Origin of the sequence: Saccharothrix deserti (assembly GCF_009769385.1) — a bacterium.
Lineage (GTDB): Bacteria > Actinomycetota > Actinomycetes > Mycobacteriales > Pseudonocardiaceae > Actinosynnema > Actinosynnema deserti.
Genome location: NZ_VKAB01000015.1, coordinates 55,624 through 111,870, shown reverse-complemented (window position 1 = coordinate 111,870; position 56,247 = coordinate 55,624). Strand labels below are relative to the sequence as shown.

Sequence of the window (56,247 nt, the reverse complement as noted above, 5' to 3'; positions counted from 1 at the left end):
GCGCGCCGCCATCGCGGTCGGCGTGCCGACGCTGTGCGAGAAGCCGATCGCGAGCCACCTGGACGAGATGCGCGCGTTGGTGGACGACGTCGAGGCGTCCGGGGTGGAGGTGCTGGTCGGGTTCCAGCGCCGGTTCGACCCGGCGGTGTTCGAGCTGCACCGGCGCATCCGGGCGGGCGAGGTCGGTGACATCTACCTGGTCCGCGCGGTCGGCAACGACGCCCAGCCGCCAGACTTCTCCTACCTGCCGCACTCCGGCGGCATCTTCCGCGACCTGCTGATCCACGACCTGGACGCGGTGCCGTGGCTGGTCGGCGAGCCGGTGGTGGAGGTGTACGCGTCGGGATCGGTGCTGGTGGACCAGGCGTTCGCCGATGCCGACGACGTGGACAACGCCGTGGTGCTGCTGAAGTTCGCGGGCGGCGCGCACGCCACGCTGGCCGGCGGCAGGCACGACCCGCTCGGCTACGACCACCGCATCGAGGTGCTGGGCAGCCGGGACTCGCTGGCCGTCGGCGTCGACCCGCGCACGCCGTTGACGTCGTTGGAGCCCGACGGGCCGAAGGTCGCGGCCGACGCGTACCCCGGCTTCGCGGAGCGCTTCCACCGCGCCTACCTGAACGAGATGGCCGTGTTCACGCAGGTCGTGGCGGGTGCGGTGGCGAACCCGTCACCCGCGCGGGAGAGTTTGATCAGTCTTCAGCTCGCCGAGGCGTGTGAGCAGTCGCGGCGCTCCGGTGCTCCGGTTCGGATCCAGACGGAGGTAGTCGCGTGAAGATCGCCGGTGCACCCATTTCCTGGGGTGTCTGCGAAGTGCCCGGTTGGGGCAACGTCCTCGATCCCAAGACGGTGTTGGAGGAGATGACCTCGCTGGGGTTGCAGGCGACCGAACTCGGCCCGCCCGACTACCTGCCGGCGCAGCCCGACGAGCTTCGCAAGCTGCTGGACGAGCACGGTCTGTCGTTGGTCGGCGGTTTCCTCGCCGTCCCGCTGCACACCGGCGAACAGTCAGACGTGGACGAGGCGGATCGGGTGGCCGCACTGCTCGCCGCGGCGGGTGCCGAAGTCCTGGTGCTGGCCGCCGCGACCGGCCTGGACGGCTACGACGAACGCCCGGCGCTCACCGACGACCAGTGGCGCACCCTGATCGACACCGCCGCCGTCATCCGCGACAAAGCCGCAGCTCACGGCCTGCGCACCGTGCTGCACCCGCACGTGGGCACGCACGTCGAGCGCACCGCCGAGGTCGAGCGGTTCCTCGCCGACTCAGACCTGCCGCTCTGCCTGGACACCGGCCACCTCCTCATCGGCGGCACGGACCCGGTCGAACTCGCCCGCCGCTTCCCCGAGCGGATCGGGCACGTGCACCTCAAGGACGTGCGGGCCGACATCGCGGCCACCGTCCGCGACGGGGACATCGGTTACATGGCCGCCGTGCAGCAGCGGATGTACGTGCCGCTGGGCGACGGCGACGTCGACGTGGCGGCCTTGGTGGCGTTCCTCCGGGACGCGGGCTACACCGGCTGGTACGTCCTGGAGCAGGACACCGCGCTCGGCGACGACAGCCCGCTCGACACCCCGGTGCGGGACACCGCGCGCAGCCTCGCGCACCTCACCCACATCACCGCTTGATCTTCCTCAGCGAGGAGAGACGATGACGTCCACTCGAAAGGCCCTGCGTGCGGGCCTCGCCATCACCGGACTCGTGCTGCTGGCCGCGTGCAGCGGACCCGGCGCGGACAACGCCGCCACCACCACGGCCGCCGGCCAGGCGCCGACCGGTGAACTGCGCGTCGCCGTCGTCACCCACGGCACCGCGGGCGACGCGTTCTGGAACGTGGTGAAGAACGGCGCCACCGACGCGGGCAAGCAGCTCGGCGTGACCGTCGACTACAACTCCGACGGCGACCCCGGCCGCCAGTCCACCCTGATCGACAACGCGGTGTCGCAGAAGGTCGGCGGCATCGTCGTCTCGATGGCCAACCCCGACGCGTTGAAGACCTCGATCGACAACGCGGTCAAGGCGGGCATCCCGGTCATCACGATCAACTCCGGCTCGGACAAGAGCGCGTCGTTCGGCGCGCTGGCGCACGTCGGCCAGGAGGAGAGCGTCGCCGGCGAGGAAGCGGGCCGCAAGTTCAAGGAAGCCGGCAAGACGAAGCTGCTGTGCGTGATCCACGAGGCCGGGAACGTCGGCCTCAACCAGCGCTGCGACGGCGCCCGCGCCGGCTTCGGCGGCGCCGTCACCAACCTCCAGGTGGACATCAACAACCCCACCGACGTGGAGTCCCGGATCAAGGGCGCGTTGCAGACCGACCCGTCGGTCGACGCGGTGCTCGCACTGAACCCGCAGGTCGCGGGGTCCTCGGTGAACGCGGTCAAGGGCGCGTCGTCGTCCGCGGCGGTCGCCACGTTCGACCTCAACGCCGACGTCACCGCCGCGATCAAGTCCGGTGACGTGCTGTTCGCCGTCGACCAGCAGCAGTACGAGCAGGGCTACCTGCCGATCGTGATGCTCAAGCTCTACCGCGACAACGCCAACACCGTCGGCGGCGGCAAGCCGGTCCTCACCGGACCCGGCTTCGTCGACAAGTCCAATGTGGACAAGGTGGCCGAGTACGCCGAGCGCGGCACCCGCTGAGGAGGACGTCCGTGACTTCAGCGCCCGCTGTTTCCCAACAGCCGCTGTCCGACGAGCGGGTCAGCTCGCCGGGACTGCTCGACCGGTTGGTCGTCCGACCCGAGATCGGCTCGCTGCTCGGTGCGCTGCTGGTCTTCGCGTTCTTCTCCGTGGTGACCGAGCAGTTCCTCAGCACCGGCGGCGTGGCGACCTGGCTGGACGACGCGTCCACGCTCGGCATCATGGCGGTGGCGGTGGCGCTGCTCATGATCGGCGGCGAGTTCGACCTGTCCGCCGGCGTGATGACCGCGTCGACCGCGCTGGTCACGGCGATCCTCGCCACCCGGCTCGGCTGGAACGTGTGGCTCGCGCTGCTCGCGTCGCTGGTGTTCGCGCTGGCGGTGGGCGCGTTGAACGGGTGGCTGGTGATGCGCACCGGCCTGCCCAGCTTCATCGTGACGCTGGGGACGTTCCTGGCCTTGCAGGGCCTCAACCTCGGCATCACCCGACTGGTGACCGGAACCGTGCAGGTATCCGGTATGCGATCTGCCGACGGCTATTCGTCGGCCGGGTTCCTGTTCGCCTCGACGTTCACGATCGGCGGCACGTCGTTCTACGTGTCGATTTTGTGGTGGATGCTGTTCACCGCCATTGCCGCGACCGTGCTGGTCCGGACCCGGTTCGGGAACTGGATCTTCGCCGTCGGCGGGTCGGCGCTGTCGTCACGGGCCGTCGGCGTGCCCGTGGTGCGCACCAAGGTCGTGCTGTTCATGACCACGGCGGGCGCGGCGTGGCTGGTCGGGTCGATCAACATCCTGCGGTTCACCAGCGTGCAGGCCAACCAGGGCATCGGGCTGGAGTTCCAGTTCATCATCGCCGCGGTGATCGGCGGGTGCCTGCTGACCGGCGGGTTCGGCTCGGCGGTCGGCGCGGCGATCGGAGCCCTGATCTTCGGCATGGCACGGCAGGGCATCGTCTACGCGAACTGGAACTCGGACTGGTTCCAGCTGTTCCTCGGCGTGATGCTGCTGGCCGCCGTGCTGGTCAACAACGCCCTGCGGCGGCGGGCGGAGAGGGTGCGGCGATGAGTTCACCGGCAAAACGACCACTGCTGGAAGTGCGCGGGATCGGCAAGACGTACGGCAGCGTGATCGCGCTGAAGGACGTCTCGACCGTGGTCAACGCCGGCGAGGTGACGTGCGTGCTCGGCGACAACGGCGCGGGCAAGTCGACGTTGATCAAGATCCTGGCCGGGGTGCACCAGCACGACGCGGGCGAGTTCCTGGTCGGCGGCTCGCCGGTGCGGTTCTCGTCACCGCGCGCCGCCCTCGACCAGGGCATCGCCACCGTCTACCAGGACCTGGCCGTGGTGCCGCTGATGAGCGTGTGGCGGAACTTCTTCCTCGGGTCGGAACCGACCGTCGGGTTCGGGCCGTTCCGGTTCCTGGACCGGCGGCAGGGCCGGTCGGTGACGCGGACCGCGTTGGCCGAGATGGGCATCGACCTGCGGGACGTCGAGCAGCCGGTCGGCACGCTGTCCGGTGGCGAGCGGCAGTGCGTGGCCATCGCGCGGGCCGTGCACTTCGGGGCGAAGGTGCTGATCCTGGACGAGCCGACGGCCGCGCTCGGGGTGAAGCAGGCCGGGGTGGTGCTGAAGTACGTGGCGCAGGCGCGGGATCGCGGGCTCGGGGTCGTGCTGATCACCCACAACCCGCACCACGCCTACCCCGTCGGTGACCGGTTCCTGCTGCTGAAGCGGGGGCGTGCGCTGGGGTCGTACGAGAAGACGGAGATCACCCTGGAGGAGCTGACCAGGCAGATGGCCGGCGGGGCGGAGCTGGAGGCCCTCGCCCACGAACTCCGCGGTGTCGCCGAATGACGGTCGAGGTGCTGACGGTCGGGCGGGTCGGGGTGGACCTCTACCCGGAGCAGAGCGGCGTGCCGTTGGCGGAGGTGCGGACGTTCGCCAAGTCCCTCGGTGGGACGGCGACGAACGTGGCCGTGGCGGCGGCGCGGTTGGGGCGGCGGACGGCGGTGTTGACCAAGGTGGGGCCGGACGGGTTCGGGCCTTACGTGCGTTCGGCGCTGGAGTCGTTCGGTGTGTCCGCTGAATTCGTCGGCACCGCGGCGGACCTCCAGACCCCCGTGGTGTTCTGCGCGTTGGACCCGCCCGAGGACCCGCCGCTGCTGTTCTACCGCTCGCCTCTCGCGCCGGACCTGTCCCTGACGGAGGAGGACGTGCCGTGGGACCTGGTGGCGTCGGTGCCGTTGTTGTGGGTGACCGGAACGGGTGTGTCCGCATCACCCGCCCGTGCGACGCAACGGCAGATCCTGGAACGCCGGGGCCGCCGCACGCACACCGTCCTGGACCTGGACTACCGGCCGATGTTCTGGCCGGACGTGCCGACCGCGCGCCGTGAGATCGGCTGGATGCTCGACCACGTGACGGTGGCCGTCGGCAACCGGGCCGAGGTCGAGGTGGCGGTGGGGACGGCCGATCCCGACGAGGCCGCCGCGCGCCTGTTGGAACGGGGTGTCGAACTGGCGATCGTGAAGAAGGGCGCCGAGGGCGTCCTGTTCGCCACCGCTTCCGATTCCTGGACCGTCCCGCCGCACCCGGTGGACGTCGTCTGCGGCTTGGGCGCCGGGGATGCCTTCGGCGGCGCCCTGGCCCACGGCCTGCTGTCGGGATGGGACCCGGTGCGGATCGCCCGTTACGCCAACGTCGCCGGTGCTCTGGTGGCGGGCCGGTTGGCCTGCGCCGATGCCATGCCGACGCCGAGCGAGATCGAGGAACACCTGTGAAAACCGCTACTTCCTCACACGGCCCGCGGTGCCACGTGATCACCGCGGCCACGAACGGACAGCGGCCGTCCGGAGGCGCCGGATGATCACGGACGAACAGTGGTGGCGGTTGCTGGACACCAGGGCGACGGACCCGTCCGCCGTCCGCCGGGCCTACCAGACCCGCCGCCGACGCCAACGGCTGCTGTCGGACCAGGGCACCCTGTTCCTGGTGGCCGCCGACCACCCGGCCCGCGGCGCACTCGGCGTCGGCGCCGACCCACTGGCGATGGCCGACCGCCGCTCGCTGCTGGACCGCCTGCTCACCGCCCTGGCCAACCCGGCGGTGGACGGGGTGCTCGGCACACCGGACGTGATCGAGGAACTGCTGCTCCTCGACGGCCTGAACGACAAGGTCGTCATCGGCTCCATGAACCGCGGCGGCCTGGCCGGCGCGGACTGGGAGATCGACGACCGCTTCACCGCCTACGACCCCGGCGCCATCGCGGCCAACGGCCTGGACGGCGGCAAGATGCTGCTGCGCCTGGTCGACTCCGACCCCGGCACCGTGCCGACGCTCGAGAGCTGCGCCGCCGCCGTGTCGGCACTGGCCTCCCGCGGCCTGATGGCGATGGTCGAGCCCCTGCCGTACGCGCGGGATTCGGCGGGGAACCTGGCGCTGCAGAAGGACGCCGCCGCGTTGGCGCGCGCCGGGAGCGTCGCGGCAGGCCTGGGCGCGACCTCGGCGTACACGTGGCTCAAGCTGCCCGCGTCGCCGGACGAGGTGCTGGACGCGACGACGTTGCCCGCGCTCGTGCTCGGCGGCGTGCCGTCCGCGCGGCCGGAGGACGACCTGGCGTCGTGGGGCAGGTCGCTACGTCACCCGACCGTGCGCGGGCTGGTCGTGGGGCGAGCCCTGCTCTACCCGCCGGACGGTGACGTCGCGGGCGCGGTCGAGGCCGCCGCCGAGGTGCTGCGGACGGCACGGGGCCCGGCCGGGGTTCCGCGAACGGCGCGGGGTGCGGACTCGGTTGAGGCCGAAGCGGCGCGGACCGCCGGCGAGCTGCAGACCGGGCCGGCGCGAGGTGCTGACCTGGGGCGGAGTGGGGTGGCGGGGGTTGGTGGCGTGTCGCGGGGCACTGATGTTTCGGGCACGGCGAGGGGAGTGGATGGATGAGCCTGCACCGGCCGTTGGGCACGTTGTCGAACGGTGAGAACGCTGTCGAGCTGACGCCTGAGGCCGCCGGGTGGGATCACACCGGGTTGCGGGTGTTGTTGCTGCACCCCGGTGGGATGACCACGTTCGAGACCGGCGATTACGAAGCGTTTGTGCTTCCGCTTTCCGGTGGCTGCGTGGTCGAGGTTGACGGGGAGCGGTTCGAGCTGGTGGGGCGGGATTCTGTCTTCACTCGGGTGACGGATTTCGTATACGTTCCACGGGATGCGCGCGTGCGATTGTCTACAAAAGACGGCGTCGAGGTCGCGCTGCCGATGGCGCGCTGCGAGCGGAGGCTCGCGCCCGAGTACGGGCCCGCCGAAGGTGTTCCGGTCGAGGTCAGGGGCGCGGGCAGCGCCACCCGCCAGGTCACCAACTTCGGCACCCCCGGCGTCTGGGACCACGCGGACAAGCTCATCGCCTGCGAGCTGATCACCCCCGACGGCAACTGGTCGTCCTACCCGCCGCACAAGCACGACCACACCTGCGACGTCGTCAACGAAGAGATCTACTACTTCCGCATCGCCGGTCGCGACCAGATCACCCCATCGCGTGAAGGTTTCGGCCTCCACCGCACCTACACCGACGACGGCGACATCGACGAGGACGTCGTGGTCCGCGACGGCGACGTCTTCCTGATCCCCCGCGGCTACCACGGCCCGTGCGTCGCCGCCCCCGGCTACCCGATGTACTACCTGAACGTGTTGGCCGGACCGGGCGACGAGCGGTCCATGGCGTTCTGCGACGACCCCGCGCACACCTGGATCCGGGACACCTGGGCGAGCCAGGAACTCGACCCCCGCTGTCCCGTCACGACTGCCGAAGGACGAGTGGAATGAGGCTCACCACAGCACAAGCACTGGTCCGGTGGCTCCGGGCGCAACGCACCGAACTACCCGACGGCACCGAGGCCCCGCTGTTCCCCGGCGTCTTCGCGATCTTCGGCCACGGCAACGTCCTCGGCCTCGGCAACGCCCTCGAAGAAGTGCACGCAGAATTCCCCGTCTGGCGCGGCCACAACGAGCAGGGCATGGCACTGGCCGCCGTCGGCATCGCCAAGGCCACCCACCGCCGCCAGGTCGGCGTCGCCACCTCGTCCATCGGACCGGGCGCGCTGAACATGGTCACCGCCGCCGGCGTCGCCCACGCCAACCGCCTGCCGCTGCTCCTGCTGCCCGGCGACACGTTCACCAGCCGCGCACCGGACCCGGTGTTGCAGCAGGTCGAGCACTACGGCGACCCGACGACCACGGTCAACGACGCGTTCCGCGCGGTCAGCCGGTACTTCGACCGGATCACCCGCCCGGAGCAGCTGCTCAACACCCTCCCGCAGGTGGCCCGCGTGCTCACCGACCCGGCCGACTGCGGCCCCGTCACCCTCGCCCTGCCGCAGGACGTGCAGGCGGAGTCGTTCGACTTCCCGGACGCCCTGTTCACCCCGGTCGTGCACCGCCCGACCCGCCCCCGCCCGGACACCCGCGCCCTCACCGAAGCCGCCGACGTCCTCCGCCAGGCCCGCAAGCCGCTCCTGGTCCTGGGCGGCGGCGTGCGCTACTCCCGCGCCGCCGGACGCGCGATCCGCTTCGCCGAACAACACGCGATCCCGATCGCCGAAACGACCGCCGGCCGCACCCTCATCCCGCACGACCACCCGCTGCACGCGGGCCCGCTCGGCATCACCGGCTCCACCTCGGCCAACGTCCTGGCCGCCGAGGCGGACGTCGTCCTGGCCGTGGGCACCCGCCTGCAGGACTTCACCACCGCGTCCTGGACCGTTTTCACGCCGGATGTCCGGATCGTCTCCCTCAACGCCGCCCGGTTCGACGCCGTGAAGCACGGCGCCCTGTCGCTGGTGGCCGACGCGGACGAAGGGCTGCGCGAGCTGACCGACGAACTGGGCGACTGGCGGGCCGACGCCACCTGGGCCGCGCGGGCGACCGAGGAACGGGCGAAGTGGGACGCGCACATCGACGAACTGCGCGCACCCGACGGCACGCCGACGTATGCCCAGGTGGTGGGTGTGGTCAACGACCTGTCCACCCCGGAGGACTACGTGCTGACGGCGTCCGGCGGGCTGCCGGGCGAGCTGATCGGCGGCTGGCGCGCGGTCGGCGAGGCCACCATGGACGTCGAGTACGGCTTCTCGTGCATGGGCTACGAACTGGCCGGAGCGTGGGGCGCGGCGATCGCCCGGCCGGACGGCGTGGTCACCACGCTGCTCGGCGACGGCTCGTACCTGATGCTCAACTCGGAGCTGTTCTCGGCGGCGTTCGCCGGGCACGGTTTCGTGGCCGTGGTGTGCGACAACGACGGTTACGCCGTCATCCACCGCCTCCAGACCGGCCAGGGCGGCGCGGGGTTCAACAACCTCTACGACGACGTGCGCACCGCACACGCCCGACCGCCGCGCACCGATTTCGCCGCGCACGCCGCCTCGATGGGCTGTGCGACGTTCCCGGTGGAGAACCTGGCGGACCTCCGTGAGGCCTACCGCAAAGCCCGGGAAGTGGCGAAGACCGAACACCGCCCGGCGGTCGTGGTGATTCGCACTCACCCGTCGGCGTGGACGGAAGCGGGTGCGTGGTGGGAAGTCGGCGTTCCGGAAGTGGCGCACCGCCCGGAAATCACCGCGGCCCACGAAGAAGTGGCCACCGGAAAAGCGAAACAAATTCGCTACCTTTGAACGGGGGGATTCACCGCCGGGCAGTGGTCCCGGCGGCGAAATCCCCGGCCACGCGCGGCAGTGCGGGGCTGACGTCGTGCAGCACCGCGCGCAGTGGGCCGGCCGCCTCGGGGCGCTCCCACAGCATGGTGTGGATCGAGCCGCGCCACTCGGTGGTGAACTCGGCCCGCGCCAGCTCCAGCCGCACCCGCGGCACCGCGACGAGCCTGCGCCGCGCCTCGTCCATCCGGGCGCTGACCAGGTCGAACAACTCGGGCGCGAGGACCGCCGCGACCCGTGCCCGCAGGTCGGACCACTGCTCGGTGTCCACGACCGTGGCGAGCGCGCCGGCAGCAGCGCCGGCGAGCAGCCTCAGCGGTTCCTCGCGCGCCATCATGCCCTCTCGTCCGTGTCCCGCCGGTAGACCGGGCCGAAGTGCGAGGCCCGCTGGTCGTTGCGGTCGAAGTTCTGGATCACGTCGGCCTTCTGGGTCGGCACGTGCGCGTCGCGGCCGGCCTGGATCACCGTCGACCCGCCGGTCGCCACCGCGTTCTGGTTCACCGACGACGGACCGTGCCCGGCGACCGGCGTGACCGGGCCCCCTCCAACGGGGATCTCGGGCGCGTCGTCCAGCACCAACGCGTGCACGTCCCCGCTCGGCAGCCACATCCACCCGTGGCCGCTGAAGGTCTTCACCCGCACGTCCACGCGCCGGAAGTTCTCCGGCCGCAACGTGGTGTGCCCGGCCGCGACCAGCGACGTGAACAGCGTCTCCGACAGCACGACGACGAGGTCGGCGTCCGGCGACTGCTCCAGCGCCGCGTGCGCGGGCTCGCAGTTGAGCAGCCTGCTGACCAGCACCGCGTCCTGGCCGGGGTAGCCGTTGGCGCCCTCGACGGTGGTGCCGAAGTGGATCGCCATCCGCATCCGCAGCCGGGCGTGCGGCACCCGGTACCGGTTGGTCGCGGCCAGCTCGGCGTCCAGCGCCCGCACGTACCGGTCGACCACGTCGTCCTCCGGCGTCGAGGCGGGCAGCACGGCCCACTCCTCGTCGCCCTTGGCCTGCCGCCGCCACGTCGAGCGGTCCAGGCCGGCGGCCTCGCCGGCCCGGTCCAGGCTGCGCACCAGCAGCTCCTGCAAATCGCGTTGGAGCTGGTCGTCCGCCGACCCGTAGCTCCTCAGGTCACAACACACCAGCAGACTGCGCTGGAAGCTCATGGGTTCGGCCTTTCGACGGGGTGCGGACGCACTGCGGGCACACGACTGCGCAGAGTCACTGTGGAGTACTGCATCGGCGCGAATACCGCAGAATTGCGGCCTCGCGTCAGAACCCCGCGAATTTACGCAGGCTCGCCAGATCCGGTACCAGCACGTCTCGTCTCAGGTGACTGACCACCACCCCCGCTTTTCGCAGATCGGAGAACGCCTTCTCGGCCGTTCTGGGCTTCATCCCGGCGATCGAGGCGAGTTCGACCTTCGTCAGCGGAATTCCCAGCGTCCACCCGTGCGCCTCTTCGCGCCCGTAGGTCTGCACCAATTCGGCCAGCACCCGCGCCACCCGTTCGGCGGCCGGGTGGGACAGGAAATCCCGTCGGCGCTGGTTCGCCCAGCGCAGCCGGTCGTTGATCATCCCGATCAATTCGACGAACACGTCGTTGCGCCGGTGCAGGAAGCTCATCAGCTCACCGCTGGTGATGAGCTTCGCGACCACGTCGCCGCACGTGACGACGGTGGCCGAGCGGGGCTTCTGGTCCAGCGCCGCCATCTCGCCGACCAGGTCACCCGCGACTCTGATCGCGAGCAGCGCCGTGTCACCCGTCTCGTCCGTGGTCTGCACCTTGACCACGCCGTCGAGCAGGAGCAGGACGTGAGTATCTTTCGCGTCCTGTTCGATGACCTCGCGGTCGGCCGTGTACCGCACGACCGTGCCGATGTTCAACAGCTCTTGTCGGGTGTTGTCTCGAAGTCGACCCAGGAGGCTGTTGCTGGGCCACCCTGGATCCTGTGTCATCGTGGTCGGCATGGGCAGCATGTGGATCCTGTTACTGTCGTGACCGGCGGGAACTTCCAATGGGCCGACCTGCGTCGGGCGGCAAGTGATGGTCTCCCCGAACGTGCTGCGGACAGTACACCCGAATGGGCGTAACTGGTGTCCTCTTGTTCGGCGTTTTGCGCGCCGACCCCACATTGAAGATCACGTGCGAATGCACGCGCAATACCTAATCGAATGGAATTCCGCAGCTCCTGTGAGGTGGGACGGGCGTCACGCCGGGAACAAGCGGTCCGTTCCGGGACCTTGGACCTGTTGACGCGCCGAAGGGCCCGTCGCCGTACCCGGAACGTCCCGAGGAGCCCGTGTGAGCCAGCTGTTCAGCCCGCTGACCCTCCGCACCGTCACGTTGCCGAACCGCATCGCGGTCAGCCCCATGTGCCAGTACTCGGCAAAAGAAGGCCACCCGAACGAGTGGCATCTCGTGCACCTCGGCTCGCGTGCGATCGGCGGCGCGGGCCTGGTGTTGACCGAGGCGGCCGCGGTGCAGGCGATCGGCCGCATCTCGCCCGACGACGCCGGCCTGTGGGACGACGCGCACATCGCCTCGTGGCGGCCGATCGTGGACTTCATCCACGCGCACGGCGCCGTCGCCGGTGTGCAGCTCGCCCACGCCGGCCGCAAGGCCTCGGTCTACGCGCCGTTCGCGCCGCAGCGCGGCGGTGTCGCCGACGCCGACGGCGGCTGGACCCCCGTCGCGCCCAGCGCCGAACCGTTCCACGAGAACTACCGGGTGCCCACCGAGCTGGACGCCGCCGGCATCGCCCAGGTCGTCGCCGACTTCGCCGCCGCGGCACGCCGCGCGGTGGAAGCCGGCTTCAAGGTGGTCGAGGTGCACGCCGCGCACGGCTACCTGCTGCACGAGTTCCTGTCGCCGCTCAGCAACCACCGCACCGACGCCTACGGCGGCTCACTGGAGAACCGCACCCGGCTGGCGCGCGAGGTCACCGCCGCCGTCCGGGAAGCCGTTGGCGAGGAGGTGCCGGTGTTCGTGCGCATCTCCGCCACAGACTGGGTCGAGGGCGGCTGGACGGCTGAGGACAGCGTCGTACTGGCGCGCGACCTCGCGGCACTGGGCGCCGACCTGATCGACGTGTCCACCGGCGGCAACGTGCCCGCGGCGGACATCCCGATCGGCCCCGGCTACCAGGTGCCGTACGCCGAGACCGTACGACGGAAGGCCGACGTGCCCACCGGGGCGGTCGGCATGATCACCGACGCCCGGCAGGCCGAGCAGGTCCTCGCCGATGGCTCGGCCGACCTGGTCCTGCTCGCGCGGGAGTTCCTGCGCGACCCGTACTGGCCGTTGCACGCGGCACAGCAGTTGGGGGTGCAGGTCAACCCGCCACGGCAGTACGCCAGGGCGTTCTGAGGGCCCGCCGCAAAGGTTGGGCTGCCGGCAAGTGAACCGGCAGCCCAACCTCAGCAGCGGGTGTTGGATTCGTCAGCGACGGTAGTCGTCGTAATCATCGTCCGACGGGTCGTCGAAGCGTTCTTCGCTTCGACGACCACCACCAGCGGACTCACCGCTGGACAGCTCGCGTTGCAAGGCGTCGACGTCGATGTTGTGAGAGCTGTATTTGAGCTCCCGCGCCACCTTGGTCTGCTTGGCCTTCGCTCGGCCGCGCCCCATGGCTCGACCCCCTCGCACAGGGACGGGGGCGGCCGGGGGAACGGCGGCCCCACTCGTCTCGACAACTAGTTCCTGGTAACTACCGTACCGTGTCGAAGGGGTTCCCCGCGACGCGGTAGGCGTGACACGTACCGCCAAATCTCACCATGGGAGGATGCGCGGGTGCCTCGACCGTTCGTCGCCTACCTCAGGGTGTACGAACCGCTGTCGGCTCTTGACGCACCGTTGGCAGATCAGGTGCGAAAAGCCCTGGAGAACGGGGCGTTGAGCCGTGCGGACGTCGGCGAACGCGAACGGGAACTGTGGTTGCGGTCACAGCTCGCCCGGCCGCGTCGCCTCCTGCCTGGTGAGCGGTCGGACGGCAGCGTCTCCCCCGACGCGCCGTTCGACGTGATGACCATCAGTCCCGCCGAGGTGCCGGGAGAGGTCGGTCCGGGTCCCCTGGTCTGCCCCCTCGACCTGCGTGCCAGATCGGCCGCCGCGCTGGTCGGCTTCCTCGCCACGTCCACCGGACCCCTGCGGGAGGAGGCCGTGGCGGTCGAGCCGGAGACGATCCGGGCTCGGGCGTCGGCGGTGATGGCCGAGCTGACCGGTGGGGCGGTGCACGTCATCTCCACCACCTGGACGGTGCCGCTGCCGTGGTTCGCGTTGGTCGAGCCGGAGGCGCGGCGGGTCGTGCCGGCGCCGAAGGACGACCCGGAACGCCAGGTGTCGTGGCGGGTGTCCATGCCGGACGCCCGTGCGCGGGTGGCGCGGGCGCACAGCGTGGTGTCCAGTTCGCTGGGTGACGCCGGTCCAGCCAAGGTGCTCGCGGACACCGGGCGCTGGCTCGACCACTTCGCGCCGGACTCGGCGGTCGAACTGGACTACGGCGGCCTGGTGCAGCTCATCGACGACAAGGACCTGCTCGAGGACAGCTCGGCGACCGACGTCAACGCGATCGTGGACGCGCTGGAGGCCGGTGACGCCGAGGAGGTCGCCCTCCGGTACGAGCGGCTACGGGAGTTCTGGGGCGAGCTGGCGCGCCGCGAACGGCACGGCTAGCAGCACGCGGGCGCCCACGGCCGCCGCTGCGGCCATGAGCAGGGCGGCGGGCCAGCCGATGCCCACCGCGACCAACCCGGCGATCGGGGGCGTCACGGTGGCGCTGAGGTAGTTCGCGGTATTTTGCATACCAAGTGCTGTTCCGGTCCGACCTGGGGGCGCCAGCTCGCCTGCGGCGGTGACCGCGACACCGTTCCAGCACAGCGCCAGGGCCGCGGTGGGCACGAGGACAGTAGACAGTATCCAAACCGGTGCCTGGTCGAGCGCCGCGCACAGCACGAACCCGACGGCGATCAGCACGCTCAGCACCTTCAGCGGCTGGACCCGGTTCGGTGACCGGTCCGACCACACCCCGGCGACCAGTCGGCCGACACCGCCCGTCACCTGGGCGGCGGCGAACAACCCGGCGGCCAGCCCGACGGCCACGCCCCGGTGGTCGTGCAGGAGTTCCACCATCAGGGCGGCGGCGGTGAACTGCGGCACGACCAGCAGCCCGCTGGCCGCGCTGAGCCTGATCAGGTTCGGGTCCTTGAGCACGACCCCGTGCTGCCCCTGCCCGGAGCGCACGGCCCACGGCGGCTCGCGGATCCACAGCGCCACGGCGATCCCGACGAACCCGGTGAAACCCGCCAGCGCGAGGAACGCGACCGGCACACCGGCCTGGAGCGCGATGATCGGCAGCACGGCGGCGGCGAGTGCCGCGCCGAGCGGGGTGGCGGTCTGCCGGATGCCCATGGCGAACCCACGCCGTTCGGCGGGGAACCAGGTGAGCACCGCACGACCGCTGGCCGCGTTCACGCTCGCACCGAACAAACCGACGCCTACCAGCGCCAACCCGGCCACCACGGGCCCGTCGAACGCCGCCAGCGCCAGGCAGAGGGCGGCACCGAAGCCGCCGATGGTCATGACCAGCCGCTCACCGTGGCGGTCGGCCGCCGCGCCCCAGAGGACGAGGGTGAGCATGGTGCCGAGGTTGACCGCGCCGAGCAGCAGCCCGACCTGCGGCAGGGACAGCCCGAAGTGCTCGCGCAGTTGCGGGGTGATCGCCGGCAGCCCCAGGAACACCGCCGCGTTGGTGCCCTGCGCCACCGCGCCGACCGCCAGCACCACCCACCGGTACGCCGTCGGCGCGGATCGTTGTTGTGCCACAACCGGCGACGTTAGGCGGCACGTCCAGATGGCGGGAGTGTGATCTCACTGTGCGGTACGGCCCGGCCTTCGGAACGGCCTATTCCTTGGTGCGACCCGGGTTGGTCGGCCAACCCCGCTCCGCCGCCAGCAGCTCGTCCACCGAGGCACTGCCGTTCTGGTACCGCCCGGCGATCTCGGCGTTCAGGAAGTCGACCACGGCCTGCACCTCGCGCCGCCGTGACGACACCGAGGCCTCCTCGCCGATGAACACCCGGAGCGCCAGGTTCAGCTTGTCGTCCGAGAGCGCGCTCACGTCCGACAGGTCGACGTCCGAGACCAACGCCTCGACGTGCCGCCGGTGCGCTTCCGCCCGTGACGGCTCCTGCGTCTGGTACCGGCCGAGGCCGGTGGCCGGCCCGACGGCGTTCGACGCCAGGATGGTGGCCAGCTGGTCCACCACCGCCGAGCCGCCCGACATCCGCCGCTCCTGCTCGGCGCGCACGATGTCGATCCGCGCGTGCAGCAGTCGCCGCAGGTACGACAGGTCGGTCTCCTCCTGCGCCGCCTCGTCGCGCAGTGCGCGCACCTCGGCGAGCGGGAGCCGCTCGACCCCCTCCGCGTAGTCAGGGGCGAGCACCCGGTCGATACGGCGGCGCCCGCCAGGACGCACCTCGATCACGTACTCATCCTGCGGTAGTTCGTGTCCACCCGCCAACACAAACCTGCTTCCAAAGTTGTCTCAAACCTGTACCGGACTGCGCACACCCAGAAGTGCACGTGCATCTGCATGCGACAGCGGCGGGCGTTGGGCGATTTTCGCCAATCCCGCCGCGCGTGCGACCAGTTGCGCGTTGTCCCGGACCGGTTGGCCCTTCGCGTACGAAATGGTGTCTTCCATACCCACCCGCAGGTGGCCGCCCGCGGCCAGCGCGGTCAGCATCACCGGCAACGTGGTGCGCCCGATGCCCGTCGCCGAGAACGACGCGCCCTCCGGCAGCAGCCGCAAAGCCGCGACCAGTGTTTCCGCGTCACCCGGCATACCGCCCGGCACGCCCATCACCAGGTCGACGTGCACCTTGCCACCAGCGGGCAGACCGTGCTTGTCCAGCAGCCGCCGCAGTGACGCCAACTGACCGATGTCGAAGATCTCGTACTCCGGGACGATGCCCCGCTCCTGCATTCCCTTGTGCAACGCGACGATGAATTCCCAGCGGTTCAGGAATACGTCGTCGCCGAAGTTCACCGTGCCCATGGTGCAGGACGCCGAGTCGGGCAGGGCGTCGAGCACCCGCAGCCGGTCGGCCTCCGGATCGGTCACCGCGCCACCGGTGGACAGCTGCACGATCAGGTTCGTGCGCTCTCTCAGCGCGGCGACCGTCTCCTTGAGCAGCCCGAGGTCCAGCGTCGGCCTGGTGTCCGCGCCGCGGATGTGCACGTGGACCATGGCGGCGCCCACCTGCTCGCACGCCTGGGCGGCGCTGACCAGTTCCTCCAACGTGACCGGCAGCGCGGGAACGTCGGCCTTCGCGTGCTCGGCCCCGGTGGGGGCGACCGTGAGCAGCGTGCCGTGGGATCCGGGTCGGGACATGCCGTGATCCTGACACAGAACCCGTTCGGGCTAGCGACTCAGCGGTAGCCGTCGAGGTCGGAACCGCAGGCAGGCGAAGTCGCCGGTTTTCCGGTCCGGATCTACCGGCCCAGGTTCCGCGCCGCCTCCCGGCCGAGGCCGGGGGTGTCCGGCGGCACCGAATCGGGGTCGACGGACGCCTGGACCCGCCGGTCCTCCGCGCCCACCAGCAGCTCGGTCTCCGGCGAAATCGACCGCTTGACCAGCGCCAACACGATCGTGCCCAGCTCGTGGTGCAACGCCACGCTGCCGACCCGGCCGACCACCCGGTCGTCGACCAGCACCGGGTCGCCGGTCTCCGGCTGCACCTCGCGGGACCCGTCCAGGTGCAGCAGCAGCATCCGGCGCGGCGGGCGGCCGACGTTGTGCACCTTGGAGACCGTTTCCTGGCCCCGGTAGCAGCCCTTGTCGAGGTGCACGGCCTCGCCGATCCAGTTCACCTCGTGCGGGATGGTCTTCTCGTCCGTGTCCACGCCCAGCCGCGCGTGCAGGGACTCCACGCGCAGCGCCTCGAACGCCCAGCTGCCCGCCGGGCGCGCGCCCGCGTCCGTCAGCCTGCTCCACCACTCGGCGATCTCGCCGCGCGGGATCACCAGGTCGACCGCGTCCTGACCGGGCCACGTCATGCGGCGGGCGAAGCCGCCGGTTCCGAGCGCGACCACGCCGTGCGGGCCGTCCGGCAGGGGCAGGTCCAGCTTGGTGAACAACCCCGCGATCTCCGGGCCGACCACGGTCAGCACCGCCAGCTCGGCCGTCGCGTCCCGGGGCTCGACCTTCGACCAGAAGACCATCTTGGTCAGGTACGCCAGCAGCTCGGCCACCCGCGACCGCTCGGTGTCGAGGTAGACGACACCGCCGACGTTCGCCACCACCGCGTGGTGCTCGACCCGGCCCTGGACGTCCAGGATCAGCATCTCGGTGCCCTGGTCCTCGCCGAGCGCGGTGAAGTGCTGGCTGGTCAGCGAGTGCAACCAGGGCAGCCGGTCGTCACCCGGCACCGCGATGACGGCCCGGTGCGAGCGGTCGAACACCGCGACCGACCGCGCGGCCGAGCGCTGTTCGGCGAACGGGTCGCCGAAGTGCCACGGCACACCCTGGTCGGGAGCGCCCTCGAACGGCGCGACCGCACCGGGCGCGGTCAACAGCGGTGAATTCACTCGGACTCCTTCTGGGCGAACTGTGCCCGGCACTCTCGGCACGTGCCGGACAGCGCGAGGTGGCTCGCATCAAGGTCGAACCCGTACTCGTCCTTCAGTGTTCCCCCGAGCGGGGAGAGCAATGCGCACGGCACCTCGTCCACCCGCCCGCACCGGTGGCACACCAGGTGCACGTGCTCGTGCGCGTCCACCGAGTAGCTGGGCGCGCCGTGCCCGAGGTGGGTGTGCCGGACCAGGCCGAGCCGGTCCAGCAGGTCCAGCGTGCGGTAGACGGTGGTGATGTTGACCGTGGGCGCGGTGACCTGAACGCGCTGGCAGATCTGCTCCGGCGTCGCGTGCCCCAGCTCGCGCACCGCGTCCAGCACGAGCTGGCGCTGGGGCGTCATCCGCATACCGCGGTCGTGCAGCGTTTTGCGCAGGGCTTTCGGAGCGCTGGCGGTGTCCACGAATTCGATGGTAGGCCGTGAGTAGTCTCACGGTATGCGCGTGCTCGCACTACTGGACGGAACCCTGGCCGACCCCGACGCCCCGCTGATCCGGGTCGACGACTTCGGCCTCATGCGCGGCGACGGGATCTTCGAGACGATCCTCGTCGTCGACGGCAAACCGCGGGAGCTCGGTCCCCACCTGGACCGCCTGGCCCGCTCGGCGGCGATGCTCGACCTGCCCGAACCGGACCGCGCGGCGTTCGAGCGCGCCGTCGACCTCGTCCTCGACAACTGGACGGGTGGCGCGGAGATCGCGTTGAAGCTCGTCTACACCCGCGGTGTCGAGGGCGGCGACGGCACGCCGACCGGTTTCGCGCTCGGCATGGACATCGCGGCGAAGGTGATGGCGCAGCGCGTCGACGGCATCGCCGCCGTCACCCTGGACCGGGGGATCGAGCCGGGTCTGATGGAGCGCGCGCCGTGGCTGCTGCTGGGCGCCAAGTCGCTGTCGTACGCGGTGAACATGGCCGCGATCCGCGAGGCCGAACGGCGCGGCGCGTCCGAGGTCGTGTTCACCACGTCGTCCGGCTCGGTGCTGGAGGGGCCGACGTCCACGCTGATCATGGCGCGCGGCCGCACCCTCACCACGCCGCCCGCGAACCTGGGCATCCTGCCCGGCACCACGCAGGCCGCGCTGTTCCGGGCCGCCGAGCGCGAGGGCTGGACCGTCGAGGTGCGGCCGATCGCGGTGGACGACCTGTACTCGGCGGACGGCGTGTTCCTGGTGTCGAGCGTCCGCAAGATCACCCGCGTGCACACGTTGGACGGCAAGACGCTGCCCGACTCCACTGAGCTGCACGCGCAGCTGGCCGACCTGTACGAGTCGGAGTACTGAGTTTGATTGCCGCTCCTCCGGAGACGGCGGGCTCGGTCGCTGGGAGGTCGATCGTTCGCGCCTGATTTTCCGGCGATCGAAGAGCGTGATCGCCGGAAAATGAGTCGCGAACGATCGACGCGACCTCGCGTGGTGGCTGGCCTCTGGTCCGCAGACGGCGGCGAGGTCGCGGGCAGCGGTTCAGGCCTGGGGGGTGAACCGGAGTCGGGTGCCCGGTGGGGCCTGGCCCAGTAGCGGGAGGACGTACTCCGGGACGACGCCGATCACCGGGTAGCCGCCGGTGGTCGGGTGGTCGGCGAGGAAGACGACGGGGCGGCCGTCGGCCGGGACCTGCACCGCACCGGTGATCAGGCCTTCGCTGGGCAGTTCCTGGCCGACCCGGCACGGGACCCGGTCGAGGGCGGTGCCGGTGAGGCGGATGCCGACCCGGTTGCTGCGGTCCGACACCGTCCAGCGGCCCTCGCGGAGTTGGCGTTCCGGGTTGTCGAACCAGTCGTCACGGGGGCCGAGGAACACGGGGACGACCAGCTCGTCCGGCACCTGCACGGGGACCAGCACGTCGACGCCCACCGGTACGCCGGTCGGATCACCGAGCGGCAGTTCGTCGTCGGGCTGGAGCGGGGCCGGGCCGAGGCCGGAGAGCAGGTCGGTGGACCGACTGCCCAGGTCGGCCGGGACGGTGATGCCGCCGGACACCGCGACGTACGACCGCAGTCCGCCTTCGGGTGTGCCGAGGGTGAGGGTGTCGTCGGGGGTCAGGTGCAGCGGTGAGTCGCGGAGGACGCCGTTGACCAGGACGGGGGTCGACGGGCCGGTGACGGCGACCGTGCAGGAGGCGTTGGCGCGCAGGGACAGGCCGCCGAGGAGGACTTCGAGGGCGGCGGCGTCCTCGGGGTTGCCGACCAGGCGGTTGGCGAGCTCGAACGACGGCACGTCCAGGGCGCCGGAGGGTGGGACGCCGAGGTGGGCGTTGCCCGGCCGGCCCAGGTCCTGGATCAGGGTCTGCGGGCCGGTGCGCAGGACGGTGAGGGTGCGTGAGTGTTGAACTCGGGGGTCCTGAACGTTCGACTCTCGCGCTCTGAGTGTTCGACTCTCGCGTTCTGGGGGTAGGACTCTCGCGTTCTGGGCGTAGGACTCGCGCGGCGGGGTCATCGGGTGGCCTCGAAGCGGACGCGGTGGCCGGGGGTGAGCAGGGCCGGGGTGGGGCGGCGCGGGTCGAACAGCGGGGCGTCGGTGCGGCCGATCAACCGCCAGCCGCCGGGGGTGGCACGGGGGTAGGCGGCGGTGTACTCGCCGGCGATGGCCACCGAGCCCGCCGGGACCTTGGTGCGCGGCGAGTCGAGGCGGGGTTGGTGCAACGGTTCCGGCAGACCGGTCAGGTAGGCGAAGCCGGGGGCGAAACCGCAGAACGCGACCTGGTAGGTGGCGCCGGCGTGCAGGTCGACCACCTCGGCGGTGGTCAGACCCGCGGTTTCGGCGACCAGGTCCAGGTCGGGGCCGTCGTAGCGGACCGGGATGACCACCTCGTCGGAGACCGTCCGCGGGCGGTGCGCGAGGTCTGCGGTGGCCAGGATTTTGCGGACTGCAGGCAATGTGCCGGGTTCGGTGACGACCAGGACCGTGCGGGCCGCCGGCACCAGCTCGACCACGCCCGGCAGCTCGGCCGCCTCGACCGCGGCGCGCACGGCTTCCACCTCGCCGAGCGAGTCCACCTCGACGAGCACCGCGTTGGTACCGCAACGCCGCAGCTGCATACGTACAGCGTAGATCCTGTGAGGATTGTTGAACAATCTGTGTTTGATGGCCGCTGCTCCGCAGACGGCGACCTCGCGGGGTGTCGGGCTGTCAGCCGACGATGCGCTGGAGGTGTGCCGAGGTGTGCGGCTGGAGGGGTTGGCCGACCATGGCCCGCTCCTCGACGTACGCCAAATCGCCGTTGTTCACGATGCCGTACAGCCGCTGCGCGCCGGTGACCTCCTTGGCGGTCGCCGTGCGGATCACCGCGTCGGTGCCCAGCTCCCACGACGTCTGCGTGCGCGGCTTGCCGTAGTACAGCTCCACGATCCCGGTGTTGTGCGTGAGCAGCACCTCGATCGTGTCGTCCGGCTGGGGGCGCCAGAAGCCGGTCTCCCGCGCCGCCTGGCGGATCACCGCGCCGTTCTCGTCCAGCAGCCACGACCGCGCCTCGTAGTACAGGAACGGGCGGCCGTCGTGGGCGAAGGTGATCTGCTGCCCGAACCGGTACGGGCCGTCGATCGTCGGGTACACGACTTCGCCCTCACCGCGCCACACGCCGACCAGCGGCAGCAGCGCCAGGCACGCGTCGTGCAGCGAGGGACCGGAGCGCAGGTTCGCGGTGTCCGCCGGGATCGGCAGGTCGTCGAACTGCGGCAGGTTGCGCGCGCCGGTCACGGAGGCGCGCGAAGCGGCGGCCTGGACGGCCGCGTCACCACTGCCCGGAACGGGCCCGTTGTCGTTCACCGCTGGTCGGAGAACAGGCGGTACACCACGTACCCGGCGAACCACACGACCAGCAGGGACACGAGGATCAGCAATCCTGTGAAGAAGTGTTCCACCCGCCGAGTTTATCGTCCCGGCCCGGAAAGCGGCCGACCCCGGTGGCGAAGGCCACCGGGGTCGGCGAGAGGTAGCGCCGGCAACCAGCCCGTGCGCTCCTCGGGTCACACCGCTCAGGCCACCGCGACCTCGACCGGGTGCACGCCCGGCCCCTCCGCGTTGACCGACGCCTGCCCGTTGCCCGACCGGTGCAGCGCGCGGATGGTCCACGTGCCCGGTGCGGCGAAGAAGCGGAAGTCGCCGTCCGCCGAGGACACGACCTCGGCGGTGAACTCGCCGGACGCGTCCAGCAGTCGCACGAACGCGCCACCGACCGGACCGCCCTCGGAGCGGACCTTGCCGGTCAGCACGACCTCGTTCGCGCCCACCTGGATGTCCGCACCCTGCTCGGGTGCACCACAGCTGCTGCTCATGTCAGGCCTCCTTGCCGCTGCCGAGCTCGACCGGCACGCCGACCAGCGAGCCGTACTCGGTCCAGGAACCGTCGTAGTTCTTCACGTCCTCGTGGCCGAGCAGCTCGTGCAGCGCGAACCACGTGTGCGACGAGCGCTCGCCGATGCGGCAGTAGGCGATCGTCTTGCGCGAGCCGTCGAAACCGGCCTCGCCGTAGATCTCGGCCAGCTCCTCGTTCGACTTGAACGTGCCGTCCTCGTTGGCCGCCTTGCTCCACGGCACGTTGATCGCGCTCGGGATGTGGCCGGCGCGCTGCGCCTGCTCCTGCGGCAGGTGCGCGGGCGCCAGCAGCTTGCCGGAGAACTCGTCGGGCGAGCGCACGTCGACCAGGTTCTTGTTGCCGATCGAGTCCACGACCTCGTCGCGGAACGCGCGGAGCGCCAGGTTCTGCTCCTGGGCGGTGTAGGTGGTCTTCGCGCGTTCGACCGGCTCCTTGTCCAGCGGACGGCCGTCGAGCTCCCACTTCTTGCGGCCGCCGTCGAGCAGCTTCACCGCGTCGTGGCCGTAGAGCTTGAAGTACCAGTACGCGTACGCGGCGAACCAGTTGTTGTTGCCGCCGTAGAGGATGACCGTGTCGTCGTTGGAGATGCCCTTGGCGGACAGCAGCTTCTCGAAGCCCTCGCGGTCGACGAAGTCGCGCCGCACCGGGTCCTGGAGCTCGTTCTTCCAGTCGATCTTCACCGCGCCGGGGATGTGGCCCCCGTCGTAGGCGCTGATGTCCTCGTCCACCTCGACGAACACCACGCCGGGCGTGTTGAGGTTCTCCTCGGACCAAGCGGCCGAGACCAGGACGTCTTCACGGCTCATCGAGCTGCTCCAATTTCTTCGTTCTTACTGCGAGGGTGTCGACTGGGGTCGGGCGAGTGCGGGTGCGTAACGGCGCAGGAGCAGGAACATCTCGCAGCCGAGGCACAGGCCGAGCGCGGCGTTGAGCAGCGCGGAGACCAGCGCGGCGGACGTCGCGACGACTCCGAGCGCGGTGAGGCCGGTGGCGTACCCGATCGTGCCCACCAGGGCGAAGACGAACCCGACGCCCTGCGCGAACCGCAGCGGGGCGGCTTCCTCGCGTTCGGTCGTCGGCTTGATCCTCGGCTGCACGGCGTACCGGTAGACGTGGCCCCACGGGTTGAGCTTGAGCGAGATGAACGCGCACAAGCCGAACAGCACGGTCTGCGCGGCGAGCAACCGCCACGAGCCGGTCAGCAGCACGACCGCTAATACGACGGTGGTGATCCAGGCGCTGAACCGCGGACCACGCGGGTCCACGGGGGCATCTTTCGGCACGGCGACCTCCTGACGGTGGACAAGACTGGGCAGTCCGTCTTCAGGCGGTGGTAGGGGCAGGCGCACACGTCCGTCAAGGGCGTGCGGGCCGCCGGTAACCGCCCGGTCAGCGCGCCGCGCGACACAGGCTGCTGCGCACGCGGCACAGGTCCACCGCGAGTCGCTTGGTCAGCAGCGTGGTCATGGGATCGAGCCTAGCCGCTGATCCCTGCTGTCGGGAGGGGCGTCCATCTGATGGGAGTTCCCAGGTTCACCCGATCGGGTCAGGCAGATGTGGGCGCAAAGCCGCGATGAGCGTGTCCCGCTTCGGGATGCCGCCGACGCGCAGGAGTTCCGCGCCGGACGCGTCCAGCGCCAGCGTCGTCGGCGCGCGCAGCACCCCGAGATCCGCCGCGACCTCCGGCAGATCGGTCACGTCGAGTTCGACGTGCCGCAGCCCTTCGGTGCGGCCGGCGAGGTCTTCGAGCAGTGCTCGCGTCTGCCGGCAGGTGGTGCAGAACGTCGTGGAGATCTGGAGCAGCGTCACGGGGGTGTCGGGGGCCAGCAGGTCGCGCACCGGCGCGGGCAGGCCGTCGCGTGGTTTCGCCTCGCGGACGCGGCCGTTCTGCACGCGCAGCGCCACGCCGATCACCGCCACCACCACTACCGCGCCGAGCAGTGCCCAGACCCCGGTCATCTAGCTGCCGCCCTCGTCCAACGGGATGTTGTTGATGGCGCCTTCCACGGTGAACGCACCGCTCTCCACTTTGACAGCGGTCGGCGTCACCGTGAAGGGCAGCGCGCCCGGGTCGATGGTCACGCTCAACGCCTCGCGCACCACGCCGAGCACCGCGTCCAGCCCGGCCAGCGTGGTGTCGTCCAGCTCGACGTCGTTCATCCCGATCATCACCTGGCCGTTGACCAGCGACACCGTGCCGTACGCGGTGATCCGGATGGTGCGGCCGGCGACCTTGGTGTTGCCGGACAGCTTCACCGCCGCGACCGTCGGGTCCGGCTCCTGCCCGGCGGGCAGCTCGGTGCGGGTGTCCGGCTCGATCGCCATGTCGGTGAACGGCGTGACCTGGTTGACCAGCCGGTTCAGGTCGTTCGCCTTGATCTTGACGCTGCCCTTGACCTGGTCGATCTTCGCGCCGCGGGTGTTGCCGGACAACAGGTCCGACAGGCCGATGCGCACGTGGTAGAGGTTCGCCTGGATCTCCAGGTCGCGCAGCTGGTCGCGGACGGGGACGCCGGTGGCGCTGATCTCGATGTCCCGGTAGTCGCCGCCGATGGCCTGGGTGATGAACGGGAAGCCGTTGATCCGGACCGACGGGTCCTCGCTCAGCCCGAACTTCTCCCGCATCTTCTGCGCGACCTGGTACTCGCCCGCCGCGGCCAACCCGAAGTCGGCCGCGACCAGCAGCGCGCCGACCACGAGGGCGGCGATGATCAGCTTGCGCCCGCGGGTGGGGCGGCGCTTGGTCTCGGTCGCGGTCATCGCCTGCCCTTTGTCCGATCGTCGTCTTCTGCCGAGTGCGGTCTGGCGGGGTGCTGCGTGGTCGGGTGCTGCGAGCGTTCGTCCAGCCAGGTCGCGATCCGGTCTACCAGAGCCGGCGTCATCGCCGACTCGGCGTGCCTGATGCCGGGCTCCAACCACAGCTCCGCCGCGCCACCCGCCGCGCGGTGCAGCGCGACGGCGTGCGCGGGACCGAAGTAGTGGTCCTGTTCACCGTGCACGATCAGGAGTGGGGTGGGGGTGATGCGGTGCACCACCTCCAGCGGGCTCTCCGGCACCGTCCGCCACGGCGGGCCGAGGCGCACGCCCAGCGCACGGGCGGCGAGCCGGCCGTGCGGCTGTTCGAGCAGCCAGTGCACCCGGCGCATCGCCACCGTGTCGCGCACCCACCAGCGCGACGGCGCGCTGACCGCCGCGACGGCGTCCGGTTTGTCCTCGTGCAGGCCGGCGTGGCGCAGGGCGATGGACGCGCCCATGGAGAACCCGACCGTCACCACGCGTCGGTACCCGAGATCACGGGCGAGCGAAACACCGGCCGCGAGGTCGTGGATTTCGTCACTGCCGACGCCGGACCGCCCGCCGGACCGCCCGTGGCCCCGGAAGTCCAGTGCGATGACCCCGCCACGCCGTGCGAACCGCTGCAACACGCGTGAAACGAAGGGCTTGCGGACGTGGTTCGTGAAGCCGTGACCCACCACGAATGCGAGATCCGTCACGGACTGTGTTGATCTCACATGCACACCGTGCAAGAGGATGACATCGTGTGACATGGATGTAACAGGCATGACGCTTGTGGAAACAACTGTGACTCTGACCTGCTGACCTGGGTCTTTCGTGGTGTGCACCGGTATTGTCTCCGTCATCCGCAGGCAACGGGGCCCGGTCACCGTACTTCGCTGTGCTTGGTCGGTGACCAAGCACCGGCCGAACGAGAGGGCGCCGCGATGAGTATCGACGTGCTGCTGTTGACCACCGACTCCGACCCCGAGGCGGTTCTCCCCGCGCTGTCGCTCCTCCCGCACGAGGTGCGTCCGCTGCGGCCGGAGGTCTCGGCGCTGCTGGAAGCCGGCCCGCACGACATCGTCCTGGTCGACGCCAGGACGGACCTGGTCGCCGCGCGCAGCCTCTGCCGGCTGCTCGACTCCAGCGGTGTGGACGTGCCCGTGGTGGCGATCGTCACCGAGGGTGGTCTGGTCGCGGTGAACTCCGACTGGAGCGTGGACGAGATCCTGCTCCCCACCTCCGGCCCGGCCGAGGTGGACGCCAGACTGCGCCTGGTGCGCTCCCGGCGCGGCACCACGCAGCCCGGTGGCGACGGCTCGTTGCAGCTCGGCGAGCTGGTCATCGACGAGGCCACGTACACCGCGCGGCTGCGCGGCCGTCCGCTCGACCTCACCTACAAGGAGTTCGAGCTGCTCAAGTACCTGGCGCAGCACGCCGGCCGGGTCTTCACCCGCGCCCAGCTGCTCCAGGAGGTCTGGGGCTACGACTTCTTCGGTGGCACCCGGACGGTGGACGTGCACGTCCGGCGGCTGCGCGCCAAGCTCGGCCCCGAGCACGAGTCGCTGATCGGCACCGTGCGCAACGTGGGCTACAAGTTCGTCCGTCCCCCGCGTCCGGGCAGCACCCGCCGCGTGGACCACGCGATCGAGCCGCCGGAGACCGCGCTCGACGAGGCCGAGCTGATCTTCCGTGCTTGATTGCCGCGCCTCCGGCGCGGCGGCGAGGTCGCGTCGGTAGGTCGAGGCGACCTCGCGGTGGTCCACTAGGTTTCCCCGTGTGGAATTGACCTGGTTCGAGGAAGTGTCCCCCGAGCAGGCCGACGAGATCTCCGGCCTGCTCGGGGCTGCCCAGTCCGTCGACGGTGTCGCACCCGTCGGCGAGGCCGTCGTGCTGCGGTTGAGCCCCGGCGCCCGTGGGAGCAACCACCTCTTGGCCCGTGACGACGGAGCCCTGGTGGGCTACCTGCACTTGGACGTCTTCGGCGATTCCGACGGCAACGAGGTCGCCGAGCTGGCCGTCCACCCCGACCACCGCCGTCGCGGTGTCGGCGGCGCGCTGGCCGACGCCGTGGCCGACCGCGCCAAGCCCCTGCGGATCTGGTCGCACGGCGGCCACCCCGGCGCCGAGGCGCTCGCCGCCAAACTCGGCTACCACAAGGTCCGCGAGCTGCTGCGCCTGCGCCGCCCGTTGGACGCCGACCTGCCCGAGCCCGTGCTGCCCGACGGCGTCACGCTGCGCTCGTTCGTGCCGGGCCGGGACGAGGCAGCTGTGGTCTACGTCAACCACCGCGCGTTCTCGTGGCACCCCGAGCAGAGCGCGATGAGCATCGAGGACGTGCGGCAGAAGGAAGAGCAGCCGTGGTTCGACCCGGCCGGTTTCCTGCTGGCGGTCGACGCGGACGAACGGCTCCTCGGCTTCCACTGGACCAAGGTGCACACCGCCGAGCTGGGCGAGGTGTACGTGGTGGGCGTCGACCCGGCCGCGCAGCGCGGCGGTCTCGGCAAGGCCCTCACCCTCGCGGGTCTCACCCACCTCCGCGACTCCGGGCTCTCCGAAGTGATGCTGTACGTCGAATCCGACAACGCTGCGGCACTGGCCGTGTACAACCGGTTGGGATTCACGCTTTGGGATTCGGACGTCCAATACGCCCGGTAGTGACAAACCCATCACGTCATGCAAACGTGCAGGTCACGGGACACCCAAAAGGCGGTGTACTCAGTCACCTCCCGTGTGGTGTTCACCTTCCGTTAACTTCCTCCTGGGGGCCTGTCCACCCTCGCTGCCTACCGTCCGTGTCGAGCGGCGGAGGTTCGCCGCGAAATCCGCTTCCGTAGCTGGAGGACTCTCAGGTGAAGACCAAGCGACACGGCGCCGTACTCGGCCTGATCGCGGCCGGTGCGCTTCTGCTCACCGCGTGTGGCAGCGACTCGAACGTCCCCGAGGGCCAGGCGCCGGCGACCGGTGAGGCGTCCGTCCCGGTCGAGTGCGGTGGCAAGTCGAAGCTGAGCGCCGAGGGTTCCTCCGCGCAGAAGAACGCGATGGACACGTTCGTCCAAGCGTACCAGCAGAAGTGCTCCGGCTCCGACCTGGCCTACAACGCCTCCGGCTCCGGCGCGGGCGTCAAGCAGTTCATCGCCGGCCAGGTCGACTTCGGCGGCTCGGACTCGCCGCTGTCCGAGAGCAAGGGCGAGGTCGCGAGCGCGGCCGAGCGCTGCAAGGGCAACCCGGCCTGGAACCTGCCGCTGGTGTTCGGCCCGGTCGCGATCGGCTACAAGCTCGAGGGTGTCGCCGACCTGACGCTGACCGGCGAGGTCGCCGCCAAGATCTTCAACGGCACCGTCAAGAAGTGGAACGACCCGGCCATCGCGGCCTTGAACAGCGGCGCGTCGCTGCCGGACAAGGACATCAAGGTCGTCTACCGCTCGGACGAGTCCGGCACCACGGACAACTTCCAGCTGTACCTCCAGGCCGCCTCGAAGGGCGCCTGGACGCAGGGCGCGGGCAAGCAGTTCAAGGGCGGTGTCGGCGAGGCCAAGGAGAAGTCCGCCGGTGTCGCGCAGGCCACCGGCTCGGTCGACGGCGCCATCACCTACGTCGAGCTGTCGTTCGCGCAGGAGAACAAGCTGTCCGTCGCCAAGATCGACAACGGCTCCGGCCCGGTCGAGCTGACCAACGAGTCGGTCGGCAAGGCCATCGACGGCGCCACCATCAAGGGCACCGGCAACGACCTGGTGATCGACCTGAACTCGATCTACGGCTCCACCACCGCGGGCACCTACCCGCTGCTGCTGGCCACCTACGAGATCGTCTGCTCCAAGGGCTACGACGCCGACACCGCGAAGGCCGTCAAGGCGTTCCTCACGGTCGCGGCGACCAGCGGCCAGACCGGTCTCGCGGACGCGGGCTACGCTCCGCTGCCGAAGGCCTTCCAGGACAAGCTGCTGACCGCCATCCAGGCCATCGCCTGATCAGGCAGCCCGCACACTCTCCGGGAACGCCATTGCGATGAACGACCGCACTGTGGCCCCACGCCCCGCGGGCACCGGTTCGACCGGTGCCCGCGAGGGCGTTCCGGCTCCTCGACCCGACTCGGAGGCTCCGATTCCCCCGACCACGGAAGCCGAAAAGAAGACCGTCGTCCGGCCGGGCGACCGGATCTTCGCAGGCCTGGCCACCGGGTCGGGCATCTTCATCGTGGTCCTGATCGCGGCGATCGGCATCTTCCTGCTGCTCCAGGCCATCCCGTCGCTCGCCCTCGACCAGGTCAACTTCCTGACCAGCCGCGAGTGGTCCACCGGTGACGTCAGCAACATGCGCTACGGCATCCTGGACCTGCTCCTGGTGACCGTGGTGTCGTCCGCGTTCGCGCTGATCATCGCGATGCCGATCGCCCTGGGCATCGCCCTGTTCCTGACCCAGTACGCGCCGCGCCGGCTCGCCCGGCCGTTCGCCTACGTCATCGACCTGCTCGCCGCCGTGCCGTCGATCATCTTCGGCTTGTGGGGCCTGCTCGTGCTCGGCCCGGTGCTCACCCCGATCGGCGAGTGGCTGACCTCGACCCTCGGCTGGATCCCGCTGTTCGCCGAGGGCAACGTCAGCATCGAACTGGGCGGCACCATCTTCACCGCCGGCATCGTGCTGGCCGTGATGATCCTGCCGATCATCACCGCGGTCAGCCGCGAGGTGTTCGACCGCACGCCGGTCACCCACGTCGAGGGCGCCATCGCGCTCGGCGCCACCAAGTGGGAGGTCGTGCGGACCACCGTGCTGCCGTTCGGCAAGGCCGGTTACGTCAGCGCCTCCATGCTCGGCCTCGGCCGCGCGCTCGGTGAGACGATCGCGTTGACGATCATCCTCAGCGGCACCGGTGCGGCGTTCGCCTGGAGCCTGTTCGACGGCGGCGCGACGTTCGCGTCCAAGATCGCGCTGGCCGCCCCCGAGTTCAACGACCCGCGCACGGCGGGCGCGTACATCGCCGCCGGCCTGGTGCTGTTCGTGCTCACCTTCGGCGTCAACGCCATCGCCCGGTCCATCGTCGCCGGTCACAAGGAGTACGAATGACGACCGACACGGCGGACCTGAACCGCCTCGCCACGCCGCCGACGTTCCAGAGCGTCAGCGGCGCGCGCAAGCTCAAGAACGGCATCGCCACCGCCCTGGTGTACGGGGCGTTCCTCATCGCGATCGTGCCGTTGGTCTGGGTGCTGTACGTGGTTGTCCAGCGCGGGTTCCCGGTGGTGCTGGACGCCGACTGGTGGCAGAAGTCGCTGTCCGGTCTGCTGTCCCGCCAGCAGGGCGGCGGTGTCTACCACGCGATCTACGGCACGCTGGTGCAAGGCCTGGTCTGCGGTCTGATCTCCGTGCCGCTCGGCCTGTTCGTCGGTGTGTACCTGGTGGAGTACGGCGGCCGGTCCAAGCTGTCCCGCGCCACCACGTTCATGGTCGACATCCTGACCGGTGTGCCGTCCATCGTGGCCGCGCTGTTCGTCTACACGCTGTGGATCACCTACTTCGGCTTCGGCCGCAGCGGGTTCGCGGTGTCGCTGGCGCTGGTGCTGCTGATGGTCCCGGTGATCGTGCGGACCACCGAGGAAATGCTGAAGATCGTGCCGGACGAGCTGCGTGAGGCGTCCTACGCGCTCGGCATCCCCAAGTGGAAGACGATCGTGAAGGTCGTCATCCCCACGGCGCTGTCCGGCATCGTCACCGGCATCATGCTGGCCCTGGCCCGGGTCATGGGCGAGACCGCGCCGGTGCTCGTGCTCGCCGCGTACGCGCCGTACATCAACTACAACCTGTTCGAGGGGCCGATGGCCTCGCTGCCGTTGCTGATGACGTCGGAGCGGAACAACCCGACGCAGGCCGGTTTCGAACGGATCTGGGGTGCGGCGATCACCCTGGTCATCATCATCACGCTGTTCAACCTGCTGGCTACCGTGATCTCGCGGTGGCTGGCTCCGAAGACGAAGTGAGCGGGCGGTCATGGCCAAGCGCATCGACGTGAAAGACCTCAACCTGTTCTACGGCAAGTTCCACGCCGTGGACGGTGTTTCGCTCGCCGTGCCGCCGAAGAACGTGACGGCGTTCATCGGCCCGTCCGGTTGCGGCAAGTCCACCGTGCTGCGGTCGTTGAACCGCATGCACGAGGTGGCGCCGGGTGCGCGGGTGGAAGGCACCGTGCTGCTGGACGGGGAGGACATCTACGCCTCGTCGGTGGACCCGGTGCAGGTGCGGCGGACCATCGGCATGGTGTTCCAGCGCCCCAACCCGTTCCCGACGATGTCCATCCGGGACAACGTGGTGGCGGGCCTGAAGCTCGCGGGTGAGCGGAACAAGAAGAAGCTCGACGAGGTGGCCGAGCGGTCGTTGCGCGGGGCGAACCTGTGGAACGAGGTGAAGGACCGCCTCGACCGGCCCGGCGGCGGGTTGTCCGGTGGTCAGCAGCAGCGGCTGTGCATCGCGCGGGCGATCGCCGTGCAGCCGGACGTGCTGCTGATGGACGAGCCGTGCTCGGCGCTTGACCCCATCTCGACTCTGGCGATCGAGGATTTGATCACGGAGTTGAAGAAGGAGTACACGATCGTCATCGTGACGCACAACATGCAGCAGGCCGCGCGGGTCAGCGACCAGACCGCGTTCTTCAACCTGCTGGGCGTCGGTCAGCCGGGTCGGCTGATCGAGGTGGACGACACGGAGAAGATCTTCTCCAACCCGAGCCAGAAGGCCACGGAGGACTACATCTCCGGCCGTTTCGGCTGATCACCTGGTCTGTGTGCGAGAGCCCTCCCACCTGCGGTGGGAGGGCTCTCGCGCGTTCGGGTGAGTGTGGAACCGGACACCTGTCGGTGCCGTCAAAATCGAGACATGGTCCTCCGTTCGGGGGTACCGTGACCGTTGGGATCGGCAGACTCGCAGGGGGTAACCGTGGCGGCGGAAGGTGCGTGGAGCGCACAGTCCATGCAAGCTATGACGGCCAACATGGTGGGCTTGAAGCAGGCCGCCGAGTCTGGCTCGTTCGCCATCAGCGAGGCTGGCGCTCAGGAGTACTTGAAGGCGATCGACGCCGCGGAGAAGGACCTGCGCAAGCTCGACATCGACCTGCAGGTCCTCAGCCAGCAGACGAAACTGGGCACCAGTCCCGATGCCGTCGCGATGGCCCGTTATAACCAGGACGGCGCGCACGGCGGAGCTGGCACAACCGGAATCATTCCCGCGGTCAAGCAGTTGAGGTCCGCGTTGGACGAGGCCCGCCAGGCGCTCCAGAAGGCGATCGAGAACTATCGCGAGGTCGACAGCTCGAACGCGAGCACCTACAAACGCTACTGAGGGTGGAGACAGTTGATCAAGGGATTGTCGGCTCGCGTCGTACTGGCGTTGACGGTGTTCGGCGCGGTTGCAACCGGCTGCACTACGGGGGGAACCGCCACGCCGGGAACTACCGGGTCCACGCCGACCGAACAGACCTCGGACACCACGAGCACCAAGCCGTCTACCGGTGGTGGCTCGCTGGCGGACTTCGACACGTGTGGGGCTCTGAACGCGGTGGCCCCCCAGTTGAACCTGACCGAGATCACGCCTGATGACGCTGACAAGTGCGACGCGGAGTTCTCCCCGACCACATCAGTGGCGCTCCAGATCTGGCCCGACAAGGGGCTCGCTGACGTGGTCACCACCACCGGCGAGGTGTCGAGCACCACTGTCGGCTCTCGCAAAGCCACGATGCTCAAGGGATCCACCACCGATGAGTCGTGCCTCATCGCGGTAGAGGTCACCGCCACGTCGAGGGTCGACGTCGTTGGCTCCTCGAACAACTCGCAGGCTGACTCGTGCGACGCCGTGACCAAGGTCGCTACCGCAATCGAACCGAAGCTGCCGAAGTAACCCAGGGGGGAGAACGTCGTGACGCCGCCGAACTCGCAGCCGCCGTACTCGCAGCCGCCGCAGAACAGCCAGGCGACCCAGGTCACCTACGCCGGTGAGAACGAGGCCGCGCTGCGTGCTGAGTTCGAGCAGGGGCAACGGGATAATCCCGGCCTATTCGGCATGTTCGAGACCATCGCCGACTACGCGCGCTACAAGCAGCAATCGGCGCAGTACCAGGCCAATCAGGAGAAGCAACTCGAGCAGGTGGTGGAGAACTACCGCCCGCCGCTCTCGCCCGCCGGGTCCCACTACATGGGCTACGACCACAACGCTCTCAAGGCCATGGTCACCGACAACATGGCGCCGAGCACCGCCAACGAGCAGGGCGAGGCCTGGACCAAGATCGGCAACACGCTGGCGGAGTTGCAGACCAACCTGACCAACGCCACCGCCGCCAGCAAGGGCGCCTGGCAGGGCGCGGCGGCGGAGTCGGCTCAGGGCTACTTCACCAACGTCGCCACCTGGTCCGGCAACGCCGCTCAGGGCGCGCAGCTCACCGGTAACAAGCTCTACACCCAGAGCACCGCCGCCGAGCAGGCGAAGAACTCGATGCCCGAACCGGTCCAGTTCAGCACCGGCGACGCCTACAAGATGTTCTTCTCCGAGCCCAACCCCTTCAAGTGGGCCGACACGATCAACCAGATCGAGCAGAAGTTCGAGGAGAAGCAGCAGGCCCACGAACGGGCGGCTGAGGTCATGACGACCATGTCCACGAGCTTCCAGGAGTCGGGCTCCACCATGCCCGCCTTCTCCCCGCCCCCGCCCATGGACAGCGGCGGCGGCACGGGTGACTCGAACCAGACCGGCACGGGGCAGATCGGCGGCCGGCCGACCATCCCCAGCGGCACCGGGACGGGTACCGGCACCGGTATGGGCGACTTCAGCGTCCCCAGCGGCACCAGTGGTGGCAACACCAACCAGTCCGGCTGGAACGGTCCCGGCGGTGGCAACACGAACCTGCCCGGCACTGGCGGCGGCAACACCAACGTGCCCCCCGGCGGCGGCAACGGCCTCTACCCGCCCGGCGGTCCCGGGCTCTACCCGCCCGGCACCCCGCCCGGTGGACGGCAGACCGTGCCGCCCGGTGGACGCGGCGGGCAGAACGGGCCCGTTGGTCGCGGACCCGGCGGTGGCGGTATGGAGGGTGGCCGAGGCCCCGGCGGCATGGCCGCGGCCGGTCGCGGTGGCATGGGTGGCGGTGGCTTCGGCCCCGGCGGTAGCGCGGGCACGCTCGGTGAGACCGCTCGGTCCGGCTCCGGTGGCTTCGGTCCCGGCGGCAGCGGTGGCCTCGCCGGCGCCGGTGCGGCGGGTCGCGGTGGCGCGGCGGGCATGGGTGCCGGTATGGGCGCCGGTGCCGGTGGCGCCCGCGGTCAGGGTGACGAGGACAAGGAGCACAAGGCCGCGTCGTACCTCGTGGAGACCGAGGACGTCTTCGGCGACGGCACCATGGTCGCTCCGCCGGTCATCGGCGGGTGAGCGTGTTCTCGTTCGCCCTGTCCCACGCGGCGGCCGACATGCTCTGGGAAGACCTGAAGCTCGGCAGCCGTCCCTACCCGTTCGAATTCCCCTACCTCGGGCAGACGATCGACGAGCGGCGCGGCATCCGCAACGCCGTCTACCGCGATCTGGAGTCGCGCGGCCTGGCCAATCGCGGCCGGGTCGCGCCCGAGGTGGAGGAAGCGCTCACCCTGCTGGTCCGCTTCGACTTCTCCCTCAACGCCGTCGCCTCGCTCGACCCGCGCAACGTCGAACGCCAGCTGCTGGCGCGCGGCGGCGCGGTCGGTGAGAACGCGGCGCTCGCGGTGATGGACGACCGGCAGATCAAGGTCGACCTGATGCGCTCGCCCGCCCTGCTGCGCACGATCGTCGACCTCGTCCCCGGCTCACGGCCGGGCCCCGGTCAGTCGATCACGGTGCCGATGCCCTCGTCCGCACCGCCGCCACCGCCGCGCCGGGACGACGACTTCGGCAACGCCACCTTCACCCAGGCCATGGCACCGCGCTCCACCGCGTCCACGCAGGTTCGCGCCCTGGAAGCCGTGTTCGAACGCCCGCGCCTGCGCGCCGGCCAGTTCGGCGTCACGGTGCGCGGCAGGCACGGCCGGGAGCAGCGGGCACCGCAGGTCGCCTGGTTCGACAACGACCAGGGCCGCTACATGTCGCAGACGCGGCAGGGGCAGGACGGCCGCAAGTGGCTCACCCACGCCCCCGCCGACAACGCGCGCATCGCCGCCCAGCTCGCGCAGGAGCTGAACGGCCTGCTCAACAACTAGGGCGTTTCGGTGGTGGTGCCGTAGCCGGGCATCCGCCCGGTCACCACGAAGACGGTGCGCTTGGCCACCGACACCGAGTGGTCGGCGAACCGCTCGTAGAACCGGCCGAGCAGCGTGGTGTCGACCGCCGACGGCACGCCGTGCGCCCAGTCCTTGTCCATGATCACCGTGAACAGGTGCCGGTGCAGGTCGTCCATCGCGTCGTCGGCGTCCTCCAGCGACCGCGCCCGCTTCACGTCCTGGGTGCGGATGATGTCGGTCGCCTCACGCGCCAGCTCCACCGCGATGCGGCCCATCTCGGCGAAGTACGGCCGTACCGTGTCCGGCAGCACCGGGTTCGGGTGCCTGCGCCGCGCGGCCTTGGCCACGTGCAGCGCCAGGTCGCCCATCCGCTCCACGCTCTCGGCCGCGTGGATCACCGCGAGCACGACGCGCAGGTCCGTGGCGACGGGAGCCTGCAGCGCCAGCAGCGCGTACGCCTGCTCCTCGATGTCGGCGCGCATGTCGTCGATCTTGGAGTCGTCGCCGATCACCTGCTCGGCGAGGGCGAGGTCCGCCCCGAGCAACGCGGAGGTCGCGCGCTCCATGGCGTCGCCGGCCTTCCCGCACATGTCCGCGAGTTGGTCGGCGAGGTGTCCGAGCTGGTCGTGGTAGGCCTCACGCATGGGCGTCAGCCTACGTGCGGGTCATCGCGGTAGCGACCCGCCCTGGTGAACCCGTGATGAACCCAAGACGTCCAGTCGGTCTCAGGCACAGGGGTCCTGTGCGGCGTTCACCACGTCCAGGTCCGGGGGCGGTGCCGTCTTGCCCGGATCGGCGCCGCCCCCCCCTTGCGGGGCGTTGATCTCCTCGTTCCAGTCGGAGCCGATCACCAGCTGCACCGCACCGCCCATGGCCACGTCGAACACCAGCGTCGCGCTCGGCACCGAGGACGCGAGCGTCGCTGCGGCGTCCTCACCGCCGATCCCGTACCTGACGACGGTCTTGTCGGTGGCCGGGGCGTTACCGGCGCTGACCACGTCGTAGCCCAGTTCCTCCAACGCGTTCTCGGCGATGCCCGCCGCGCCGTCGTAGTCCGGGTCGCCGTTGCGCACCTGGATCTTCAGGCCCTTGTGGTCGATGACCTTGCCCTGCTTGGGGCCGGCCGGTGTCGTGGTGGTCGCCTGGGTCTGGTTCGGGTCCGGCGCCGTCGTGTCCGCGGCCTTCTCGTCCGGCAGCGGCGTGCCGTCGATGATCGCCTGGAACAACGCCTTGGTGTCGGCTTCCTTCAACCGCTCCAGGTTGTCGCCGGGGTCCAGCGTCGGACCTTCCTCCGTCACGTGCGGGATGGTGACGAAGGTGACCCGGCCCGCTTCCAGGCTCTGCAACGACTGCGCGAGCGTGAGCATGTCGTTCACGCCGATGTTCTGACCGACGGTCGACGCGGCGAAGGCGTTGAGGAACGCGTTGAGCTTGCCCGGGTTCAGCAGGATCTCGGACGACAACGCCTTGCGCAGCAACGCCGACAGGAACTTCTGCTGCCGCGTGACGCGGTCGAAGTCGGTCTTGCTCGTGCCGTCGACCTTGCGGGCCCGCACGTAGTCCAGCGCCTTGTTGCCGTCGATCTGGAACTTGCCCGCCTTGTCGAAGATGACGCCCAGCTGGTCGTCCTTCATCGGCTGCGACACGCACACCTCGACGGTGCCGATGGCGTCGACCATGCCCTTGAAGCCGTTGAAGTCGACGCTGATGAAGTGGTTGATCTCCAGGCCGGTCAGCTCGGTCATGAACTTGCTGACGCACTTCGGCCCGCCGTCCGCGTAGGGCGTGTTGGCCTTCACGTCCTCTTGGGGGGCGAGCTGGGTGCCGGTGTACTGGCCTGTGTCGGGGTCCCAGTCCTCGCACGCCGGGCGGGTGATCAGGAGGTCGCGCGGCACGGAGACGACGACCATGCGCTTCCGGTCGGCCGGGATGTGCGCGAGCATCAGCACGTCCGAGCGCGCGCCCTCCTCGGACTTCGCGTCGCCGACGCCGTCCTCCGGCTTGGCGCCCGCGCGGGTGTCCGAGCCGACGATGAGGAAGTTCTCGTCGCCGAGCTGCTTCTCCGCCTGGTGCACCGCCTCGGAGTTCGTGCCCAGCGCTTCGATCTCGGTGATCTTGCTGTCGATGTAGAGCATCGCGCCCCAGCCGAGGCCGGTCGACACGAACACCAGGACGGCGGCGGTCAGCGCGACGACCTTGACCGTGCGCACGATCTTGCTGTGCTTGGCCGTGCGGACGCGGCGGCGCGGGGTGTCGTCGTCGTCCGGGACGTCGACCGGTGACGCGAACTCGGTGGCGTCCTCGTCGTGGTCGGCCTTCCACGGCATGAGCTTCTGGCGGCGTTCCTTGCGCAGGCGCTCCTGCTCGGCCAGTTCGTCGTGGACGGCGGAGAAGCGGGCCAGCGTGTGGTCGACCTCGCGACGTTTCTTGACGTCGTCGCTGATGGCCTCCATCTCGGTGGTGAGGCTGGCCGGGTCGATGGCCTCGCGCGGCTCCGGGCCTCCGGCGCCGAGGCGGTCGGCGATGACGGGCGGGGCCTGGTCGAGCGCGGCGGCGCTCTCCTCGAGGAACCTCCGACCGGTTGCGTCACCGGCCGGCCTCGGGCCGTTGCCGTCGATGGGGCCGCTGGGTGGGCCTTCGGCGAGGCGTCGTGGGCCGTTGCCGTCGATGGGGCCGCTGGGTGGGCCTTCGGCGAGGCGTCGTGGGCCGTTGCCGTCGATGGGGCCGCTGGGTGGGCCTTCGGCGAGGCGTCGTGGGCCGTTGCCGTCGATCGGGCCGCTCGGCGGACCGTCGGCGAGGCGACGGGGGCCGCTGCCATCGGGACGGCGGCCGTTGAGGTCTTCGAGTGGAGCGCCGGGAGGGCCTTCGGCTAGGCGACGTGGCCGACCGGCGTCGTCGATCGGTGCGCCGGGCAGGTTCTCGGCCGGCCGGCGCGGGCCGCTGCCGTGGGGCCGACGTCCGGTCGGGTCCTCGATCGGCAGACCCGGCTGCGGGCCGTCCGCGAGACGGCGGGGGTCGGCCAGGTCTTCGGGCCGCGGGCGTTGGTTGGTACGGGGACCGTCCGCACCCGGGATGCCGGGGTGCGGGCGCTGGCCGGTGTGCTCACCGGGACGCGGGCCTTCCGAGAGTCGTCGACCGATGCCTTCCGGTGCACCTTCGGCGGCCCGGTGGCCCGGCGCGCCGACATCGTCCGGTCGGGCGCGCCGGCCCGTGCCGTCGGCCGGTCGACGCGGACCGTCGAGGTTGTCGGGACGCTGGCGCGGGCCGTCGACCAGGTCTTCGGGACGCTGGCGCGGACCAGTGCCGCGCGGGCCGTCGACCAGTGGCACGCCGCCCTCGGCCGAACGCCGAGGTGTGTCAGGGGCGAGGTCTTCCGGGCGCTGGCGCGGTCCGCTGCCGTCGGGGAGCCGTCGACCCGGCGCGGCGCCGGGGAGGTCCGGGCGCGGACGCCTGCCGGTGCCGTCGGCGGACCGTCGCGGTGCCGCGGTCGGGTCCTGCGGGTTGTCCAGGTCGTCGGGACGCCGCGGGCCGCCTTCGGGGTGTGGCCGGCCGTTGGCGGGAAAGCGCCTGCTCGCCTCGCCGGGTACCTCGGGGCGCGGGCCCGCTCCGGGTGCGGGACGCCCGGGGGCGACCTCGTCCGGTCGTCCCGCGTAGCCGTTCGCGGGGCGTCGGTCCTCGGCGAAGCGCCGTCCACCGGCGTCACCGGGGCGTACCTGGCCCGGTTCCTCGGCACGGCGGCGGCCGTCCTCCGGCAGGGGGCGCGGCGTCCGGGTGCCGGTGCCCTCACCCGCCGGGGCGAAGTAGTCGTTCGACGGCGGCGGTGCGGCGGAACGCCTGCCCACGGGCGGCGCGCCGTTCGTCGGCCTCGGTCGGGTGCCGGTGTCCTCGGGTGACGGTGCGGCGTAGTCCGGTGGCGGAGCCTGCCTGCGCGGCGGCGGCTCCGGGGCGGCGCGTCGGCCGGTGCTCTCCGGGGCGCGGCCGTTCGAGGGCGGCGCGGGTCTGCGGGGCGGCTCTGGCTCGGGCGCGGCGCGCCTGCCGGTGTCCGACGGACCGGGTGGGACCGGGCGCGGGAGGTTCGTGCGGCTGTGCTGCTCCAGCAGTTCGGACACGCTCAGCCCGCCACCGTCCAGAGACCTGCGGCGACGGCCGGTCGACTGGTCTTCCTGCGGGGCCTGGTCACCTCCGGGTCCGGGGCCGCCACGGCGGGGCTCGTCGGGCACCCGGTCTCCCTTCAGCTTCGGTCATTAGTCGGTCGTCATCACGAGTTGACGACAGCAAGGACACATTGGTTGCACCAACGGCGTGTCACTTGCCTTGGCGATACTACGGATGACGGCCAGTCCTGACGACCACTCCCGGTGATACAGGGGTCGCCAGTACTCAGTTACGCGCAGCGGGCTACGTCCGAAAGGGTGAGTTGACCGCCGGTCTCAGTAACCGGCGACCCGTGATTCGGCTATCGCGCGTCGCCCGGAAGCGGCACCCGCGAGGCGGACGCGGCCGTTCTCGCGATAGGCGACCGCGTTGCGTCCTGACTGCTTGGCCGTGTACAGGAGGCTGTCCGCGCGCAGTAGCTGCTGCTCGGGAGCGACCGGCGGACGTGTCGGCGACTCCGCGGCGGGCGGCTCATAGGCCAAACCAATACTGACGGTCACTCGCAAACCCGGTGCGAGGGATGCCCAAGCGTGACGCTCGACACGCAACCGCGCCGACTCGGCGAACTCCACCGCCGGCGCGGCCTCCAGGCCGGGTAGCACGAGGACGAACTCCTCGCCGCCGTAACGGGCGCAGAACGCGCCCTCCGGCAGCTCTTCCTGGAGCAGTTCGACCACGCGCTGCAACACCCGGTCGCCCAGCAGGTGCCCGAACGTGTCGTTCACCTGCTTGAACCAGTCCAGGTCGATCAGCGCGATGGCCAGGCCGGACGCCGTGGCACCGCGCTCGGCGACCATGTCGAGGAGTCGCTCGTCCAGGTATCTGCGGTTGTAGCTGTCGGTGAGGCTGTCGCGCAGGCTCTGCTCGCGCGCCTCGGCGTGCTCGCGGCGCAGCCGGTCGACCTCCCGGCGCAGCTGCTCGGGCACCTGCGGCTGGTCGTCCTGGTCGGCGTAGACCAGGTCGAACGCGGACCGGAGGTGCTGGTAAGCCTGCCGCCACTGGCCTCTGGAGGCGAGCAGCGTGGCGATCGACTCGTGCAGCTGCACCAGGCCGGTGCCCTCGCTCTCGGACGCGGGCATGCCCCCTCCGGGCTCGCCGTCGTTGTCGAACTCGGCGACCTCGGGTCGCAGTGCGGTCATCGCGCTCACCTCCCTCCTTGCCAAGGTGTCGTCTGATACGAGGTGACGCTTGAGCGAGTGGGACGCGTCAAAGTGGGATTTCCCTCTACTGGTTGACCGTGCACTGCTCCGAACTAGTGACGTTCGGTGATCAACACGTCCCAATGTGTGCCTAGCGTGTTCGAGCAGCTCAGTCGCGACTCAATTGACGCAAGGGGCGAAGCCGTAAGCCTTGCCGTTCAGCAGCACGACGTGCTGCGACCCGATCTGGCTGCCGACCTCGGAGCCCTCTTGCACCACGGTAAGCGTTACCGCGACGACCAGCACGACACCGCGCGGGTGCTCGTCCTCGCCGGGCGGCGCCCACTCCGGGTCCAGGCGCAGCGTGGACATGGTGGGCTGCACCCTGATCGTGCCCGCGGGCAGCTGGCAGTCCTCGTCGCGGAAATCCGGGTGCTGGGTGTCTTTGAGCAGGTCACGCTGTTCCGACGTGCCCTGCACGCCCGCCTCGTTGAGGTCGGCGAAGTAGCCCGTCACCAGTTCCCGCTCCACGTCGGTGACCTGGAGCGGACGTGCGGTGCCGGTGATCGTGGAGCCGCACCCGGCCAGCAGGAGGGCACACGCCACCGCCGTCAAGGCGCGCGCGACCACGTCAGCCACCCGAGTGCATCTCGTCGGCGCCGGCGGGCACCGTGGCGTCCTCCGGGTCGTCCAGCCAGCCCTCGGGCAGCACGACCTTGCCGGGGGAGCCCTGCCGGCCGCGCGGTTCGTCGGCGTTGTCCGGGAACTCCAGGGTCGGGTCGAGCCTGCCGACCAGGTCGTCCAACTCGGTGAGGGTGGAGACCATGGCGAGGTTGCGCCGCAGCTCCGCGCCCACCGGGAAGCCCTTCAGGTACCAGGCCATGTGTTTGCGCAGGTCGCGGATGCCCTTGTCCTCGCCGAGGAAGTCCGCGAGCAGCGCGCCGTGGCGGCGCAGGATGTCCGCGACCTGGCCCAGCCGCGGCCCCCGCGGGATCGGCTCGCCCCGGAACGCCGCCTGCAACTCGCCGAACAGCCACGGCCGGCCCAGGCAGCCGCGTCCGACGACGACGCCGTCACAGCCGGTCTCGGCCACCATGTCGAGCGCGTCCTGCGCGCTGAAGATGTCGCCGTTGCCCAGCACCGGGATGCTGGTCACGGCCTCTTTCAGGCGGGCGATGGCCGACCAGTCGGCCTGGCCGGAGTAGCGCTGGGCCGCGGTGCGGGCGTGCAGCGCAACCGCTTGCGCCCCCTCGTCCTCGGCGATGCGCCCGGCGTCCAGGTAGGTCAGGTGGTCGTCGTCGATGCCGATGCGGAACTTGACCGTCACCGGCACCCCGGCGGGTTCGGCGGCGCGCACGGCGGCCCGCACGATCTGCCGGAACAGCTGCCGCTTGTACGGCAGCGCGGCGCCGCCGCCCTTGCGGGTCACCTTCGGCACCGGGCAGCCGAAGTTCATGTCGATGTGGTCGGCCCGGTCCTCGCCCACGATGATCTTCGCGGCTTCGGACATCGACTTCGGGTCGACGCCGTAGAGCTGCATCGAGCGCGGGCTCTCGCCCTCGCCGAAGGTGATCATCTGCATCGTCTTGGAGTCGCGTTCGACGATCGCGCGGGCGGTGATCATCTCGCAGACGTAGAGCGAGGTGGGGCTGCCGAACTCGCGGCAGAGCTGTCGGAAGGCCACGTTCGTGATGCCCGCCATGGGCGCGAGCACGACGGAGGGATCGACCAGGTACCGGCCGATCTTCAGTGGCTTGGTGGCGTGCAGCGCGGTGGACATCGCCGTCCATTGTCACCCAGGCCCGTCAGTGGCGGTCGCCACATCGCGAATCGCCGCACGTCACCGTTTCGACTGGGCGGTGGCGAGGACGTCGCGGACGTGGCGCGCGTTGTCGATCTCGACCAGCAGCGGGAGGTACGGGCCGGGTGAGCGGCTGCCGATCAGCGAGAACATCGACTGCTCGGCCCGGAGTTCGTCGAGCACCCCGTGCCCGCCGAAGCTGATCGTGTCGACCGGCACGTCGCCGCGGCTCAGCACGGGCGGAGGCAGGTCTCGCAGGTAGGCGCTCCGCTCTTTCCGCCCACGGAGGCCGGACGTCGTGACCACGACCCGCCGGTTGGTGATCGTGTAGGTGGAGGAGCGCAGCGCCAGCCACCGCACGAGCAGGCGACCGAACACCAGGTGCAGGCCCATCAGGACGAAGAACCAGCCGAAGGCCAGGAAGAAGTCGGAACCACCGCTCCGGGTCACCGCGGCCAGCCAGAAGATGGTGAACCCGGACCACGCCAGGCTGAACGGCACCATCAGCAGGTCCGCGCGGTTGAACACCGGGAACCGCGTGGGCGCCCCGGCCCAGAGCACGTGTTCGCCAGGGTGGAGGTCGACCTGTCTCAGGCGATCGGCACCCATGTTCCGCTCCCCCGGTCGGTTGCCCGACAGTGTCTCCCGAACCGCGGTGTCACGGACGCGATATCGCCGAGTTGCGCGCTCCGCACCCGTCCCGCGCGTGACGTCCGGGTCGGTTTCTCGGGCCGCTATGCCTTGGAGGGCAACAGCTCCACCCCCCAGTCGTTGCACCGCATCCACCGACCCGGCGGGTACTCGAAGTCGGCTTCACCGAACAGGGTGAAGCCCGCCTTGCGGCACACCGCGTTCGACGCCGGGTGGTCCACCGACGGGAACGCCCGTGCCCACGCGTGCGTGCCCTCCGCCCGTGCGGCCTCCACCACCGCCCGCGCCGCCGCGGCGGCCACCCCGCGCCCTTGGAACTCCGGCAGGACGGCCCACCCGACCTCCCAGACCGCCTCGCCCCGCCAGTGCTTCTCCCAGTACCCGACACTGCCCGCGGGCGTCCCGTCGACCTCCACCCGGAACATCCGGCCGTCGCCCAGCACGAGGTAGCGCCGGTGGCGGTTGAGGACCTTGTCCTCGGACTCCGGGCCGCCGAGGTGGGTCGTCATCTCCGGTGCGTTCAGCCGCCGCAGCAACCCGAGGTCGCCCTCGGACCACGGCTCCACGCGGACGTTCGCGGTCATGGGGGCAGGATGCCGGCGCGGTCTGACAATTCCGGTGTCCGCGCAGGTCGGAACGGCACGGTGAGGCATCCGAGGCGGGCACCGGCCGAACCCGCCCACCGTTCACCGAACTGCCAGTCGACGCGCGGGTCGTAGCTGGTCAGTTCCCCGGACACGGACACGGACGTGAACGAGGCCGCGAGAGCGAGGCCGCAGCGAGGTGCATGAAACCTCTCTATCCGGCCACGCGTGGGCACACCAGTCCCGTCACCCGTTCCGGCGGCGACGGTGTTCGCAGTCCGGGGGTTCCCGGGCAGTCGTGTGTCGCATGAGGACGGTCTCCGGTCCGGCGCGCGGCCGGATGTGATCCACGACACGGGAACTACTTGATCAATCGTCGCGTCTGTCGAGAAGAAGAAACCCACTGCCAACCATCACGGTTGGTTGCCAACAAAGAGGAGATCTCCGTGCGGGCCCCCAAGTTTTCCCTGATCGTCGCCGCTCTGGCCGCCCTCGCCGTCGGCGTGGCCCCGATCGCGAGCGCGGCGCCGACATCGGCCGAGCAGGCGGCAGCCGCTCCGTCGGTGTCGTTCCGGTCCGGGGGGCATGACGGTTTCGACCGGGTGGTGTTCGAGTTCGCGGGTACCAACGCGCCCACGAAGTTCACCTGGAAGGCGATCGACACCAACCGTCCGGCGTGGGGACCGTCGGGCGAGCCGGTCGAGAACCTGTCGGGGAAGTACTTCCTCCACATCGCCGCTGAGTCGCCGCGGGTGACGGTGACCGGCAAGAACCCCGCGAGCTACAGCCACTCCAACGTCAAGGGCGCCGTGGTGAACGACCCGGGCCACGGCGGCACGATCGAGTTGGCGGTCGGCCTGGCCCGCAACAAGTCGTACACGGTCAAGCCCGAGGGCAAGAAGCTGATCATCGACATCAAGCACTGACCCTCGGACGGGCAAGGGCGCGGGCCGGTCGTGGATCACGGCCGGCCCATCGCCCGCCGGGAGCGGATGCGTTCACCGCTGTGATCAGCAGTGATGGCACTGAATTCGGGGTAAGTGGGGGATTTGATTCCGCCCGATTCCCCACTACCGCTTTGACCAGCACGTTTGGTGGGCCGCCAGGGACTCGAACCCTGAACCCGAAGATTAAAAGTCTCCTGCTCTGCCAATTGAGCTAGCAGCCCTTGGCGACAGCTTACCGAGACCGGGGCGATCGGTGAGCAGGGTGGTCGACACGTCGGTGTGGCTGCGGTCACGTCCTGTTCCGGCGGCGGTGCCGCGGTGCAGGTCAGGGCGTGTGAACGGGCCATCCGGACTACCGTGGGGCGGGTGCGGGTGGCTACTTGGAACGTGAACTCGGTCAAGCAGCGGGTGCCGCGGCTGTTGCCGTGGCTCGACCAGCGGCGGCCCGATGTCGTGTGCCTCCAGGAGACCAAGCTCGCCGACGACGCCTTCACCGCGCTCCTCGGTGACGAGTTGGCCGGTCGCGGGTACGAGGTGGCGGTGCACGGGGAGGGTCGGTGGAACGGCGTCGCGATCCTGTCCCGGGTCGGGTTGGACGACGTGGTCAAGGGCCTGGCGGACGGGCCGGGGTTCCCGCACCCCGAGGCGCGGGCGGTGGCTGCCACGTGTGGCGGGGTGCGGGTGCACTCGGTGTACGTGCCGAACGGGCGGGTGCCCGATTCCGACCACTACCACTACAAGTTGGCGTGGCTGGCGGCGTTGCGGAACGTGGTGGCGGCTGGTCCGGACGACGTCGTGGTCTGCGGTGACGTCAACATCGCGCCCACCGACGCCGACGTGTTCGACCCGGCGGCCTACGTCGGCCAGACGCACGTGACGGCGCCCGAACGCGAGGCGTTGGCCGCACTCCAGGCCGCCGGCCTGCACGACGTGGTCCGCGAACGGTGGCCGAACGAGCGGGTCTTCACCTACTGGGACTACCGCGCCGGCATGTTCCACCAGGACCTCGGGATGCGCATCGACCTGGTGCTGGCGTCCGATCCGGTGGCCGCACGGGTCAAGGCCGCGTGGGTGGACCGGCACGCGCGCAAGGGCACCGGACCGAGCGATCACGCACCGGTGATGGTCGACCTGGACGAGGCCCCGGACGGTGACATCGGGCCGGTGGTGCCGCCGCCGTCCGCTCCGCGCACCCGCAAGTCGGTCAAGTTGCCCCAAGCCGAGCCCGAGGACTAAGCCCGAGGACTAAGTCCGAGGACTGGGGCCCGGCCTCAGCCGGCCAGTTCGTCGGGTTCCAGGTCGGCGCTCCACGGCACCTCGGGCGACTTCGGCCGCAGCCTCAGCGCCAGGCGCAGACCCAGGTCGCGGACACCGGTCAACCGACGCATCCGCGCGAGACGGTTGAGCTGGAGCGACCGCGCGGCCAGGCGTTGCGTCACCCGGCGTCGCTTGCCGTCGTACGACCGCAGGCCCGCGTCGACATCACCGGCCAGGCACTCCGCCAGCACCACCCCGTCGATGATCGCCTGGCACGCGCCCTGCCCGAGGTCCGGTGTCATGGCGTGCGCGGCGTCGCCGAGCAGCGCGACCCGGCCCGAGACATAACTCGGCAACGGTGTCAGGTACAGCAACTCGTGCCGCAGCACGTCGGTGGCCGAAGCGAGCACGCGCGGGATCGGGTCGTGCCAGTCGGCGAAGAGCGAGAGGTCTTCGGCCATCGCGTACCAGTTGGTGCGGCCGTCCGCCTGCGGCGTGAGCCCGAACTTGCCGCCCTTGCCCCACGTCTCGCCACCCGCGTCGACCGGGACGTCCACGGTGCCGCGCCAACCGATCGCCCCCGAGGGGCGCACGACGGCGTCGAACAGCTCACCGCGCACCGCGCTGTGGATCCCATCCGCCCCGACCACCAGGTCGTAATCGGCGCACTGGGCCAAGTCGGCCGACGTGCCGAACCGCACCACCCCCTCCGGCAACGCCCCCGCGAGCACCCCCAGCAACGCCGGCCGCGTGAGCAGGTGGACCGAACCCGCGCCGATCGTGCCGATCACCGTGCCGTCCGGCTTGCGCAAGGTCCCGTCGGGCTGCCGCCGACCGGCACCGCGAGCCGCATCGCCCAACCCGAGCCGGTCCAAGGCCCGCAACGCGTCGGGCCAGATCCCCAGCCCCGTCCCCACGTCCGGCAACGCCGCCGAACGCTCGAACACGACCACCTCCCAGCCACTCCGCCGCAACCCGATGGCCGCCGTCAGACCGCCGACCCCTCCACCGATCACCGCCGCACGCCGTTGTCCCATGCGGGCCACCGTACTACAGCTGTAGTGAGCTGCACTACGGGTGTAGTGTGACCGACGATGACCAGGCAACAGCAGGTGCTCGACGCCGCGATCCGCGTGCTCGGCACGGGCGGTATGCGCCAACTGACCCACCGCGCCGTCGACACCGAAGCCGGCCTCCCGCAAGGCTCGACGTCCAACCACTTCCGCACCCGAGACGCCCTGATCACCGCCGTCCTGGGCCGCCTGCTCGAACGCGAGACCGCTCTCTGGACAACCCTGGCCGCCGACGTGGCCACCCCCGAAGCCTTCGCCCGTGCGGTCGGCGAACTGATCAGGCACCTGGCCGAGGACCGCGTGATGACCCTCGCCCGCCACGCGCTCTTCGTCGAAGTCGCCCAACGCCCCGAACTCCGCGCCGACGTGGACAAGGCACACCGCGAGATCGCCGGCTGGGCACTACCCCTGATCGCCGACCTCGGCGCGACCGACCCGCCCGCCGACCTGGCGCTGCTCCTCGCCGTGATCGACGGCCTGCTGGCCAACCACCTGGCCAACCCCGGCCCGCGCTTCGACCCCGCCGCCGCCGTCCGCACGGTGCTTCGGGGGATTCTCGCCCGCTGACCGCGCGTTCGAGAACGGCGCCGTCGTCAGCTACGGCGGCAAGTTCGGCTACGGCGGCAACCAGGCGACCAGGGTTTCCGGCCTGCTCGTGTACTGATCGGGGTGGTTCGACCGCGCTGAGTGATTCCCCTCAAATCCCCTGGGGAAACAGGTTAAAGTCCCGCAAAAGGGGGGTACATGGGGCAGTTCTTCGCGGCGGCGCTGGGTTTCCCGGTCGTTGTGCTGAGCGTCCTGCTGGTGGTCGTCATCGCCTACTGGCTGCTGGTCGCCTTCGGCGCGGCGGACGCGGACTGGGTCGAGCTGGACATCGGCGGCGTGCCCGCGACGGTCGGCATCTCGCTGTTGATCGCCATCTCGTGGTTCGCGTGCCTGGCGGGCACCGTCCTGTTCGAACCTTCGACGACACCCGTGGACGCGGCCGTGCTCGCGGGGGCGCTCGCCGTCGGCCTGGTGCTGACCCGGCTGCTGATGACGCCGGTGAAGCGGCTGTTCCCGGCGGACCCGCCCGCGTCACGCCTCGACTTCGTCGGCCGCCCGTGTGTGATCCGCACCGGTCGGGTGACGCAGACCTTCGGTCAGGCCGAGGTCACCGCCGCGGACGGCTCGTCGGCCGTCGTCCAGGTGCGGCAGCCGGGCCAGGACCCGTTGACCGCGGGCACCACCGCGCTGATCTTCGACTACGACGCCGACGGCGAGTTCTTCTGGGTCGCTGCCCTCGAACTCGGGCACAGTCCACACACACTGGGGGACAACTGATGGATGTCATCACCACCGGGTTCGGCATTCTCATCGCCGTCATCCTGGTCGTCGTCATCGGCCTGCTGATCCTGATCAGCCGCCTGTTCCGGAAGATCGACCAGGGCAAGGCGCTGATCATCTCCAAGGTGCGCAAGGTGGACGTCACGTTCACCGGCGCCGTGGTGCTGCCCGTGCTGCACCGCGCGGAGATCATGGACATCTCGGTGAAGACCATCGAGATCCGCCGCGCCGGCCAAGAGGGCCTGATCTGCCAGGACAACATCCGGGCCGACATCCGCATCACGTTCTTCGTGCGGGTGAACAAGACCGTCGAGGACGTCATCAAGGTCGCCCAGGCCATCGGCACCACGCGCGCCAGCGACGAGACCACGCTCCAGGAGCTCTTCAACGCCAAGTTCTCCGAGGCGTTGAAGACGGTCGGCAAGCAGCTCGACTTCGTCGACCTCTACACCAAGCGCGACGAGTTCCGCGACCGGATCATCCAGGTCATCGGCACCGACCTCAACGGCTACAGCCTGGAGGACGCGGCGATCGACTACCTGGAGCAGACGCCGATGGCGCAGCTCAACCCGTCGAACATCCTGGACGCCCAGGGCATCCGCAAGATCACCGAGCTGACCGCGATCGAGCATGTTCGCACGAACGAGTTCACCCGCGGTGAGGAGAAGGAGATCACCCGCCAGAACGTCGAGGCGCGCGAGGCGATCCTGGAGCTGGAGCGCCGCCAGGCCGACGCGGAGATCAAGCAGCGCCGCGAGGTCGAGACGATGCGCGCCCGCGAGGAAGCCGAGATCGCCAAGGTGCAGGCGGAGGAACGGCTCAAGGCCAACACCGCGCACATCCGCACCGAGGAGCAGCTCGGCATCCAGACCGAGAACAAGGCGCGCGAGATCGCGGTGGCGGAGAAGAACCGCGAGCGGGTGATCGCGATCGAGACCGAGCGCATCGAGAAGGACCGGCTGCTGGAGGTCATCGGCCGGGAGCGGGAGACCGAGCTGTCCCGGATCTCCGCGAACAAGGAGGTCGAGGGCGAGAAGCGGGCCATCGCCGAGGTGGTGCGCGAGCGGATCGCGGTGGAGAAGACCGTGGCCGAGCAGGAGGAGATCATCAAGCGGCTGCGCGTGGTCGAGGAGGCCGAGCGGACGCGCCAGACCATGGTGATCCACGCCGAGGCGGAGGCCCAGGAGGGCCTGGTCAAGGACATCAAGGCGGCCGAGGCCTCCGAGCAGGCCGCGAAGTTCAAGGCCCGCGAGGAACTGGTGCTCGCCGAGGCCCGGCAGCAGGCCGCCGAGCTGGACACCCGCGCCATGATCCGCCTCGCCGAGGGCAAGCAGGCCGAGGCGGCGGCGAGCGGGCTGGCCGACGTGCAGGTGCGCGAACGGGACGCCGAGGCGATCGAGAAGGTCGGCCGCGCCGAGGCCGCCGTGGACCGGGAGAAGGCCCTGGTGGAGGCGTTGGCGATCCGCGAGAAGCTGAAGGGCGAGGCCGAGGGCCTGTCCGACAAGGCGGGCGCGATGGCCGCGTTGGACGACGCCACCCGCGAGCACGAGGAGTACCGGCTCCGGTTGGACGCCGAGAAGCAGATCCGGCTCGCCGGGATCGACGTGCAGCGGCAGGTGGCCGAGTCGCAGGCGTTGGTGCTGGCCGCGGGCCTGGAGAAGGCCGACATCGACATCGTCGGCGGCGACAGCATGTTCTTCGACCGGATCGTCGGCGCCATCACGGTCGGCAAGCAGGTGGACGGGTTCGTCGAGCACTCCGACGTCGCGCAGTCCCTCGCCGGCCCGTGGCTGAACGGGTCGGCGAACTTCACCGACGACATCGGCAGGCTGCTCGGCTCGCTGAGCAGCGGTGACGTCAAGAACCTGACCGTGTCCGCGCTGCTGCTCAAGCTGATCAGCTCCGGTGGTCCGGACGAGGGCAAGCTGCGCGAGCTGCTGGCCGCCGCGCAGCGCCTCGGCGTGGCCGAGCGGCCGGTCGCTTCGCTGTCGTGACCGCCACTGCGACGAAAACCGGCATCGAGGCGGGCACCTACGAGGTGCTGCGGGCCCGGCTGGCCGAACAGGCGGCCGGGCTCGCCCGCCGGGCGGAAGCGCTCAACGCGCGCCGGCTGGAGGTGTTCGGCAGCGCCGAGCTGACGCTGCTGGGCACCGAACGCATCCGCACCGAGCACAACTGCGTGCCGCGTGACGTCGTCCAGGTCGCCGGGCTGATGTTGTTCGGCTACAACGTCTTCATCGGTCTGAAGCCGGAGACGACGGTCGACGACGTGTTCTCGCTGCACCGCTTCAGCCGCGACGGCGACGCGTTCCGGTTCGAGGACGCCGCTTCCGGTGAACTGGCCGACGACGAGCTGCCCGGACTGCTGCGCGACCCGCAGTTCGAGCGCGATTTCGCCGAACTGTACCGGTACTACCGGGACACGCGGCTGGTGCAGTTGCGCCGGGTCGAGGGCAAGCTGCTGGCGGTGTTCCAGACCGGCGCGCGGATCGAGGACATCCGGGTCCTGCGCTGGCAGGTCGGCGTGGACGGCACCGTCGAGTACCTGGACAACCGGGGCGAACGCGACCACGTGTTCCCGCCGTCGCACGACTTCGAGTGGATCACCACCGGCCGCGAGCACCACGTGCTGGGACGGCACCCGCACATCTCCGTCGAGGACGAGGTGTTCGTCGAGACCATCGGCGGCGACCTCACCATCAAGGTGGAGAACAACACCGAGACCGGCGAGGGCATCTACCGGGAGCCGGTGGACGAGCCGCTGCAGTCGCTGGCCGACGGCGAGGTGCAGTACGCGCGGGTCGGCTCGCTGATCCTGCTGCGCATCCGCCCGTACAACGAGACCGCGTGGCGGCACCTGGTGTTCAACACCCGGACCAGGTCCGTGGTGAAGCTGGACGGCATCGGCCAGGCGTGCCAGCGGCTGCCCGAGGACCAGGGCCTGATCTTCCCCGGCGGCTACTACCTGGCCACGGGCATCAGCAAGACGTTCGACACCCCGGTGGACGAGTTGGAGTTCGAGCGGGTCATCCGGTCGACCAACGGCGAGGACGTGCTGTACGTCTTCCACGCCCGCCGTGACGGCCGGTCGCTGCTGCTGCCGTACAACGTGATCCGCAAGGAAGTGGCGAACCCGTTGTCGTGCCACGGGTTCTCGCTGTTCGACGACGGCACGCTGGTCGTGTTCCGCGCGATGAGCGACGAGCCGACCCGCGTGCACCCGATGCAGGTGTGGCAGACGCCGTACCTGTCCGACACCTACACCGCGGCGCAGCCCGTCGGCACCGGGCCGTTGGAGCGGGTCGGGAACGCCGACCTGGTGCGCGGTATCTCCGACTGCCTGTCGGTGAGCCGGATGGTCGGCGAGATGGCGCCGTCCGTGCCGGTGTTCGAGGACCTGATCGCCTCGTGCACCAGGGTGTTCGACGCCTACCACTGGCTGGGCGAGGCCGAGCTGGAGGACCTGCGCACCCCGTTGACGGAGGTGCGGGCGACCGCCGAGCAGGTGCTGGACGAGTTCGAGACCGTGCAGGCGCTGACCGACCAGGCGGCGACCGCGCTGTCCGAGGCGGGCGACCGGATCGCGTCGATGGTCCGCCGCGCGCGCGGCGAGGTGCCGACTTCCGCCGACGCGTGGGTGCGGCAGTTGGCCGACCTGCGGCAGGCGCAGGGGCACCTGGTGACGTTGAAGGAGATGCGGTACGTCGATGTGGCGCGCATCGACGAGCTGGTCTCCTCGCTGGGTGACGAGCTGGGCGAAACGGCGCGACGGGCGGTCGAGCACCTGCGCCGCGACGACGCGTTCACCGGCTACCACGAGCAGGTCGAGGCGCTGGTCGGCAAGGCGGACGGCATCCGAACGGTCGCCGAGGCCGTGCCGGTGGTCGAGGAGCTGGGCGAGCAGCAACGCGGGCTGGAGGTGTTGACCGAGGTCGTCGGCTCGCTCGACATCGCGGACGCCACCGTGCGCACGTCGATCCTGGAACGCATCGGCGAGGTGCTGGGCGGGCTGAACCGGGCTCGGGCGACGGTGGACGGTCGCAGGCGCGCCCTGCTGGCCACCGAGGGCCGGGCCGAGTTCGCCGCCGAGTTCGCGTTGCTGGGGCAGGCGATCACCGGCGCGTTGGCGGTCGCGGACACCCCGCAGCGGTGCGACGAGCAGCTGGGCCGGCTGCTGCTGCAACTGGAGAACCTGGAGTCGAGGTTCGGTGAGTTCGACGACTTCCTGACCCAGCTCGGCGACAAGCGGACCGACGTCTACGAGGCGTTCTCGTCGCGCAAGCAGGCGTTGCTGGACGACCGGGCCCGCCGCGCCGACCGGCTCGCCTCGTCCGCCGACCGGATCCTGGTGAGCGTGACCAGGCGGGTGGCGTCGCTGGCGTCGTTGGACGAGGTCAACACCTACTTCGCGGCCGACCCGATGGTGGCCAAGATCAGGTCGGTGGCGGACGAGCTGCGTTCGCTGGGCGACCAGGTGCGGGCCGAGGAACTGGACGGCCGGGTGCTGGCCGCGCGGCAGGAGGCGGGTCGCTCGCTGCGCGACCGGCAGGACCTGTTCGACGGCGACACGATCCGGCTCGGCAGGCACCGGTTCGCGGTGAACACCCAGCCGGTGGACCTGACGCTGGTGCCGAAGGACGGCGGTCTGTCGTTCGCCATCACCGGCACTGATTTCCGCACGCCCGTGCGCGACCCGGGGTTCGCGGACACCAAGCCGTTCTGGGACCAGCTGCTGGTGTCGGAGACCGCCGAGGTGTACCGGGCCGAGCACCTGGCCGCGTCGATCCTGGCCACCCACCCGTTGGACGGGCTGCACGCCGCCGTCACCGAGGACCGGTTGCCCGACCTGGTGCGCCAGGTCGCGGAGTCGCGGCTGGACGAGGGGTACGAGCGGGGCGTGCACGACCACGACGCGGCACGGATCCTGGACGTGCTGCTGCGGCTGCACGCGGGTGCCGGTGTGCTGCGTTATCCGCCGGGCGCGCGGGCTGCGGCGCAGTTGTTCTGGGCTTCGGCCGACGGGGACGCGCGGGCGCAGTGGTCGCGGCGGGCGGCGTCGTTGGGGCGGGCGCGGGCGGCGTTCGGGCACACGGCGGCCATCGACGAGCTGTGCGCGGAGCTGTCGTCGTTGGCGGGCGATCCGTTGGCGGGCGAGTACCTGTTCGAGGAGTTGTGCAGCTCGCCGTTCGGGTTCGCCACGAGCGCCGGAGCGCGCGCTCTGGTGGACGCGTTCCACCGGGCGTTGGGCGGGCGCAAGGAGTTCGACGAGGACCTGCGGGCGTTCAGCGACCTCGCGGTGCGGCGGCGGCTGGTGGAGGGCTGGTACGAGGCGTTCCTGGGTGGTCGAGCCGAATCAGGGGGTGCAGAACCCGACCTGCCGGAGGCGGTGGCGTTGGAGCTGTGCCGGGACCTGCCCCGGCACGAGTCGTCGGCGCAGCTCTCGGCCACTGTGGACGGTCTGCTCGGCACGCACCCGCGCGTGGTGGACCGGACGTTGACGTTCCGGCTGGACGAGCTGCTGACGCGGACGCGGGTGTTCCGGGAGGAGCGCGTGCCCGCGTTCCGGGCGTATCAACGGCGGCGCAACGAGGTCGTGGCTCTTGAGCGCGCGCGGCTGAGGCTGGACGAGTACCAGCCGAAGGTGATGAGCGCGTTCGTCCGCAACCGGCTGCTGGACGAGGTGTACCTGCCGCTGATCGGCGACAACCTGGCCAAGCAGCTCGGCGCGGCGGGTGACGGCAAGCGCACCGACCAGATGGGCCTGCTGCTGCTCATCTCACCGCCCGGCTACGGCAAGACGACGTTGATGGAGTACGTGGCCAACCGGCTCGGCCTGGTGTTCGTCAAGGTCAACGGGCCGTCGCTGGGGCACGACGTGACGTCGGTCGACCCGGCGGACGCGCCGAACGCCACCGCGCGGCAGGAGGTCGAGAAGATCTCGTTCGCGCTGGAGGCCGGCAACAACGTGCTGCTGTACCTCGACGACATCCAGCACACGTCACCGGAGCTGTTGCAGAAGTTCATCTCGCTGTGCGACGCGCAGCGGCGGATGGAAGGCGTGTGGGACGGCGGCACGCGCACTTACGACCTGCGGGGCAAGCGGTTCGCGGTGTGCATGGCCGGCAACCCGTACACCGAGTCCGGGCAGCGGTTCCGCATCCCCGACATGCTCGCCAACCGTGCCGACGTGTGGAACCTGGGTGACGTGCTGTCCGGGCGCGAGGACCTGTTCGCGTTGAGCTACATCGAGAACGCGCTGACGTCGAACCCGGTGCTCGCGCCGCTGTCCACGCGTGACCGGGGTGACATCGAGCTGCTGGTGCGGATGGCGCGTGGTGAGGACGTGCGGGCCGACCGGCTCACGCACCCCTACACGTCGGTGGAGCTGGAGCAGGTGCTGTCCGTGCTGCGGAAGTTGGTGCGCGTGCAGGAGGTCGTGCTGGCGAACAACCAGGCGTACATCGCCTCGGCCGCCCAGTCGGACGCCTCGCGCGTCGAGCCGCCGTTCCAGCTGCAGGGCTCCTACCGGAACATGAACAAGCTGGCGGAGAAGGTCGTGCCGGTGATGAACGACGCCGAACTGGCCGCCGTCATCGACGACCACTACGTGGGCGAGGCGCAGACCCTGACCTCCGGCGCCGAGGCCAACCTCCTCAAACTGGCCGAACTCCGCGGCACCCTCACCCCGACCCAAGCCGCCCGCTGGTCCGAGGTGAAAGCCGCCTACGTCCGCGCCCAAGCCCTGGGCGGCTCGACCGACGACCCGATGAGCCGAGCCGTGGGCGCCGTGGCCCTCCTGACCGACCGCGTAGGCGGCGCCCTGGACCGCCTAGCCGACCAGAAGTAGGACACACGCATCCCGAACGTAGGACACACCCGTCCTGAACGTAGGACACACCGCACTTGAGTGTTCGACTCTCGCTACGCGAACGTTCGACTCTCGCGAGAGTCGAACACTCAGGTCCCGAGAGTCGAACCTTCGCGTGCGGTGTGTCCTACGTTCAGGCGCGGTGTGTCCTACGTTCGGAACACCTGAATTCGACGCTCGGGTGCGTCAGTCGGCGCGTTCGCAGGCGATGCCGTCGCGGTCGAGGTCCAAGTGGTGGCGGTCCCAGCCCTCCACCACGATGTGGGTGACGCCTTGGTCGTGCAGCCACTCGCACAGCTGCCACACCCCGTGCGGGAAACGCCACGGCACGCACACGCCATCGGTCACGTAGGCGTGGTCGCAGTTCTCGCCCCACGGAGGCCGGGAGGACGAGGGCGTCGTGCTCTCCGGGGCGCTGGACGACGGAGGCGGCGGCTCGGTCGTTGTCGTTGTCGTCGTGGTGACGGCCGACGGCGGCAGCGGGGCGGGCCGCGGCGACGTAGGGGTGAAGACCACGACGGGCGTTGTGGACCGCGCCGCCTCGATCGTGGTGGTGTAGGTGGCGCTGAGCACACCAGGCTCCGCCGGGCTCGCATCGACCCGCCGCACGTCGACCGGACGCGGCTCGTTGGCCGTCATCGCGACCGTCACCAGCGTGCCGGTCGCGAGTAACAGCGCTACTCCGGCCAAGGCGACGCTTCTGCCACTGCTCATCCCTGCACCAGCTCCGACGCTCCACGGTGTCACGTGGAATCGTTTACGCCGGTAAAGGCGTTACGGGCCCAGCCATTCCGGCAGGTCGACGGGGTGACGCCGCCCTACGCGCGTGACACGATCGGGCGATGGACGTCGGGTTGCTCGGACCGGGAACGGTGACCTGGCAGCTGCACGCCGACCCGGCCATGTGGGTCGCCGGCATCGCCAGCCTCTACCTGCAGGCACTGCACCCGCGCGCCGTCGCCGCCGTGGTGCAGAACTCCAACTTCCAGGAAGACCCCCTCGGCAGGCTGCTCCGCACCGCGAACTTCGTCGGCACCGTCAGCTACGGCTCGACCGAGGAGGTCGAACACGCCGCGGCAAGGGTCCGCCGCGTGCACCGCACCCTGCGCGGCAAGGACGCCACCGGCAAGACCTTCCGCATCGACGACCCCGAACTGCTGCTGTGGGTGC

56 protein-coding genes, 1 tRNA gene and 2 pseudogenes (2 of these 59 cut by a window edge) are annotated in these 56,247 nt (G+C 70.3%); 30 read left to right on the top strand and 29 right to left on the bottom strand.

Annotated elements, in window-relative coordinates; genetic code table 11:
• The 10 genes and pseudogenes from FM051_RS53250 to iolD all read left to right on the top strand — a co-directional run.
• A pseudogene (locus FM051_RS53250) lies at nt 1–112 on the top strand (Gfo/Idh/MocA family protein) (its annotated part extends 236 nt beyond the left edge of the window); the annotation flags it as partial.
• The gene (locus tag FM051_RS24170) at nt 104–775 is read left to right on the top strand and encodes a Gfo/Idh/MocA family protein (protein WP_274383709.1); all 672 of its coding nucleotides are present in this window, start codon (nt 104–106) and stop codon (nt 773–775) included. The pseudogene FM051_RS53250 and the gene FM051_RS24170, both read left to right, overlap by 9 nt.
• Nucleotides 772–1,632: a TIM barrel protein gene (locus tag FM051_RS24165; RefSeq protein WP_476655318.1), complete on the top strand. Its 861-nt coding sequence runs from the start codon at nt 772–774 to the stop codon at nt 1,630–1,632. Before FM051_RS24170 ends, FM051_RS24165 begins: the two co-directional genes overlap by 4 nt.
• Before the next feature lie 22 nt (nt 1,633–1,654).
• Nucleotides 1,655–2,641, top strand: coding sequence for a sugar ABC transporter substrate-binding protein (locus FM051_RS24160; protein ID WP_158847068.1), 987 nt, complete (start codon nt 1,655–1,657; stop codon nt 2,639–2,641).
• An 11-nt stretch (nt 2,642–2,652) separates the two neighbouring features.
• Nucleotides 2,653–3,708 (top strand): ABC transporter permease, encoded by a 1,056-nt coding sequence (locus FM051_RS24155; protein ID WP_158847066.1) that lies wholly within the window; start codon nt 2,653–2,655, stop codon nt 3,706–3,708.
• Complete coding sequence (locus FM051_RS24150) at nt 3,705–4,499, top strand: ATP-binding cassette domain-containing protein (protein WP_158847064.1); 795 nt, start codon at nt 3,705–3,707, stop codon at nt 4,497–4,499. Before FM051_RS24155 ends, FM051_RS24150 begins: the two co-directional genes overlap by 4 nt.
• On the top strand, nt 4,496–5,425 hold the full coding sequence (gene iolC, locus FM051_RS24145; protein ID WP_158847062.1) for a 5-dehydro-2-deoxygluconokinase: 930 nt from the start codon (nt 4,496–4,498) through the stop codon (nt 5,423–5,425). The genes FM051_RS24150 and iolC overlap by 4 nt, the downstream gene beginning before the upstream one ends.
• Before the next feature lie 82 nt (nt 5,426–5,507).
• A pseudogene (locus FM051_RS24140) lies at nt 5,508–6,380 on the top strand (Cgl0159 family (beta/alpha)8-fold protein); the annotation flags it as partial.
• A 197-nt stretch (nt 6,381–6,577) separates the two neighbouring features.
• On the top strand, nt 6,578–7,459 hold the full coding sequence (gene iolB / locus FM051_RS24135) for a 5-deoxy-glucuronate isomerase (protein WP_158847060.1): 882 nt from the start codon (nt 6,578–6,580) through the stop codon (nt 7,457–7,459).
• Complete coding sequence (iolD, locus tag FM051_RS24130; RefSeq protein WP_158847058.1) at nt 7,456–9,303, top strand: 3D-(3,5/4)-trihydroxycyclohexane-1,2-dione acylhydrolase (decyclizing); 1,848 nt, start codon at nt 7,456–7,458, stop codon at nt 9,301–9,303. The genes iolB and iolD overlap by 4 nt, the downstream gene beginning before the upstream one ends.
• A gap of 10 nt (nt 9,304–9,313) precedes the next feature.
• On the opposite strand, the gene FM051_RS24125 is transcribed toward iolD, so the two are convergent.
• The 3 genes from FM051_RS24125 to FM051_RS24115 all read right to left on the bottom strand — a co-directional run bounded on the left by FM051_RS24125 (nt 9,314) and on the right by FM051_RS24115 (nt 11,293).
• Nucleotides 9,314–9,679: a hypothetical protein gene (locus FM051_RS24125; protein WP_158847056.1), complete on the bottom strand. Its 366-nt coding sequence runs from the start codon at nt 9,677–9,679 to the stop codon at nt 9,314–9,316.
• Nucleotides 9,676–10,500, bottom strand: coding sequence for a hypothetical protein (locus FM051_RS24120; protein WP_158847054.1), 825 nt, complete (start codon nt 10,498–10,500; stop codon nt 9,676–9,678). The genes FM051_RS24125 and FM051_RS24120 overlap by 4 nt, the downstream gene beginning before the upstream one ends.
• Before the next feature lie 106 nt (nt 10,501–10,606).
• Nucleotides 10,607–11,293: a Crp/Fnr family transcriptional regulator gene (locus tag FM051_RS24115; protein WP_238412615.1), complete on the bottom strand. Its 687-nt coding sequence runs from the start codon at nt 11,291–11,293 to the stop codon at nt 10,607–10,609.
• 346 nt (nt 11,294–11,639) lie between these two features.
• Between FM051_RS24115 and FM051_RS24110 the strand changes: the two genes are divergently transcribed.
• Nucleotides 11,640–12,704 (top strand): NADH:flavin oxidoreductase/NADH oxidase, encoded by a 1,065-nt coding sequence (locus FM051_RS24110; protein WP_158847051.1) that lies wholly within the window; start codon nt 11,640–11,642, stop codon nt 12,702–12,704.
• Nucleotides 12,705–12,776: 72 nt separating this feature from the next.
• Here the strand turns inward: FM051_RS24110 and FM051_RS24105 are convergent, their stop codons facing one another.
• Complete coding sequence (locus FM051_RS24105; RefSeq protein WP_158847050.1) at nt 12,777–12,965, bottom strand: DUF3073 domain-containing protein; 189 nt, start codon at nt 12,963–12,965, stop codon at nt 12,777–12,779.
• A gap of 162 nt (nt 12,966–13,127) precedes the next feature.
• Here FM051_RS24105 and FM051_RS24100 point away from each other — a divergent pair, with 162 nt between their 5' ends.
• Nucleotides 13,128–14,009, top strand: a complete 882-nt coding sequence (locus FM051_RS24100) for a DUF8083 family protein (RefSeq protein ID WP_158847049.1) — start codon at nt 13,128–13,130, stop codon at nt 14,007–14,009.
• On the opposite strand, the gene FM051_RS24095 is transcribed toward FM051_RS24100, so the two are convergent.
• The 5 genes from FM051_RS24095 to FM051_RS24075 form a co-directional block, all read right to left on the bottom strand.
• Nucleotides 13,962–15,158 (bottom strand): MFS transporter, encoded by a 1,197-nt coding sequence (locus tag FM051_RS24095; protein WP_238412614.1) that lies wholly within the window; start codon nt 15,156–15,158, stop codon nt 13,962–13,964. The two genes, FM051_RS24100 and FM051_RS24095, sit on opposite strands and share 48 nt — an antisense overlap.
• A 79-nt stretch (nt 15,159–15,237) precedes the next feature.
• Nucleotides 15,238–15,819, bottom strand: coding sequence for an RsiG family protein (locus FM051_RS24090; RefSeq protein WP_158847048.1), 582 nt, complete (start codon nt 15,817–15,819; stop codon nt 15,238–15,240).
• A 60-nt stretch (nt 15,820–15,879) separates the two neighbouring features.
• Complete coding sequence (locus FM051_RS24085) at nt 15,880–16,728, bottom strand: beta-keto acid cleavage family enzyme (RefSeq protein WP_158847047.1); 849 nt, start codon at nt 16,726–16,728, stop codon at nt 15,880–15,882.
• Nucleotides 16,729–16,829: 101 nt separating this feature from the next.
• The gene (ygfZ, locus tag FM051_RS24080) at nt 16,830–17,924 is read right to left on the bottom strand and encodes a CAF17-like 4Fe-4S cluster assembly/insertion protein YgfZ (RefSeq protein WP_158847046.1); all 1,095 of its coding nucleotides are present in this window, start codon (nt 17,922–17,924) and stop codon (nt 16,830–16,832) included.
• Nucleotides 17,921–18,370: a Fur family transcriptional regulator gene (locus tag FM051_RS24075; RefSeq protein ID WP_274383691.1), complete on the bottom strand. Its 450-nt coding sequence runs from the start codon at nt 18,368–18,370 to the stop codon at nt 17,921–17,923. Before FM051_RS24075 ends, ygfZ begins: the two co-directional genes overlap by 4 nt.
• A 34-nt stretch (nt 18,371–18,404) precedes the next feature.
• Between FM051_RS24075 and FM051_RS24070 the strand changes: the two genes are divergently transcribed.
• On the top strand, nt 18,405–19,247 hold the full coding sequence (locus FM051_RS24070) for an aminodeoxychorismate lyase (protein ID WP_158847045.1): 843 nt from the start codon (nt 18,405–18,407) through the stop codon (nt 19,245–19,247).
• A 180-nt stretch (nt 19,248–19,427) separates the two neighbouring features.
• Here the strand turns inward: FM051_RS24070 and FM051_RS24065 are convergent, their stop codons facing one another.
• From FM051_RS24065 to FM051_RS24025, 10 genes are all read right to left on the bottom strand, one after another.
• Nucleotides 19,428–20,399, bottom strand: coding sequence for a 5-oxoprolinase subunit C family protein (locus FM051_RS24065; RefSeq protein WP_158847044.1), 972 nt, complete (start codon nt 20,397–20,399; stop codon nt 19,428–19,430).
• Nucleotides 20,396–21,001: a 5-oxoprolinase subunit PxpB gene (gene pxpB / locus FM051_RS24060; protein WP_158847043.1), complete on the bottom strand. Its 606-nt coding sequence runs from the start codon at nt 20,999–21,001 to the stop codon at nt 20,396–20,398. Before pxpB ends, FM051_RS24065 begins: the two co-directional genes overlap by 4 nt.
• A 91-nt stretch (nt 21,002–21,092) precedes the next feature.
• The gene (locus FM051_RS24055) at nt 21,093–21,728 is read right to left on the bottom strand and encodes a heme-binding beta-barrel domain-containing protein (RefSeq protein WP_158847042.1); all 636 of its coding nucleotides are present in this window, start codon (nt 21,726–21,728) and stop codon (nt 21,093–21,095) included.
• 209 nt (nt 21,729–21,937) lie between these two features.
• Complete coding sequence (locus FM051_RS24050) at nt 21,938–22,237, bottom strand: DUF1416 domain-containing protein (RefSeq protein WP_158847041.1); 300 nt, start codon at nt 22,235–22,237, stop codon at nt 21,938–21,940.
• Nucleotide 22,238: 1 nt separating this feature from the next.
• On the bottom strand, nt 22,239–23,084 hold the full coding sequence (locus FM051_RS24045; RefSeq protein WP_158847040.1) for a sulfurtransferase: 846 nt from the start codon (nt 23,082–23,084) through the stop codon (nt 22,239–22,241).
• Between the two features lie 24 nt (nt 23,085–23,108).
• Nucleotides 23,109–23,561, bottom strand: coding sequence for a DUF4395 domain-containing protein (locus FM051_RS24040; RefSeq protein ID WP_158847039.1), 453 nt, complete (start codon nt 23,559–23,561; stop codon nt 23,109–23,111).
• A gap of 106 nt (nt 23,562–23,667) precedes the next feature.
• Complete coding sequence (locus FM051_RS54025) at nt 23,668–23,745, bottom strand: putative leader peptide (protein ID WP_360462167.1); 78 nt, start codon at nt 23,743–23,745, stop codon at nt 23,668–23,670.
• A gap of 66 nt (nt 23,746–23,811) precedes the next feature.
• A complete protein-coding gene (locus FM051_RS24035) occupies nt 23,812–24,237 on the bottom strand; it encodes a TlpA family protein disulfide reductase (RefSeq protein ID WP_158847037.1) in 426 nt (141 codons plus the stop codon).
• Complete coding sequence (locus FM051_RS24030; protein ID WP_158847035.1) at nt 24,238–25,038, bottom strand: LmeA family phospholipid-binding protein; 801 nt, start codon at nt 25,036–25,038, stop codon at nt 24,238–24,240.
• A complete protein-coding gene (locus tag FM051_RS24025) occupies nt 25,035–25,826 on the bottom strand; it encodes an alpha/beta hydrolase family protein (RefSeq protein ID WP_420803621.1) in 792 nt (263 codons plus the stop codon). The genes FM051_RS24030 and FM051_RS24025 overlap by 4 nt, the downstream gene beginning before the upstream one ends.
• Before the next feature lie 174 nt (nt 25,827–26,000).
• Here FM051_RS24025 and FM051_RS24020 point away from each other — a divergent pair, with 174 nt between their 5' ends.
• The 10 genes from FM051_RS24020 (at nt 26,001) to FM051_RS23975 (ending at nt 35,255) form a co-directional block, all read left to right on the top strand.
• Nucleotides 26,001–26,756, top strand: coding sequence for a winged helix-turn-helix transcriptional regulator (locus FM051_RS24020; protein ID WP_158847031.1), 756 nt, complete (start codon nt 26,001–26,003; stop codon nt 26,754–26,756).
• 79 nt (nt 26,757–26,835) lie between these two features.
• Complete coding sequence (gene mshD / locus FM051_RS24015) at nt 26,836–27,714, top strand: mycothiol synthase (RefSeq protein WP_158847029.1); 879 nt, start codon at nt 26,836–26,838, stop codon at nt 27,712–27,714.
• A gap of 194 nt (nt 27,715–27,908) precedes the next feature.
• Nucleotides 27,909–29,027 carry a phosphate ABC transporter substrate-binding protein PstS gene (gene pstS, locus FM051_RS24010; protein WP_158847027.1) on the top strand — a complete coding sequence of 373 codons (1,119 nt, stop codon included), beginning with the start codon at nt 27,909–27,911 and terminating at the stop codon, nt 29,025–29,027.
• Between the two features lie 37 nt (nt 29,028–29,064).
• Nucleotides 29,065–30,120, top strand: coding sequence for a phosphate ABC transporter permease subunit PstC (pstC, locus tag FM051_RS24005; protein WP_158847026.1), 1,056 nt, complete (start codon nt 29,065–29,067; stop codon nt 30,118–30,120).
• On the top strand, nt 30,117–31,031 hold the full coding sequence (gene pstA / locus FM051_RS24000) for a phosphate ABC transporter permease PstA (protein WP_158847025.1): 915 nt from the start codon (nt 30,117–30,119) through the stop codon (nt 31,029–31,031). Before pstC ends, pstA begins: the two co-directional genes overlap by 4 nt.
• 10 nt (nt 31,032–31,041) lie before the next feature.
• A complete protein-coding gene (gene pstB / locus FM051_RS23995) occupies nt 31,042–31,818 on the top strand; it encodes a phosphate ABC transporter ATP-binding protein PstB (protein ID WP_033436541.1) in 777 nt (258 codons plus the stop codon).
• A gap of 207 nt (nt 31,819–32,025) precedes the next feature.
• The gene (locus FM051_RS23990; RefSeq protein ID WP_238412612.1) at nt 32,026–32,385 is read left to right on the top strand and encodes a hypothetical protein; all 360 of its coding nucleotides are present in this window, start codon (nt 32,026–32,028) and stop codon (nt 32,383–32,385) included.
• A 48-nt stretch (nt 32,386–32,433) separates the two neighbouring features.
• Complete coding sequence (locus FM051_RS23985) at nt 32,434–32,940, top strand: DUF3558 family protein (protein ID WP_158847023.1); 507 nt, start codon at nt 32,434–32,436, stop codon at nt 32,938–32,940.
• A gap of 18 nt (nt 32,941–32,958) precedes the next feature.
• Nucleotides 32,959–34,458, top strand: a complete 1,500-nt coding sequence (locus FM051_RS23980) for a hypothetical protein (RefSeq protein ID WP_158847022.1) — start codon at nt 32,959–32,961, stop codon at nt 34,456–34,458.
• Complete coding sequence (locus FM051_RS23975) at nt 34,455–35,255, top strand: ESX secretion-associated protein EspG (RefSeq protein ID WP_158847021.1); 801 nt, start codon at nt 34,455–34,457, stop codon at nt 35,253–35,255. The genes FM051_RS23980 and FM051_RS23975 overlap by 4 nt, the downstream gene beginning before the upstream one ends.
• Here the strand turns inward: FM051_RS23975 and phoU are convergent.
• The 7 genes from phoU to FM051_RS23940 form a co-directional block, all read right to left on the bottom strand.
• Entirely contained in the window at nt 35,252–35,920 is a 669-nt protein-coding gene (gene phoU / locus FM051_RS23970; RefSeq protein ID WP_158847020.1) for a phosphate signaling complex protein PhoU, read from the bottom strand. The genes FM051_RS23975 and phoU overlap by 4 nt on opposite strands.
• Before the next feature lie 81 nt (nt 35,921–36,001).
• A complete protein-coding gene (locus FM051_RS23965) occupies nt 36,002–39,496 on the bottom strand; it encodes an LCP family protein (RefSeq protein WP_158847018.1) in 3,495 nt (1,164 codons plus the stop codon).
• Between the two features lie 210 nt (nt 39,497–39,706).
• Nucleotides 39,707–40,570 carry a GGDEF domain-containing protein gene (locus FM051_RS23960; protein ID WP_158847016.1) on the bottom strand — a complete coding sequence of 288 codons (864 nt, stop codon included), beginning with the start codon at nt 40,568–40,570 and terminating at the stop codon, nt 39,707–39,709.
• 180 nt (nt 40,571–40,750) lie between these two features.
• The gene (locus tag FM051_RS23955; protein ID WP_158847014.1) at nt 40,751–41,209 is read right to left on the bottom strand and encodes a hypothetical protein; all 459 of its coding nucleotides are present in this window, start codon (nt 41,207–41,209) and stop codon (nt 40,751–40,753) included.
• Nucleotides 41,202–42,350: a tRNA dihydrouridine synthase DusB gene (gene dusB, locus FM051_RS23950; protein WP_158847012.1), complete on the bottom strand. Its 1,149-nt coding sequence runs from the start codon at nt 42,348–42,350 to the stop codon at nt 41,202–41,204. Before dusB ends, FM051_RS23955 begins: the two co-directional genes overlap by 8 nt.
• Before the next feature lie 60 nt (nt 42,351–42,410).
• Nucleotides 42,411–42,980: a hypothetical protein gene (locus FM051_RS23945; RefSeq protein ID WP_158847010.1), complete on the bottom strand. Its 570-nt coding sequence runs from the start codon at nt 42,978–42,980 to the stop codon at nt 42,411–42,413.
• Between the two features lie 125 nt (nt 42,981–43,105).
• Nucleotides 43,106–43,606, bottom strand: a complete 501-nt coding sequence (locus FM051_RS23940) for a GNAT family N-acetyltransferase (RefSeq protein ID WP_158847008.1) — start codon at nt 43,604–43,606, stop codon at nt 43,106–43,108.
• Between the two features lie 446 nt (nt 43,607–44,052).
• On the opposite strand from FM051_RS23940, the gene FM051_RS23935 reads away from it, so the two are divergent.
• Nucleotides 44,053–44,532 (top strand): AMIN-like domain-containing (lipo)protein, encoded by a 480-nt coding sequence (locus FM051_RS23935; protein WP_158847006.1) that lies wholly within the window; start codon nt 44,053–44,055, stop codon nt 44,530–44,532.
• 166 nt (nt 44,533–44,698) lie between these two features.
• On the opposite strand, the gene FM051_RS23930 is transcribed toward FM051_RS23935, so the two are convergent.
• Nucleotides 44,699–44,774: transfer RNA gene (locus tag FM051_RS23930), tRNA-Lys, on the bottom strand.
• 136 nt (nt 44,775–44,910) lie between these two features.
• Here FM051_RS23930 and FM051_RS23925 point away from each other — a divergent pair.
• The gene (locus tag FM051_RS23925; protein ID WP_158847004.1) at nt 44,911–45,789 is read left to right on the top strand and encodes an exodeoxyribonuclease III; all 879 of its coding nucleotides are present in this window, start codon (nt 44,911–44,913) and stop codon (nt 45,787–45,789) included.
• A gap of 35 nt (nt 45,790–45,824) precedes the next feature.
• Here the strand turns inward: FM051_RS23925 and FM051_RS23920 are convergent, their stop codons facing one another.
• Nucleotides 45,825–46,847 (bottom strand): FAD-dependent monooxygenase, encoded by a 1,023-nt coding sequence (locus tag FM051_RS23920; protein ID WP_158847002.1) that lies wholly within the window; start codon nt 46,845–46,847, stop codon nt 45,825–45,827.
• A 57-nt stretch (nt 46,848–46,904) separates the two neighbouring features.
• Here FM051_RS23920 and FM051_RS23915 point away from each other — a divergent pair, with 57 nt between their 5' ends.
• From FM051_RS23915 to FM051_RS23900, 4 genes are all read left to right on the top strand, one after another.
• Nucleotides 46,905–47,450: a TetR/AcrR family transcriptional regulator gene (locus FM051_RS23915; RefSeq protein ID WP_158847000.1), complete on the top strand. Its 546-nt coding sequence runs from the start codon at nt 46,905–46,907 to the stop codon at nt 47,448–47,450.
• 177 nt (nt 47,451–47,627) lie between these two features.
• Nucleotides 47,628–48,206, top strand: a complete 579-nt coding sequence (locus FM051_RS23910) for a hypothetical protein (RefSeq protein WP_158846998.1) — start codon at nt 47,628–47,630, stop codon at nt 48,204–48,206.
• Nucleotides 48,206–50,203: an SPFH domain-containing protein gene (locus tag FM051_RS23905; protein ID WP_158846996.1), complete on the top strand. Its 1,998-nt coding sequence runs from the start codon at nt 48,206–48,208 to the stop codon at nt 50,201–50,203. The genes FM051_RS23910 and FM051_RS23905 overlap by 1 nt, the downstream gene beginning before the upstream one ends.
• The gene (locus FM051_RS23900; protein ID WP_158846994.1) at nt 50,200–55,056 is read left to right on the top strand and encodes a DNA repair ATPase; all 4,857 of its coding nucleotides are present in this window, start codon (nt 50,200–50,202) and stop codon (nt 55,054–55,056) included. Before FM051_RS23905 ends, FM051_RS23900 begins: the two co-directional genes overlap by 4 nt.
• A 207-nt stretch (nt 55,057–55,263) precedes the next feature.
• Here the strand turns inward: FM051_RS23900 and FM051_RS23895 are convergent, their stop codons facing one another.
• A complete protein-coding gene (locus FM051_RS23895; RefSeq protein ID WP_158846992.1) occupies nt 55,264–55,791 on the bottom strand; it encodes an excalibur calcium-binding domain-containing protein in 528 nt (175 codons plus the stop codon).
• 128 nt (nt 55,792–55,919) lie between these two features.
• On the opposite strand from FM051_RS23895, the gene FM051_RS23890 reads away from it, so the two are divergent.
• A protein-coding gene (locus FM051_RS23890; RefSeq protein WP_158846990.1) for an oxygenase MpaB family protein crosses the window boundary here: on the top strand, nt 55,920–56,247 show its 5' end (the start). 512 nt of this gene lie beyond the right edge of the window; the window shows 328 of its 840 coding nt (coding positions 1–328); its start codon is at nt 55,920–55,922; its stop codon lies beyond the right edge, outside the window.

What these genes read in the sequence shown, in the direction of transcription:
- FM051_RS24160 (WP_158847068.1), top strand. Translation starts at nt 1,655, where the DNA reads ATGACGTCCACTCGAAAGGCCCTGCGTGCGGGCCTCGCCATCACCGGA.
- FM051_RS24150 (WP_158847064.1), top strand. Translation starts at nt 3,705, where the DNA reads ATGAGTTCACCGGCAAAACGACCACTGCTGGAAGTGCGCGGGATCGGC.
- iolC (WP_158847062.1), top strand. Translation starts at nt 4,496, where the DNA reads ATGACGGTCGAGGTGCTGACGGTCGGGCGGGTCGGGGTGGACCTCTAC.
- iolB (WP_158847060.1), top strand. Translation starts at nt 6,578, where the DNA reads ATGAGCCTGCACCGGCCGTTGGGCACGTTGTCGAACGGTGAGAACGCT.
- iolD (WP_158847058.1), top strand. Translation starts at nt 7,456, where the DNA reads ATGAGGCTCACCACAGCACAAGCACTGGTCCGGTGGCTCCGGGCGCAA.
- FM051_RS24125 (WP_158847056.1), bottom strand. Translation starts at nt 9,679, where the DNA reads ATGATGGCGCGCGAGGAACCGCTGAGGCTGCTCGCCGGCGCTGCTGCC.
- FM051_RS24120 (WP_158847054.1), bottom strand. Translation starts at nt 10,500, where the DNA reads ATGAGCTTCCAGCGCAGTCTGCTGGTGTGTTGTGACCTGAGGAGCTAC.
- FM051_RS24115 (WP_238412615.1), bottom strand. Translation starts at nt 11,293, where the DNA reads ATGACACAGGATCCAGGGTGGCCCAGCAACAGCCTCCTGGGTCGACTT.
- FM051_RS24105 (WP_158847050.1), bottom strand. Translation starts at nt 12,965, where the DNA reads ATGGGGCGCGGCCGAGCGAAGGCCAAGCAGACCAAGGTGGCGCGGGAG.
- FM051_RS24085 (WP_158847047.1), bottom strand. Translation starts at nt 16,728, where the DNA reads ATGTCCCGACCCGGATCCCACGGCACGCTGCTCACGGTCGCCCCCACC.
- FM051_RS24070 (WP_158847045.1), top strand. Translation starts at nt 18,405, where the DNA reads ATGCGCGTGCTCGCACTACTGGACGGAACCCTGGCCGACCCCGACGCC.
- FM051_RS24065 (WP_158847044.1), bottom strand. Translation starts at nt 20,399, where the DNA reads ATGACCCCGCCGCGCGAGTCCTACGCCCAGAACGCGAGAGTCCTACCC.
- pxpB (WP_158847043.1), bottom strand. Translation starts at nt 21,001, where the DNA reads ATGCAGCTGCGGCGTTGCGGTACCAACGCGGTGCTCGTCGAGGTGGAC.
- FM051_RS24050 (WP_158847041.1), bottom strand. Translation starts at nt 22,237, where the DNA reads ATGAGCAGCAGCTGTGGTGCACCCGAGCAGGGTGCGGACATCCAGGTG.
- FM051_RS24045 (WP_158847040.1), bottom strand. Translation starts at nt 23,084, where the DNA reads ATGAGCCGTGAAGACGTCCTGGTCTCGGCCGCTTGGTCCGAGGAGAAC.
- FM051_RS54025 (WP_360462167.1), bottom strand. Translation starts at nt 23,745, where the DNA reads ATGACCACGCTGCTGACCAAGCGACTCGCGGTGGACCTGTGCCGCGTG.
- FM051_RS24035 (WP_158847037.1), bottom strand. Translation starts at nt 24,237, where the DNA reads ATGACCGGGGTCTGGGCACTGCTCGGCGCGGTAGTGGTGGTGGCGGTG.
- FM051_RS24030 (WP_158847035.1), bottom strand. Translation starts at nt 25,038, where the DNA reads ATGACCGCGACCGAGACCAAGCGCCGCCCCACCCGCGGGCGCAAGCTG.
- FM051_RS24025 (WP_420803621.1), bottom strand. Translation starts at nt 25,826, where the DNA reads ATGTCACACGATGTCATCCTCTTGCACGGTGTGCATGTGAGATCAACA.
- FM051_RS24020 (WP_158847031.1), top strand. Translation starts at nt 26,001, where the DNA reads ATGAGTATCGACGTGCTGCTGTTGACCACCGACTCCGACCCCGAGGCG.
- pstC (WP_158847026.1), top strand. Translation starts at nt 29,065, where the DNA reads ATGAACGACCGCACTGTGGCCCCACGCCCCGCGGGCACCGGTTCGACC.
- pstA (WP_158847025.1), top strand. Translation starts at nt 30,117, where the DNA reads ATGACGACCGACACGGCGGACCTGAACCGCCTCGCCACGCCGCCGACG.
- pstB (WP_033436541.1), top strand. Translation starts at nt 31,042, where the DNA reads ATGGCCAAGCGCATCGACGTGAAAGACCTCAACCTGTTCTACGGCAAG.
- FM051_RS23990 (WP_238412612.1), top strand. Translation starts at nt 32,026, where the DNA reads ATGACGGCCAACATGGTGGGCTTGAAGCAGGCCGCCGAGTCTGGCTCG.
- phoU (WP_158847020.1), bottom strand. Translation starts at nt 35,920, where the DNA reads ATGCGTGAGGCCTACCACGACCAGCTCGGACACCTCGCCGACCAACTC.
- FM051_RS23960 (WP_158847016.1), bottom strand. Translation starts at nt 40,570, where the DNA reads ATGACCGCACTGCGACCCGAGGTCGCCGAGTTCGACAACGACGGCGAG.
- dusB (WP_158847012.1), bottom strand. Translation starts at nt 42,350, where the DNA reads ATGTCCACCGCGCTGCACGCCACCAAGCCACTGAAGATCGGCCGGTAC.
- FM051_RS23945 (WP_158847010.1), bottom strand. Translation starts at nt 42,980, where the DNA reads ATGGGTGCCGATCGCCTGAGACAGGTCGACCTCCACCCTGGCGAACAC.
- FM051_RS23940 (WP_158847008.1), bottom strand. Translation starts at nt 43,606, where the DNA reads ATGACCGCGAACGTCCGCGTGGAGCCGTGGTCCGAGGGCGACCTCGGG.
- FM051_RS23920 (WP_158847002.1), bottom strand. Translation starts at nt 46,847, where the DNA reads ATGGGACAACGGCGTGCGGCGGTGATCGGTGGAGGGGTCGGCGGTCTG.
- FM051_RS23915 (WP_158847000.1), top strand. Translation starts at nt 46,905, where the DNA reads ATGACCAGGCAACAGCAGGTGCTCGACGCCGCGATCCGCGTGCTCGGC.
- FM051_RS23910 (WP_158846998.1), top strand. Translation starts at nt 47,628, where the DNA reads ATGGGGCAGTTCTTCGCGGCGGCGCTGGGTTTCCCGGTCGTTGTGCTG.
- FM051_RS23905 (WP_158846996.1), top strand. Translation starts at nt 48,206, where the DNA reads ATGGATGTCATCACCACCGGGTTCGGCATTCTCATCGCCGTCATCCTG.
- FM051_RS23895 (WP_158846992.1), bottom strand. Translation starts at nt 55,791, where the DNA reads ATGAGCAGTGGCAGAAGCGTCGCCTTGGCCGGAGTAGCGCTGTTACTC.